The 57,671-nt window shown below is 46.8% G+C and carries 48 protein-coding genes; 22 read left to right on the top strand and 26 right to left on the bottom strand.

What is annotated here, in order from left to right; all coding sequences use genetic code 11:
- Positions 1-54: 54 nt before the first annotated feature.
- Positions 55-1,713 carry a DNA repair protein RecN gene (gene recN / locus Q4Q52_RS17855; RefSeq protein WP_311991247.1) on the top strand — a complete coding sequence of 553 codons (1,659 nt, stop codon included), beginning with the start codon at positions 55-57 and terminating at the stop codon, positions 1,711-1,713.
- A gap of 148 nt (positions 1,714-1,861) precedes the next feature.
- Here the strand turns inward: recN and Q4Q52_RS17850 are convergent, their stop codons facing one another.
- The 9 genes from Q4Q52_RS17850 to glyA form a co-directional block, all read right to left on the bottom strand.
- Positions 1,862-2,356 (bottom strand): phosphatidylglycerophosphatase A, encoded by a 495-nt coding sequence (locus Q4Q52_RS17850; protein WP_311991246.1) that lies wholly within the window; start codon positions 2,354-2,356, stop codon positions 1,862-1,864.
- Positions 2,357-2,371: 15 nt separating this feature from the next.
- On the bottom strand, positions 2,372-3,328 hold the full coding sequence (thiL, locus tag Q4Q52_RS17845) for a thiamine-phosphate kinase (RefSeq protein ID WP_037391369.1): 957 nt from the start codon (positions 3,326-3,328) through the stop codon (positions 2,372-2,374).
- A gap of 78 nt (positions 3,329-3,406) precedes the next feature.
- On the bottom strand, positions 3,407-3,811 hold the full coding sequence (gene nusB / locus Q4Q52_RS17840; RefSeq protein ID WP_006082638.1) for a transcription antitermination factor NusB: 405 nt from the start codon (positions 3,809-3,811) through the stop codon (positions 3,407-3,409).
- 11 nt (positions 3,812-3,822) lie between these two features.
- The gene (gene ribE, locus Q4Q52_RS17835; protein ID WP_006082639.1) at positions 3,823-4,302 is read right to left on the bottom strand and encodes a 6,7-dimethyl-8-ribityllumazine synthase; all 480 of its coding nucleotides are present in this window, start codon (positions 4,300-4,302) and stop codon (positions 3,823-3,825) included.
- 130 nt (positions 4,303-4,432) lie between these two features.
- Complete coding sequence (gene ribBA / locus Q4Q52_RS17830; protein ID WP_028761388.1) at positions 4,433-5,536, bottom strand: bifunctional 3,4-dihydroxy-2-butanone-4-phosphate synthase/GTP cyclohydrolase II; 1,104 nt, start codon at positions 5,534-5,536, stop codon at positions 4,433-4,435.
- Positions 5,537-5,631: 95 nt separating this feature from the next.
- Positions 5,632-6,288 (bottom strand): riboflavin synthase, encoded by a 657-nt coding sequence (locus Q4Q52_RS17825; protein WP_107948637.1) that lies wholly within the window; start codon positions 6,286-6,288, stop codon positions 5,632-5,634.
- An 11-nt stretch (positions 6,289-6,299) separates the two neighbouring features.
- Entirely contained in the window at positions 6,300-7,454 is a 1,155-nt protein-coding gene (ribD, locus tag Q4Q52_RS17820; protein WP_311991245.1) for a bifunctional diaminohydroxyphosphoribosylaminopyrimidine deaminase/5-amino-6-(5-phosphoribosylamino)uracil reductase RibD, read from the bottom strand.
- A gap of 146 nt (positions 7,455-7,600) precedes the next feature.
- On the bottom strand, positions 7,601-8,050 hold the full coding sequence (gene nrdR / locus Q4Q52_RS17815) for a transcriptional regulator NrdR (protein ID WP_006082643.1): 450 nt from the start codon (positions 8,048-8,050) through the stop codon (positions 7,601-7,603).
- A gap of 200 nt (positions 8,051-8,250) precedes the next feature.
- A complete protein-coding gene (gene glyA, locus Q4Q52_RS17810; RefSeq protein ID WP_063882560.1) occupies positions 8,251-9,504 on the bottom strand; it encodes a serine hydroxymethyltransferase in 1,254 nt (417 codons plus the stop codon).
- A gap of 189 nt (positions 9,505-9,693) precedes the next feature.
- Between glyA and ettA the strand changes: the two genes are divergently transcribed.
- Complete coding sequence (gene ettA, locus Q4Q52_RS17805) at positions 9,694-11,361, top strand: energy-dependent translational throttle protein EttA (RefSeq protein WP_311991244.1); 1,668 nt, start codon at positions 9,694-9,696, stop codon at positions 11,359-11,361.
- A gap of 135 nt (positions 11,362-11,496) precedes the next feature.
- Here ettA and Q4Q52_RS17800 read toward each other — a convergent pair whose 3' ends face one another.
- On the bottom strand, positions 11,497-12,438 hold the full coding sequence (locus Q4Q52_RS17800) for a LysR family transcriptional regulator (RefSeq protein ID WP_311991243.1): 942 nt from the start codon (positions 12,436-12,438) through the stop codon (positions 11,497-11,499).
- A gap of 287 nt (positions 12,439-12,725) precedes the next feature.
- On the opposite strand from Q4Q52_RS17800, the gene Q4Q52_RS17795 reads away from it, so the two are divergent.
- The 7 genes from Q4Q52_RS17795 to Q4Q52_RS17765 all read left to right on the top strand — a co-directional run bounded on the left by Q4Q52_RS17795 (position 12,726) and on the right by Q4Q52_RS17765 (position 22,054).
- Positions 12,726-13,649 (top strand): MBL fold metallo-hydrolase, encoded by a 924-nt coding sequence (locus tag Q4Q52_RS17795; protein WP_311991242.1) that lies wholly within the window; start codon positions 12,726-12,728, stop codon positions 13,647-13,649.
- 252 nt (positions 13,650-13,901) lie between these two features.
- Positions 13,902-14,594 (top strand): DsbA family protein, encoded by a 693-nt coding sequence (locus Q4Q52_RS17790; RefSeq protein ID WP_311991241.1) that lies wholly within the window; start codon positions 13,902-13,904, stop codon positions 14,592-14,594.
- A gap of 2 nt (positions 14,595-14,596) precedes the next feature.
- Positions 14,597-15,067 (top strand): nuclear transport factor 2 family protein, encoded by a 471-nt coding sequence (locus Q4Q52_RS17785; protein ID WP_212669159.1) that lies wholly within the window; start codon positions 14,597-14,599, stop codon positions 15,065-15,067.
- Positions 15,068-15,395: 328 nt separating this feature from the next.
- Positions 15,396-16,598 carry a metallophosphoesterase gene (locus Q4Q52_RS17780; protein ID WP_311991240.1) on the top strand — a complete coding sequence of 401 codons (1,203 nt, stop codon included), beginning with the start codon at positions 15,396-15,398 and terminating at the stop codon, positions 16,596-16,598.
- Between the two features lie 198 nt (positions 16,599-16,796).
- Positions 16,797-17,591 (top strand): transporter substrate-binding domain-containing protein, encoded by a 795-nt coding sequence (locus Q4Q52_RS17775; RefSeq protein WP_311897993.1) that lies wholly within the window; start codon positions 16,797-16,799, stop codon positions 17,589-17,591.
- 210 nt (positions 17,592-17,801) lie between these two features.
- Positions 17,802-18,911, top strand: a complete 1,110-nt coding sequence (locus Q4Q52_RS17770) for an efflux RND transporter periplasmic adaptor subunit (RefSeq protein WP_311991239.1) — start codon at positions 17,802-17,804, stop codon at positions 18,909-18,911.
- The gene (locus Q4Q52_RS17765) at positions 18,911-22,054 is read left to right on the top strand and encodes a multidrug efflux RND transporter permease subunit (protein WP_311991238.1); all 3,144 of its coding nucleotides are present in this window, start codon (positions 18,911-18,913) and stop codon (positions 22,052-22,054) included. Before Q4Q52_RS17770 ends, Q4Q52_RS17765 begins: the two co-directional genes overlap by 1 nt.
- Before the next feature lie 121 nt (positions 22,055-22,175).
- Here the strand turns inward: Q4Q52_RS17765 and Q4Q52_RS17760 are convergent, their stop codons facing one another.
- From Q4Q52_RS17760 to Q4Q52_RS17750, 3 genes are all read right to left on the bottom strand, one after another.
- Positions 22,176-23,099: a sensor domain-containing diguanylate cyclase gene (locus Q4Q52_RS17760; RefSeq protein WP_311991237.1), complete on the bottom strand. Its 924-nt coding sequence runs from the start codon at positions 23,097-23,099 to the stop codon at positions 22,176-22,178.
- 111 nt (positions 23,100-23,210) lie between these two features.
- Positions 23,211-24,014, bottom strand: coding sequence for a sensor domain-containing diguanylate cyclase (locus tag Q4Q52_RS17755; RefSeq protein WP_311991236.1), 804 nt, complete (start codon positions 24,012-24,014; stop codon positions 23,211-23,213).
- Positions 24,015-24,693: 679 nt separating this feature from the next.
- A complete protein-coding gene (locus Q4Q52_RS17750) occupies positions 24,694-25,857 on the bottom strand; it encodes a multidrug effflux MFS transporter (RefSeq protein WP_311991235.1) in 1,164 nt (387 codons plus the stop codon).
- Between the two features lie 142 nt (positions 25,858-25,999).
- Here Q4Q52_RS17750 and Q4Q52_RS17745 point away from each other — a divergent pair, with 142 nt between their 5' ends.
- Positions 26,000-26,779 carry a helix-turn-helix transcriptional regulator gene (locus Q4Q52_RS17745; protein ID WP_311991234.1) on the top strand — a complete coding sequence of 260 codons (780 nt, stop codon included), beginning with the start codon at positions 26,000-26,002 and terminating at the stop codon, positions 26,777-26,779.
- Between the two features lie 143 nt (positions 26,780-26,922).
- Complete coding sequence (locus Q4Q52_RS17740; RefSeq protein WP_311991233.1) at positions 26,923-27,396, top strand: NYN domain-containing protein; 474 nt, start codon at positions 26,923-26,925, stop codon at positions 27,394-27,396.
- Positions 27,397-27,475: 79 nt separating this feature from the next.
- On the opposite strand, the gene Q4Q52_RS17735 is transcribed toward Q4Q52_RS17740, so the two are convergent.
- From Q4Q52_RS17735 to Q4Q52_RS17710, 6 genes are all read right to left on the bottom strand, one after another.
- Positions 27,476-27,952 (bottom strand): group 1 truncated hemoglobin, encoded by a 477-nt coding sequence (locus tag Q4Q52_RS17735; RefSeq protein ID WP_311991232.1) that lies wholly within the window; start codon positions 27,950-27,952, stop codon positions 27,476-27,478.
- Positions 27,949-28,824: a DUF3034 family protein gene (locus tag Q4Q52_RS17730; RefSeq protein WP_311991253.1), complete on the bottom strand. Its 876-nt coding sequence runs from the start codon at positions 28,822-28,824 to the stop codon at positions 27,949-27,951. The genes Q4Q52_RS17735 and Q4Q52_RS17730 overlap by 4 nt, the downstream gene beginning before the upstream one ends.
- Positions 28,825-28,909: 85 nt before the next feature.
- Positions 28,910-31,216, bottom strand: coding sequence for an EAL domain-containing protein (locus tag Q4Q52_RS17725; RefSeq protein WP_311991231.1), 2,307 nt, complete (start codon positions 31,214-31,216; stop codon positions 28,910-28,912).
- Positions 31,206-31,883, bottom strand: coding sequence for a methylamine utilization protein (locus Q4Q52_RS17720; protein WP_006086894.1), 678 nt, complete (start codon positions 31,881-31,883; stop codon positions 31,206-31,208). The genes Q4Q52_RS17725 and Q4Q52_RS17720 overlap by 11 nt, the downstream gene beginning before the upstream one ends.
- Before the next feature lie 582 nt (positions 31,884-32,465).
- The gene (locus Q4Q52_RS17715; protein ID WP_311991230.1) at positions 32,466-35,624 is read right to left on the bottom strand and encodes a multidrug efflux RND transporter permease subunit; all 3,159 of its coding nucleotides are present in this window, start codon (positions 35,622-35,624) and stop codon (positions 32,466-32,468) included.
- A 13-nt stretch (positions 35,625-35,637) separates the two neighbouring features.
- Positions 35,638-36,876, bottom strand: coding sequence for an efflux RND transporter periplasmic adaptor subunit (locus Q4Q52_RS17710; RefSeq protein ID WP_311991229.1), 1,239 nt, complete (start codon positions 36,874-36,876; stop codon positions 35,638-35,640).
- 393 nt (positions 36,877-37,269) lie between these two features.
- Between Q4Q52_RS17710 and Q4Q52_RS17705 the strand changes: the two genes are divergently transcribed.
- A complete protein-coding gene (locus Q4Q52_RS17705; RefSeq protein ID WP_011847480.1) occupies positions 37,270-37,893 on the top strand; it encodes a TetR/AcrR family transcriptional regulator in 624 nt (207 codons plus the stop codon).
- 109 nt (positions 37,894-38,002) lie between these two features.
- Here the strand turns inward: Q4Q52_RS17705 and Q4Q52_RS17700 are convergent, their stop codons facing one another.
- The gene (locus Q4Q52_RS17700; protein WP_311991228.1) at positions 38,003-38,890 is read right to left on the bottom strand and encodes a LysR family transcriptional regulator; all 888 of its coding nucleotides are present in this window, start codon (positions 38,888-38,890) and stop codon (positions 38,003-38,005) included.
- 90 nt (positions 38,891-38,980) lie between these two features.
- On the opposite strand from Q4Q52_RS17700, the gene Q4Q52_RS17695 reads away from it, so the two are divergent.
- Both Q4Q52_RS17695 and Q4Q52_RS17690 read left to right on the top strand, forming a co-directional pair.
- Positions 38,981-39,415: a PACE efflux transporter gene (locus Q4Q52_RS17695; RefSeq protein ID WP_311991227.1), complete on the top strand. Its 435-nt coding sequence runs from the start codon at positions 38,981-38,983 to the stop codon at positions 39,413-39,415.
- A gap of 299 nt (positions 39,416-39,714) precedes the next feature.
- Positions 39,715-40,539: a transporter substrate-binding domain-containing protein gene (locus Q4Q52_RS17690; RefSeq protein WP_311991226.1), complete on the top strand. Its 825-nt coding sequence runs from the start codon at positions 39,715-39,717 to the stop codon at positions 40,537-40,539.
- A gap of 28 nt (positions 40,540-40,567) precedes the next feature.
- Here the strand turns inward: Q4Q52_RS17690 and Q4Q52_RS17685 are convergent, their stop codons facing one another.
- Positions 40,568-41,458 carry a LysR family transcriptional regulator gene (locus Q4Q52_RS17685; protein ID WP_311991225.1) on the bottom strand — a complete coding sequence of 297 codons (891 nt, stop codon included), beginning with the start codon at positions 41,456-41,458 and terminating at the stop codon, positions 40,568-40,570.
- A 140-nt stretch (positions 41,459-41,598) separates the two neighbouring features.
- Between Q4Q52_RS17685 and Q4Q52_RS17680 the strand changes: the two genes are divergently transcribed.
- On the top strand, positions 41,599-42,855 hold the full coding sequence (locus tag Q4Q52_RS17680) for an adenylosuccinate synthase (RefSeq protein ID WP_311991224.1): 1,257 nt from the start codon (positions 41,599-41,601) through the stop codon (positions 42,853-42,855).
- Between the two features lie 146 nt (positions 42,856-43,001).
- Here the strand turns inward: Q4Q52_RS17680 and Q4Q52_RS17675 are convergent, their stop codons facing one another.
- Positions 43,002-43,982 (bottom strand): chemotaxis protein, encoded by a 981-nt coding sequence (locus Q4Q52_RS17675; protein WP_106651271.1) that lies wholly within the window; start codon positions 43,980-43,982, stop codon positions 43,002-43,004.
- Between the two features lie 222 nt (positions 43,983-44,204).
- Between Q4Q52_RS17675 and Q4Q52_RS17670 the strand changes: the two genes are divergently transcribed.
- Positions 44,205-44,636: a thioesterase family protein gene (locus Q4Q52_RS17670; protein WP_106651272.1), complete on the top strand. Its 432-nt coding sequence runs from the start codon at positions 44,205-44,207 to the stop codon at positions 44,634-44,636.
- Positions 44,637-44,786: 150 nt separating this feature from the next.
- Here Q4Q52_RS17670 and Q4Q52_RS17665 read toward each other — a convergent pair whose 3' ends face one another.
- Both Q4Q52_RS17665 and Q4Q52_RS17660 read right to left on the bottom strand, forming a co-directional pair.
- Positions 44,787-46,277 (bottom strand): bifunctional diguanylate cyclase/phosphodiesterase, encoded by a 1,491-nt coding sequence (locus Q4Q52_RS17665; protein WP_311991223.1) that lies wholly within the window; start codon positions 46,275-46,277, stop codon positions 44,787-44,789.
- A 93-nt stretch (positions 46,278-46,370) separates the two neighbouring features.
- A complete protein-coding gene (locus Q4Q52_RS17660) occupies positions 46,371-47,213 on the bottom strand; it encodes an HDOD domain-containing protein (protein ID WP_106651274.1) in 843 nt (280 codons plus the stop codon).
- Between the two features lie 339 nt (positions 47,214-47,552).
- Between Q4Q52_RS17660 and yegQ the strand changes: the two genes are divergently transcribed.
- The 3 genes from yegQ to Q4Q52_RS17645 all read left to right on the top strand — a co-directional run bounded on the left by yegQ (position 47,553) and on the right by Q4Q52_RS17645 (position 51,565).
- Entirely contained in the window at positions 47,553-48,920 is a 1,368-nt protein-coding gene (gene yegQ / locus Q4Q52_RS17655; RefSeq protein WP_311991222.1) for a tRNA 5-hydroxyuridine modification protein YegQ, read from the top strand.
- Positions 48,921-48,924: 4 nt separating this feature from the next.
- Positions 48,925-49,176: a YfhL family 4Fe-4S dicluster ferredoxin gene (locus Q4Q52_RS17650; RefSeq protein WP_006082676.1), complete on the top strand. Its 252-nt coding sequence runs from the start codon at positions 48,925-48,927 to the stop codon at positions 49,174-49,176.
- Between the two features lie 499 nt (positions 49,177-49,675).
- Positions 49,676-51,565, top strand: a complete 1,890-nt coding sequence (locus Q4Q52_RS17645; RefSeq protein WP_311991221.1) for a S8 family peptidase — start codon at positions 49,676-49,678, stop codon at positions 51,563-51,565.
- Positions 51,566-51,683: 118 nt separating this feature from the next.
- Here Q4Q52_RS17645 and Q4Q52_RS17640 read toward each other — a convergent pair whose 3' ends face one another.
- Positions 51,684-52,217, bottom strand: a complete 534-nt coding sequence (locus Q4Q52_RS17640) for an SCP2 sterol-binding domain-containing protein (RefSeq protein ID WP_311991220.1) — start codon at positions 52,215-52,217, stop codon at positions 51,684-51,686.
- Between the two features lie 137 nt (positions 52,218-52,354).
- Here Q4Q52_RS17640 and Q4Q52_RS17635 point away from each other — a divergent pair, with 137 nt between their 5' ends.
- Both Q4Q52_RS17635 and Q4Q52_RS17630 read left to right on the top strand, forming a co-directional pair.
- The gene (locus tag Q4Q52_RS17635; protein WP_311991219.1) at positions 52,355-53,365 is read left to right on the top strand and encodes a peptidase U32 family protein; all 1,011 of its coding nucleotides are present in this window, start codon (positions 52,355-52,357) and stop codon (positions 53,363-53,365) included.
- A gap of 41 nt (positions 53,366-53,406) precedes the next feature.
- Positions 53,407-54,300, top strand: a complete 894-nt coding sequence (locus Q4Q52_RS17630; protein ID WP_311991218.1) for a U32 family peptidase — start codon at positions 53,407-53,409, stop codon at positions 54,298-54,300.
- Between the two features lie 161 nt (positions 54,301-54,461).
- Here the strand turns inward: Q4Q52_RS17630 and Q4Q52_RS17625 are convergent, their stop codons facing one another.
- Entirely contained in the window at positions 54,462-55,190 is a 729-nt protein-coding gene (locus tag Q4Q52_RS17625) for a hypothetical protein (protein WP_311991217.1), read from the bottom strand.
- A 694-nt stretch (positions 55,191-55,884) separates the two neighbouring features.
- Between Q4Q52_RS17625 and Q4Q52_RS17620 the strand changes: the two genes are divergently transcribed.
- Positions 55,885-57,243 (top strand): YjiH family protein, encoded by a 1,359-nt coding sequence (locus tag Q4Q52_RS17620; protein WP_311991216.1) that lies wholly within the window; start codon positions 55,885-55,887, stop codon positions 57,241-57,243.
- Positions 57,244-57,671: the final 428 nt, after the last annotated feature.

The following is a 57,671-nucleotide window of genomic DNA, read 5'->3' as shown; positions in this document are numbered from 1 at the left end:
TATATACTGTTTATCAATACAGTGGTTTGGTATGTTTTTCGACAGGAATTCACTATGCTTTGCCAACTCAGCATTAATAACTTCGCAATCGTCCGTTTTTTAGAACTGGATTTTCGCCCCGGTATGACCAGCATCACAGGTGAAACTGGTGCAGGTAAATCAATCGCCATCGATGCGCTAGGCCTGTGCCTAGGCAATCGCGCCGATGCCAGCAGTGTTCGCCCCGGAGCCAATAAAACCGAGGTCAGCGCCCGCTTTTCCTTGGATGATATTCCACTGGCAAAACGTTGGTTAGAAGATAACGATCTTGAACTCGATGATGAGTGCATCCTACGTCGAACTATTGGTAGCGATGGCCGTTCACGCGCCTATATCAATGGTAATCCAGTGCCGCTGACGCAACTCAAATTACTGGGTCAGTTGCTTATCGGTATTCACGGTCAACATGCGCACCATGCGATGTTAAAAAGTGAACACCAACTCACCTTGCTCGACAGTTATGCCAACCACAGATTGCTTATCGATACGGTTGCCGCCAGTTTTCAACGCTGCAAGCAAATTGAGGCCGATCTAAAGCAACTCGAAGCCTCCCAGCATGAACGTATTGCCCGTAAACAATTAGTGCAGTATCAAGTAGAAGAACTTGATGAGTTTGATCTTAAAGTCGATGAGTTCGATGAAATTGAGCAAGAACACAAACGTCTGGCCAATGGCACTGAGTTGATTGATACCTGTCAGGCGAGCTTAGATATACTCAATGAAGGCGAAGAGAACAATATAGAGTCGCTGCTTAATCGAGTCGTTTCCCTCGCCGAAGATCTGCAAAGCTACGATCCTGCATTAAGCAATATCAACACTATGCTCAATGATGCCTTAATCCAAGTGCAAGAAAGCGCAGGCGAATTACAGCACTATTTGAGTAAGCTTGAACTCGATCCAACCCACTTTGCCTATTTAGAAGAACGGCTATCAAAAGCCATGCAACTGGCGCGTAAGCACCATGTCAGCCCAAATAAACTGGCCGAACATCATTTGGCATTAAAGGCAGAGCTGAGCACCTTAGACAGTGACGAAAGCAAGCTCGAAGAAATTCAACTACAGGTCGATGCCAGCAGAGCCGCTTACCTTAGCAACGCACAAAAACTCAGCCAAAGCCGCGCTAGATATGCCAAAGAACTCGACAAACTCGTGACTCAGTCAATCCACGAACTGAATATGCCCAAGGGTAAATTTACTATCGAAGTCAATTTTCACCAAGAGCAAATGTCAGCCAACGGCAGTGACAATATCGAATTTATGGTCACCACTAATCCTGGCCAACCCTTACAACCGATTTCGAAAGTCGCATCTGGCGGTGAACTTTCACGGATAGGCTTAGGGATCCAAGTGATTACCGCGAAGAAAGTTGCCACGCCAACATTGATTTTCGATGAGGTGGATGTCGGGATTTCCGGTCCCACCGCCGCAGTGGTTGGCCGCATGTTACGCAGCTTAGGGGAATCGACCCAAGTACTGTGCGTGACTCACTTGCCGCAAGTTGCGGGCAATGGTCATCAACACATGTTCGTCGATAAGTTTAATAAGGCGGGCAGTACAGAGACTACAATGAAGTCGCTCGATCGTGAGCAACGCATTCAAGAGCTTGCAAGACTGTTAGGTGGCGATACTATCACTAGCAATACCCTAGCGAACGCAAGGGAACTGCTGCAATAGTAGAATCAAGCAGAAAAGGGATAAGGGATAAGGGATATTCAGCTAATCCCTTCATCCCTTCAATCAAGCTTCAATCAGAAAAATGCAAAATCAAAAGTAAGGGGTAATTGTTGGCCATGCTAACTATCATGCCAAGTTAGCTATCATGTTAGCTAACACACCAGACTAGCCCTTGCAGACAGATAAAGGCAAATACACCCGCTAAAACATCGTCAATCATAATGCCAAAACCACCTTCGACTTTAGCATCGAGCCAACGGATTGGCCAAGGTTTGATGATGTCAAAAAAGCGAAATAAACCAAAGCCCACTAACAGCCAAATCCAGCCCGCTGGTGCCGCTATCATAGTGATCAGTAGTCCAACCACTTCATCCCACACAATAGCACCGTGATCGTGAACCCCCATGTCTTGCGCCGCTTTACCACAGATATAAAATCCTGCGAATACACCCACTAAAGTTAAGCCGATATACCAAGTAAGTGGTAAGGGCGCCATCAATAAATAGAGGGGAATAGCAGCTAAGGTACCAAAGGTTCCGGGCGCTTTAGCGGCGAGTCCGCTACCAAATCCGAGTGCCAAAAAGTGGACAGGATTTTTTAATGACAGGCGCGTTAGCACCTGATCCTTTGACAACCATTTCATTAACATGCTCTTAGCTTAAAAGTGCTCGAAACCGTGATAAGGCGGTGTAAACGGCTCGCCATTGAGTTGCAACTTGAGCTTACTGCCCGCACAAATTTGTCCAACACGAACAAACTTTGCTCCTGCATGACTCAAGGCTGTTTCCAGTGCGCCTTTTTGCGCCTCAGGAACGGTGAACAGCAATTCGTAATCTTCGCCGCCCGTCAGTGCATAACCTAGAGCACTTTCCTCGCTGACGGTATCTTGCATCGCGCGTGACAGCGGGATGCAATTAACATCGACAACCGCACCGACTGCCGAAGCCTTAAGCACATGACCGATATCCGAGATAAACCCGTCGGAAAGATCGATTGCGCTGGAGGCAAGCGAGCGCAAAGCTTGGCCGGCTAAAACTCTTGGTGTTGGACGATAATGGCGATTAATCAGGAATTCTTTATGCTCGGCTCTGGCTTGCTGCGCACCGCGAATGATATCCAGACCTAAGGCCGAATCTCCGAGCGTGCCCGTAACATAAATCCAATCACCGGCTTTAGCACCATGACGCGTCAGTGCCTTACCCTGTGGGACTTGGCCGTGTACTGTGATATTAATCGCCCGTGGGCCACGAGTCGTATCGCCGCCAATTAAGGCGATGCCATAGTAATCGGCCGCTTCAAATAAACCTTCGCTAAAACCACTGAGCCAAGTTTCATCGACTTCAGGTAGCGTCAAGGCAAGCGTCATCCACGCGGGCTCAGCGCCCATGGCAGCCAGATCAGATAAATTTACCGCTAAGGCTTTGTAACCTAAGGCAGCGGGAGGCATATCGGGGAAGAAATGGACATTTTCGACTAAGGTGTCACAGGAGATAGCAATCGACTTGTTTTCTGCGGGTTGCACTAAAGCGCAATCGTCACCGATGCCAAGCTTCACATCACGGCGAGTAGGGCCGCGGTTGCTAAAATAACATTCAATTAATTGGAATTCTTTCACTGTACAGTTTGGCACGACTTACATCGGCCACCTTTGTTAGCAATGAAAAACGGTATCCTAAGATACCGTTTGTCTTTATTACTTGCGTGCAACCAGTTTGTCGAGCAGTCCGTTAACAAACTTATGACTCTCGTCCGCACCGAAAGCTTTTGCCAACTCAATCGCTTCGTTAATCGCGACCTTGTAGGGCACATCTTTACGGAAAGTCAGCTCATAGGTCGCTAAACGAACTATGGCTTTCTCAACTGGAGACACCTCATCAATCGGGCGTTCCAGATGCGGGATGATCAGCTCATCCAATTGGGTTTTCTTCGTTGCAACGCCTGAAAATAGCTCACGAAAATAAGCTACATCAACACCGTCGAGACTTTGTTCAGTTAAAAACTCATGCTCGACATCGGCAATATTATTCCCGCTTAGTTGCCATGAATAGATGGCTTGAACGGCTAAACGGCGGGCCTTGCGGCGCTCAGAAGGCTTCATTATTTTTCCTACTATAACAACTGTTGTTCAAGTTCTTGCAGAACATTGACCATTTCAAGCAGGCTTAAAGCAGCTTCGCCGCCTTTGTTACCTGCTTTGGTACCTGAACGTTCAATCGCTTGTTCAATGGTATCAGTGGTCAAAACACCGAAAGCAACAGGCAGATCAAATTCTAAAGCAACTTGAGCTAGACCTTTATTACATTCGCCTGCAACAAAATCAAAATGAGGAGTACCACCACGGATCACCGCACCTAATGCGATAATACCGTCGAATTTACCACTGGCAGCTACGCGACGCGCAGCTAGCGGCAACTCAACCGCACCTGGTACACGGACAACAGTGATATTGTCGTCGCTGACTTGGCCAAAACGTTTCAGCGTGTCAAGTGCACCTTCAAGCAAGCTCTCAACTAAAAAGCTGTTGAAACGCGAAATTACAATCGCAACTTTGGCATTTTTCGCTTCGATATTACCTTGAACTACGTTCATTATCTTACCTAATTTAGCTAAAGCACCCAGCTCGGGGCGAAAAGTGGCGACATGATATCACAGCCAATTGCCCAGAGCCCTATGCAAATTATCAGAAATTGTTAATTTTACTTCAGTGTAACTTTGGGTTTCAGTCCGCCACATACTCAGTCACTTCAAGGCCAAAGCCTGAAAGTGAGTGGTAGCGTTTAGGCGAACTGAGCAGGCGCATCTTAGTCACACCAAGGCTGGCGAGAATTTGCGAGCCAACACCCACACGGCGCGACGTCCCTTGCCATTTTGCAGAAGCAGGCGCTTGGCCTTGATCTTCGGCTTCAAAGGCTTTCACCTTAGAGAGGATTTCACAGGGATGCTCTTGATTCCCGAGTAAAACCAATACACCACCTTCTGCAGAAATACGCTCCATCGCCTTTTCGAGTGGCCAGCTGCGTTGCTGATCGCGCTCTGAGTGGAGTAAATCGTTGAAGGTATTTTGCAAATGCACGCGCACCAAACAATCTTCTTTCACCTCACCTTTGACTAAGGCAAAGTGCAATTGATTGTCGATAGTGTCTCTAAAAGTCACCATATCGAACTCACCGAAACGGGTCGGTAATTTGCATTTAGCTTCGCGCACAACCGTGGTTTCTTTGGTATTGCGATACTCGATTAAAGCCGCGATAGTGCCGATTTTGATGCCATGTAACTCGGAGAAAATTTCTAAATCGGGGCGACGTGCCATAGTGCCGTCTTCGTTCAAAATCTCAACGATAACGCCCGATGGCTCAAGTCCCGCAAGACGGGCTAAATCACAGCCAGCTTCAGTGTGGCCTGCGCGGGTTAATACGCCGCCGTCCTGTGCCATTAACGGGAAGATATGCCCTGGTTGCACTAAATCAGACGCTTTAGCCTCTTTAGCCACCGCCGCTTTCACCGTTACAGCGCGATCGTGGGCCGAAATACCGGTAGTCACACCTTCTGCCGCTTCAATAGAAACCGTAAAGTTAGTCGAGAACTGTGCGTTATTATTCGTCACCATTAAAGGCAGGTTTAACTGCTGGCAACGGGCTTTAGTCATGGTCTGGCAAATCAGCCCACGGCCATATTTCGCCATAAAGTTAATCGCTTCTGGCGTGACCATTTCGGCCGCCATGATCAAATCACCTTCGTTTTCTCTGTCTTCGTCATCCATCAAAATAACCATTTTGCCTTGACGAATATCTTCGATGATCTCTTCTATACTGTGCAGCGCCATTGTAGGACCTTATGATTTTGCTGTTATTATGAAATTCTATACCTAAATAACCTAAGCTGCCGATAAGCTTAAGTTAAATAATCTGCTCCTGTGCACTAACGCACAAAGCCGGCACGGGCTAACATTTCCATGGTGACGCCACCGCTCTTGCTGTCTTTGCCATCATAATTCATCAAGCGTTCAAGATAACGGGCGATTAAATCCACTTCGATATTCACCTTATCGCCTGCTTGCAGGTCGATTAACGTGGTTTCACCTGCAGTATGCGGCACTATGGTCAAGCGGAATCGACTACCGTCCACCTCGTTAACTGTCAAACTCACGCCATCAATGGTGATGGAACCTTTATGGGCAATGTAACGCCCAAGCTCTGCAGGTGCCGCTAACCAAAACTCAATAGCTTGACCACGCACTAGGCGTTGCTCAACCATAGCAATACCGTCTACATGGCCGCTGACCATGTGCCCGCCTAAGCGTGTGGTTGGGGTGACGGCTTTTTCAAGATTCACCTTAGTGCCCACTTTGTAGTGAGCAAAGCCGGTGAGACTCACTGTTTCGGCAGAGACATCAGCCACATAACCGTCGGCTAATTGCTGCACAACCGTTAAGCACACACCGTTAGTGGCAATACTGTCGCCTAAACGCACATCGTTTAAATCCAGTTTGCCGCTCGCCACGGTAAGACGAATATCATCGCCCTTGCGTTCAAGCTTTCGCAGGGTGCCAACGGCTTCAATAATCCCAGTAAACATGGTTAACTCACTTAATTAATTAAAGAAGTATCAAGCATAACGCTCAAGATTAAACGGGTATCTGGCCCTAATTTGCGCTCATCGACCAACATTAATGCAGGAATTTGCGCCATGGTTTGATAATCGGGTAGCTGCAATAGATTACGCCCTTGCCCACCGAGGATTTTCATCGCTTGGTATAGCACTAACTCATCGGCCAGCCCCCCTGCTAAAAAAGCGCCCGCTAAGGTTGCACCCGCTTCTACCAGCACGTGATTACAACTTTGGCCTAAATAGCTTAATAGTTCAGGTAAGGATACGCGACCTGCAATTGCAGGTAACACGAGGCAACTCACATGGGAGGGCAATTGTGCTTGAAACTCTGCGGGATAAGCCACGGTCGAGACCAAGAGTATCGGCGATACGATAGCCAAACAGGCAGCCGATAACGGCAAACGGGCGCGACTGTCGAGTATCACTCTTAATGGCTGCAGTAATTGCGCCTCGGTTATGCTGTCTTTTATGCCGCCAAGTTCTTGATATCGCACATTGAGTGAGGGGTCGTCAGCCAGTATGGTTTCAATCCCAGTCACCAACGCGCAGGAACGTAAGCGTAAGCGCTGCACGTCGCGGCGAGATTCAGGCCCGGTAATCCATTTAGACACACCGTTAGACAGCGCGGTTTTACCATCGAGACTCGCAGCCAATTTGACTGTGACTCTCGGTAAACCTGATTCCATCCGCTTCATAAAGCCTAAATTCAAGGCATAAGCTTCATCGAGGTGTAACCCCACATCCACTTCAATACCGGCGTCGCGCAGCATTTGAATACCGCGACCACCGACTTGCGGATTAGGGTCTTCCACCGCCACCACCACACGTTTGACGCCAATATTGATCAGCGCCAAGGCGCAGGGCGGTGTGCGGCCATAATGACTGCAGGGCTCTAAGGTGACATAGGCTGTTGCGCCGCGGGCGTGTTCGCCAGCCATACGTAGCGCATGCACTTCGGCGTGGGGCTCACCCGCTTTTTGATGATAACCTTCACCAATGATTTGGTTATCTTTAACGATAACGCAGCCCACACTGGGATTGGGTCTCGTGGTGTAAAAGCCTTTGCGCGCCAATTGAATCGCGCGGCTCATCATTTGGGTATCGAGTACGGACCAACTTATGTTCAAGCTCATGTTCAACCCTGTTGTTAAAGGTTTCGGCTTTCACCAGTCTTGTAAATCTGTGTTTAAAACCTGTCTTGCAGAAGCTATTAATCAAAAGCCTCTTTTAAAGCTAGCGCAACCAGAAGACTGAACGACAGGCAACAAAAATCGAATAACTACTTTTGCAGTTTGGCGATGGCTTCACCAAATTCAGACACGTCTTCAAAGGCGCGGTACACAGAAGCAAAACGTATGTAGGCGACTTTATCTAAGCTCATCAATTGCTCCATCATCAAGTTACCAACCATTTCTGAGGGCACTTCCCGCTCGCCAGTGGCGCGCAGGGTAGATTTGATTTTGCTAAGCGCTTGCTCGATTTCATCCATAGACACGGGGCGTTTTTCAACCGCGCGCAGCATGCCACCTTGGAGTTTTTCTTCATCGAAGGGTTGGCGTGAACCATCACGTTTAATCACCCTAGGCATGACTAATTCGGCGCCTTCGAAGGTGGTAAATCTTTCATGGCATTCGGTGCATTCTCGGCGACGGCGCACTTGATGGCCTTCCGCCACTAATCGAGAATCGATGACTTTAGTATCTGTCGCGCTGCAAAATGGACAATGCATTGAGCCTCCTGCCAGTGAATGACGTAAAGCCGTTGGCTTTACTATGTTATCTAAGGTTAGCCTGTTTGGTTTAAGTCTAAGATTTTAGCAATAAAAATGGCCGCTTAATGCGGCCATGGGATTTTATCCTATTTATGGGCTGAGGTTAACCACCTGATGCTTGTTAGGCTCAGCACCACAAAAAGGAGACTATTTACAGATTAACCGTAAACAGGGAAACGTGCGCACAGTGCCAATACTTGGCCTTTAACACGCTCAATCACTGCAGGATTGTTAGCATCATCAAGGATGTCACAAATCCAGCCAGTCAGCTCTTTCGATTCCGCTTCTTTAAAGCCGCGGCGCGTAATGGCTGGCGTACCGATACGCACACCTGAGGTCACAAAGGGTGAACGTGGGTCGTTTGGCACTGAGTTTTTGTTCACGGTAATGTTAGCGCTACCTAAGGCGGCATCGGCTTCTTTACCGGTCAAGTCACGACCAATCAGATCAACTAACATCAAGTGGTTGCTGGTTCCGCCAGAGACGATTTTGTAACCGCGCTCAAGGAACACTTCAACCATAGCTTTAGCGTTGTTAACCACTTGCTGTTGGTACACTTTAAATTCTGGCTCTAGGGCTTCTTTGAACGCAACCGCTTTACCAGCGATAACGTGCATTAATGGGCCACCTTGACCGCCTGGGAATACCGCAGAGTTCAACTTTTTGTACAAGTCTTCATCGTCAGCAGCAGACAGGATCACGCCACCACGAGGACCGGCTAAGGTTTTGTGAGTCGTTGACGTCACAACGTGTGCGTGTGGAACTGGGTTTGGATAAACGCCAGCAGCGATAAGACCGGCAACGTGCGCCATATCGACAAATAGGTAAGCACCTATTTTGTCTGCGATTTCACGCATTTTTGCCCAGTCAACGATACCTGAATAAGCAGAGAAACCGCCGATCATCATCTTAGGTTTATGTTCTACGGCCAGACGTTCCATTTCGTCGTAGTCAATTTTGCCAGATTCGTCGATACCGTAAGGAATGATATTGTACAGTTTGCCAGAGAAGTTAACGGGTGAACCGTGGGTCAAGTGACCACCGTGGGCTAAGTTCATGCCCAGTACGGTATCGCCAGGTTTTAACAATGCCATGTAAACAGCGCTGTTTGCCTGTGAACCTGAATGAGGTTGTACGTTAGCGTAAGTTGCGCCAAACAATTCTTTAGCACGTTCAATCGCTAAGGTTTCAACTACGTCCACATACTCACAACCACCGTAGTAACGCTTGCCTGGATAGCCTTCAGCGTACTTATTGGTTAACTGTGAACCTTGCGCTTCCATCACGCGTGGACTGGTGTAGTTTTCAGAAGCAATCAGCTCAATATGCTCTTCTTGACGCAGAGTTTCATTCTGAATTGCCTTAAACAGTTCCGGATCATAATCTGCGATATTCATATCTTTTTTCAGCATTGCTTACTCCAGCTGCCAATTCTTATAGGTAGGGTTGCGCGGTATTCTACTCGGAACGCGACCACAATCCCAGTATTTGAAACATGAAATTCCTGTGGATAGTGCTTGAACTTGGCTCATTGTCGAGTTGAGTTCGGCGCGCAATCGAGTAGAATTAGCCGCATCATTAGTCACTTAAGATAGAGAAAAATGGCTCAGTTTGTTTACAGCATGCTGCGGGTGGGTAAAATTGTTCCGCCTAAGAAGCAGATCCTTAAAGATATTTCTTTAAGCTTTTTCCCCGGCGCCAAAATTGGTGTACTCGGCCTTAACGGTTCAGGTAAGTCGACACTACTGCGTATTATGGCGGGTATCGACACCGAAATTGAAGGTGAAGCGCGCCCAATGCCGGGATTGAAAATCGGTTACCTACCGCAGGAACCTAAACTCGATCCAACCCAAACCGTGCGTGAAGCGATTGAAGAAGCCGTCTCTGAGGCAAAAAATGCCCTAACTCGCCTCGATGCCGTTTACGCTGCCTACGCAGAGCCGGATGCAGATTTCGACGCCCTTGCCAAAGAGCAAGGTGAACTCGAAGCCATTATCCAAGCCCAGGATGCGCATAACTTAGATCATATCCTTGAGCGCGCAGCTAACGCCCTGCGTCTGCCAGATTGGGATGAGAAAATCGAAGTGTTATCCGGTGGTGAACGTCGCCGCGTAGCGATATGCCGATTGCTGCTTGAAAAGCCAGAAATGCTGTTACTGGACGAACCAACCAACCACTTGGATGCTGAATCTGTGGCGTGGCTTGAGCACTTCTTGCAGGAATATGCCGGTACTGTGGTCGCGATTACCCATGACAGATACTTCCTCGACAATGCCGCTGGCTGGATTTTAGAACTCGACCGCGGTGAAGGTATTCCGTGGGAAGGTAACTATTCTTCATGGCTTGAACAGAAAGACGCCCGTCTGAAGCAAGAATCTGCCACCGAAAGTGCTCGCCAAAAGACCATTGCCAAGGAATTGGAATGGGTACGCCAAGGTGCGAAAGGCCGTCAATCTAAGGGCAAGGCCCGTATGGCGCGCTTTGAAGAGCTGAACACTAACGATTACCAAAAACGTAACGAAACTAACGAGCTATTTATTCCGCCCGGACCACGTTTAGGTGACAAGGTTATTGAAGTGAATAACCTGACCAAGTCTTACGGTGACCGCGTACTCATCGACAACCTGTCGTTCTCTGTGCCTAAGGGCGCTATCGTCGGTATTATCGGTGCCAACGGCGCGGGTAAATCGACCCTGTTCCGCATGTTATCCGGCGCTGAAACGCCAGACAGCGGCAGCATTGAGCTGGGTGATACTGTGCAACTGGCATCGGTTGAGCAGTTCCGCGATTCAATGAATGATAAAAACACCATTTGGGAAGAAATCTCCGGTGGTCAAGACATCATGCGTATCAACAACATGGAAATCCCGAGCCGCGCCTATGTAGGCCGCTTCAACTTCCGTGGTGGCGATCAGCAAAAAGTTATCGGCACCTTGTCGGGTGGTGAACGTAACCGAGTACATTTAGCCAAACTGCTGCAAGCGGGCGGTAACGTCTTATTACTCGACGAACCCACCAACGACTTAGACGTTGAAACCCTGCGCGCACTGGAAGAAGCGATTCTGGAATTCCCAGGTTGCGCTATGGTGATTTCGCATGACCGTTGGTTCCTCGACCGTATCGCGACCCACATTCTGGATTACCGTGACGAGGGCCAAGTGAACTTCTACGAAGGTAACTACACAGAATACTCGGCATGGTTGAAGAACACCTATGGCGCCGATGTGGTTGCGCCACACCGCTTGAAATACAAGCGCATGATTAAGTAGATCTAGAATCTAGTCAAGCATGTATCTGAGGAGTTTAACTCGAAAGGGTTAAGCTCCTTTTTTATAGCATCCCCTTACGTTATAAGTGCCGCAAGCTTTGGCACTATTTCAAGCTAACACTATTTTAAACTGGCACTATTTCAAACTGGCAAAATAAGCCACCAGCATGTCCATCATCACCCTAAGTGCAGGCTGCATATGTTTGCGAGATTGATATACGCCATACACACCCAGTGACTGCGGCATGAACTCAGTTAACAAAGGCACTAACTGACCCGAATCTAAATAGGGTCTCGCCGCCCACAGCGGTTGCATTGCAATCCCCTCACCTGCCAGCGTGGCATTAAGTACCACCATAGAATCATTGGCGCTGAAATTGCCATTCACAGGCACATTAAACGCCTGCCCTTGGTTTAACTTAGGATCGGAGTTCAGCGCCTGAGCCTGTTTCGCAGCCAGATCGACTTGATAAAACCGCCACATCACATCGCCAAAGTAGGAATAGGTTAAGCAATTATGCTGGGTCAAATCTTCGGGATGCAGCACGGCGGCACGCGCGGCAAGATAACTCGGTGCAGCGCACACCACAGATTCACATTCCCCCAAGCGCCTTGCGATAAGATTGGGATCGAGTTCATTGGTGATGCGAATCGCCAGATCAATCCGCTCGGCGACCAGATCGACAGTTTGGCTACTCACGTGGATATTCACACTCGCCTGCGGATAACTGGCTAAGTATTGGTGCACCACGGGCGCTAAAATCTGATGCGCCAAAAACTGGGAGCAGCTAATGCGCAATAATCCGCGCGGAATCGCCACCGAAGCATGACTCACCGCCGGCACTTCGTTCGCCAATTCGAGCAGTCGATGGCAATAATCCAGCACTTGCTCACCCGCTGGCGTTAAGCTGAGACTGCGCGTCGAGCGATGCAACAATCTAGCGCCGGACCATTCTTCCATTTCGCTCAAGTAACGGGTCACCATAGAACGCGACATATCTAAAGCATTAGCGGCGCTTACCATGCTGCCGCGCTCGACAATAGTGACAAACACCTTAGCCGCTTCGAGTCTATCCATGATTTATCTCCACTCGCGTTAAATCAATAACGTTCAATCAATAACGTTTAATCACTCACTTTCAATCACTCGAAGGCTCACTCACATACTCGCGCCCCACATGAATAATAACTAAGAGTAAATCCGGTTATTCGTCCGATTAATGCAACAAACATGGGCAGATACTCGCATTTATCTATTGATTATTGCAACCTATACTTAACTCACTTTTTGCAGCAGCTGCAAATCAATGAATGCTAAATCGAACCTTTTTACTCTTTCATCCTGTGACTATAAGTGAGCCAAAAATGAACACATCGACCTATGCTATACGCAACACAGTTAACGCCACATTGAAGGCCTCGTCTAACATCAGTCTAGCCGCTACCTTACTGCTAGCGGGACTCGGCGCGGTCAATGCGGCACCATTGCAAGTGAGCCATTTTAATCCGGGCGAAAACAGCATCTTTGCCGTGTCATCGAGCTTTATCAGCGGCGAACACGAAATGATGTTAGTCGATGCGCAATTTCAAAATAACGATGCCCAAACCTTGGTTGATACGATTAAGGCCAGCGGTAAAAAGCTGACTCAGGTATATATCAGCCATAGTGACCCTGACTTTTATTTCGGCTTAGCCGTGATTAAAAAGAATTTCCCCGATGCACAAGTTGTCGCGACTCAAACCACAGTCGATGCCATTAAAGCCTCAATGGAAGGCAAGCTCGCCTACTGGGGTCCGATTTTAAAAGACAATGCGCCAAGTGAATTAGTGTTACCTAAGGCGATTCACAGCGACACTTTCACCATCGACGGTGAGCAAGTGATTATCGAAGGTTTCAATGACAAACACCCTAAACACACTTTCCTGTGGGTACCATCGGCAAAAACCATCACAGGTGGCGTAGAAGTATTTGATAACACACATGTTTGGATGGCAGACACTCAAACTGCCGCAGAGCGTCAGGAATGGTTAACTCATTTAGATACGATGGAAAAACTGCTGCCGACTACAGTGATCCCAGGACACTACTTAGGCGAAGCGCGATTTGATACCCGTGCCATCGGTTTTACCCGTGAGTATGTAAAGGCCTTTGAAGTCGCAGCAAAAGCCTCGAAAGATTCAGCCGAATTAATCCAAAAGATGCTGGCGCTATACCCACAAATGCCAGCCGATGCAGGGCTTGAGATCAGCGCCAAAGTTATCATGGGCGAAATGACCTGGCCTATGTAATACCAGCACTAATATCTTAGCGATGGGGACAGCGAGTTAGGCATAAGTGAGAATAGTTAAAGGCAGGCACGTGAGCAATTGCGTGCCAGTTCTTACCTAAATAACAGCATCTACATAACTGCACCTGACTAGCTGCACTTAAATAATCCTATCAATAGCCATATCAACAGCCGTACCACGTTCGCCATTTAACTTTAAAATATCAAATGCTTAGATCGTAATTTTGCAATTTAAGCCAAAAGGTTTCACACTATGACTCACCCAACAACTCCTTCTACTCGCACGGCCAGCAGCACAGCAACGGCCAAAGTGCGTACTCTGCACGCGATTATCGACCCTTTATGTGGTTGGTGTTATGCCGCAGCGCCGTTACTCGATGCTGCAGCCAAAGCTGGCTTTACCATTAAGCTCCACGGCGGTGGTATGCTCACGGGCCCAAGACGCAAACAAATCGATGCCAACTGGCGCGACTATGTTATGCCCCACGATCTGCGCATTAGCGAACTAACCGGCCAGCCTTTTGGTGAAAAATACTTTGATGGTCTGCTGCGCGATACCACAGTCGTACTCGACTCGGCGCCCCCCATTAAAGCCATGCTCGCAGTCAATGCGATGGGCGGCGACAGTTTGGCCTATCTACACTCAGTACAACTGGCCCATTACCGCGATGGTCACAGCGCCAGTGATGAAGGTAATCTCGCAAGGTTAGCCGCTGAACTTGGGCTCGACCCTATAGGCTTTGCGCAGCATTATGCCCAAGGTGAAGACAAGCTGTATGAGCATATCGTTGAGTCCAGAGCATTATTGAATCTGATAGGTGCCCAAGGTTTCCCTTCGATGGCTATAGAGGGTGATGACGGCAACATCACCGCCATTAATATCAACCGCTTCTACGGCCAACCCGCCCAGTGGTTAAGCCATCTTGAAGCGCAATTTGAGTCATAATTATGCCAATGCTTAATGGTGTTTCAACAGGTTCATTAATGAGTGAACCAGCTCAGTTAAGTCTTATAGAAACAGCAAGGCAGACTGATGCGAATCTTGCACTGGTTAAAAGCACCTATGAGGGAAGTAGCTCAGCCGAGAACGCCAAAAATCTTCAGCATGCCTTAGCGAGTGACGCACGCTGGACAGAGGCGGCAGGTTTTCCCTATGCGGGCACTTACGTAGGCTTTAGCGCGATAGCCACCAAGGTGTTCGCTCGCCTCGAAACTGAATGGGATAACTACCGCGTCGATATCGAAGACTATGTCGCCCAAGGCGATAAGGTTTTTGCCTTCGGCACTTATTCAGGTACCTATGTCAAAACGGGCAAGTATTTTAGCGCCCGAGTCGCCCATTTATGGAAGATACACAGCGGCAAAATCGTCAGTTTCGAACAGTTTGTCGATAGTCATACCGTCGTCAATGCCATGTAAGTGTCAATGCATGCAACGGCTAATACCATGCAACTGTTAATGCCATGCAACTAAAGTCATCAGCTATAGACATACAAGTGTGAAATAACTGAATAATGAGGCGGGCAAGTTTCATTTAGCCCGCCTCGTGACTTGTCGACCCTAAGCCTTATCCGTATGATTTAGTCTTTTCAATATGTTGAGCACTTGACATTAAGTACTTAAGATTAAGCGTTTGAAATTGAACACTTGAGATTAGCTTCGTAAAGTTACACATTCGAAGACTCATCAACTCAAGTGTCTAAAATGACAGAATGAATAACTAAAACAAGAACAAGGATGCGGTCTAATGCGAATCAATTCGATGTCTGTCGGGGCTCACCCAATCACACTCTCTATCACCCAACTGAGCCGAGCCAGCCAATGGATATTTAAGCAACATAGAAAATTCACGCCCCTGTTATGGCTTGTCACCGCACTCCCTTTCGCCTCACTCTCTTTAACCTCACTGGCGGCCAATGTAAGTGAGGCCGAGCCAGAGCTAAAGATTCAAGAAAGCAGCGTCACCGATGGCCCTTATGTGTTTTTAAACGATGCTCAAAAAGACACTGCCTATTGGATTTGCCAGAGTGAGCTAAAACAAACGCCGATTGCGAAGGCGCAGTTAACTCGCCCTGCCAGTTGCGGTGAATTACCAGAGCCCCATCTTCACACACTAGCTGCCACCGTTGAGCCCGATACCTTTACTCATGTCAGCAAAATTGTCGCCCTTAGCGATGTGCACGGCCAATTTGATGTGATGATTAACTTACTAAAAGCCCATAAGATTATCGACAAAGATAACCACTGGGCCTTTGGTGATGGCCATATGGTGATGACGGGCGACATGTTTGACCGTGGCCATCAAGTCAATGAAGTATTGTGGTTTTTATATACCTTAGACCAAGAAGCTCAAGCTGCGGGCGGACGCTTACATCTACTCATGGGCAATCACGAGCAAATGGTGTTTCGCGGCGACTTACGCTATGTCAACGAACGCTATCAAGTCGCGGCCGATTTACTCAAACGCAGCTACGATGCGCTCTACAACAAAGACACCGAAATCGGCCAATGGCTTCGCAGCAAACATACCTTAGTCAAAATCAATAATATCTTGTTTATGCACGGCGGCATCAGCCCTGAATGGATCGAGCGTAAATTACATATCGGCGAGGCTAACCAACTCTTTCGTCAGCATTTAGATGATAAAAAAGCCGATTTGAAAAAGGATGATTTACTCAACTTTCTGTTTTTTACCAATGGCCCGACTTGGTATCGCGGATACTTTAAAGATGAACTGAAAGAGTCGGATATCGATAGCATACTGAACTATTTCAAGGTAGAGCATATTGTCGTTGGACACACATCGCAGGAGCAAGTGCTTGGCCTCTATCACAATAAAATCATTGCGATAGACAGCAGTATTAAGAATGGTCAATCCGGTGAACTCTTGCTTATCGACGCAGGCAAACTCAGCCGCGGTCTGTATCAGGGTGAGCAGGTTTCGCTATAAGACATAAGACACCTCGCTAATCTCTTCAGCATAATATGTGAATGCCCTAGCGCCCTAATGCATGAATAAGCTAGGGCGCGAATGTGTAAATGAGTAAGGGCAAACATGCACGCATCTTAGTATTCATAAGTTCGCCAGTTTTTATTAACTCTGACTATACTCAAGCCAAGTGCGACTCACCTCAGTGCTGGAGTAGAAATGGGGAACAAATTACTCACATTATCTGGCTTTTGCTTGTTTATGCTCGGCTTCATCCACCCCGCATTTGCGGGTCGAGAACTCCATTTAGTCGCCACAAACTACCCTCCTTTTTATGCCGATGCTTTACCCGAACAGGGCGGCGTCGCCCAAGTGGTCAAAGAAGCCTTTAAACGCCAAGGTTACAATGCCAACCTTAAGTTTTATCCCTTCGCTCGCGCAGCCTTACTCGTTAAAACGGGCCAAGCCGATGGCATTATTGGACTCTGGTATCGCAAAGAGCGTGAGCAATGGGCTCAATATTCTGCGCCAATCCAACCCGTACAAATCGTGTTTTATAAACGTAAAGATGCGCCGCTGAGCTTTAGTCAGCTCTCTGAGCTCAAGCCCTACACGATTGGCATAGGTCGCGGTTACGCTAATCCACCCGAAATCTTCGCCGCAGGGCTCACCACCGAAGAAGGTAATTCGGATGAAATGAACCTCAAGAAGCTTTTTTTAAAGCGTATCGATTTAGTCTTGATTGGCCATAACTTAGCCAGATACTTAATCAAGAAAGGCCCAGCTGAATATGACGATGCCTTTGAACAAGTCGGTCAACCCATAGCGACTGAGGTATTTCACTTAGGGGTGTCTCTGGCCGTGACAGATCATCAGCAGTTGGTAACGGATTTTAATCAAGGCTTAGAAAGTATGCGCAGCGATGGTCGATTAGCTTCCATTTTAAGCCAATATCCTCAGGTTGAAACGACTCAAGCCCCAGTCGAAAAAACGCGTACTGAGATCCATCCCTAGGGCACTAGAGTCTTCTCGCACTGGCCCTTTGCACAAAAAAACCGCAAAAGCCGCGTTGAATTGTGTTCAAGGCTCAAAAAACACAATTTCTTTCATTTTCGTTTGCTTACCTTTACAAACTTTTACCCAACTCAGGTAGGTTATTCACTAGAATAGCCCCATTAGAGCTATCACCTTTTTCAACTGCCTTTGCGCGAGATAATAATTACAATGAAAAAAACCATTATTGCCATTGCCCTGCTTGCGGTTATCGCCACAGCGGTGAGTTTTAGTGATGTCCTTCAAGCAGCCAAACCCGAAAGCGCTCCCCACCTTATGCGTACCGTTCCAGTGGTCACGGGTGAAGTCGTTGAATATCCGTTAGCACAATCTATCTCGCTTATCGGCAAACTCGCTGCCGAACGCGCAGTGATCATCGCGCCGCAAGTCACAGGTAAGATTAAGCAAGTCGCCGTGACCTCAAACCAAGCAGTGAAAAAAGGCCAGTTGCTCATCGAACTCGATGATATGAAAACCCAAGCCGCCGTCGCCGAGGCTAATGCGTTTCTCAACGATGAAAAGCGTAAACTCAAAGAATTTGAAAAACTGATCAGCCGTAACGCCATCACCCAAACCGAGATTGACGCACAAAAAGCCAGTGTGGATATCGCCCAAGCACGCTTAGCTTCAGCCCAAGCCGATTTACATTACCACTCGCTGATTGCGCCGTTTGCGGGCAATACAGGTCTGATTAATTTCAGCGAAGGCAAGATGGTCAGCATAGGCACTGAATTAATGTCGCTGGATGATTTATCTAGCATGCGCCTCGACTTACAAGTGCCAGAGCATTTCCTGTCGCAGTTGAGCATAGGTATGCAAGTGGCGGCCACCAGCCGCGCTTGGCCGGATGAAACCTTTACCGGCAAAGTTGTCGCTATCGATCCCCGCGTCAATGAAGAAACCTTAAACCTTAAAGTGCGGGTGCAATTCGACAACCCAAAAAATCGCTTAAAACCCGGCATGATGATGTCATCCACTATCACTTTTCCTGCTATTTCAGCACCTATGGTGCCAGTACAAGCCCTTGAATATTCAGGCACTAAACGTTACGTGTACGTGGTTAGCACCGATCACATCGCCAACCGCACCGAAGTGCAGTTAGGTGCCCGCATCGATAACCAAGTCTTGATTGAAAACGGTTTAAAAATAGGTGACAAAGTCGTCGTACAAGGCTTAGTGAATATGCGCGATGGCCTGCAAATCAATGAAGTGACGCTCGATGCAAAGGCATCAGCCCGTGCGGCTGAGCTTTCAAGCCCGAAAGCTACGGAGACTAAATAATGTGGTTGTCCGATGTTTCGGTTAAACGCCCCGTCGTTGCCATCGTTTTAAGCTTACTGCTGTGCGTATTCGGCATAGTCTCCTTCTCTAAATTGTCGATACGGGAAATGCCCGACGTCGAAAGCCCTGTGGTCACCATTAGCACCAGTTACTCGGGTGCGTCGGCGGCCATTATGGAAAGCCAGATCACTAAGACTTTAGAAGATGAGCTAACAGGGATCAGTGGTATTGACGAAATCACCTCGACCACACGTAACGGTAGCTCGCGTATCACAGTTAAATTCCTCCTCGGTTGGAACTTAACCGAAGGGGTCAGCGATGTGCGTGATGCAGTGGCCCGCGCCCAACGCAGGCTCCCAGAAGATGCAAAAGATCCCGTCGTCTCAAAAGACAACGGCTCCGGCGAACCCTCTGTCTATGTGAACTTAAGCTCGAGTGTGATGGACCGTACTCAATTAACGGACTACGCCCAGCGAGTACTCGAGGACAAATTCAGCTTAATCAGCGGCGTGAGTTCTATCAGCATTTCCGGCGGTTTGTATAAGGTCATGTACGTCAAGCTCAGACCCGAACAAATGGCAGGACGTAATGTTACCGCAACGGATATTATCAACGCCCTGCGTAAAGAGAATATAGAAACGCCCGGCGGCCAAGTGCGCAACGACACCACTGTGATGTCTGTGCGTACCAAACGCTTGTACTACACGCCGAAGGATTTTGACTATCTTGTAGTGCGTACCGCCAGCGATGGCACGGCTATCTACTTAAAAGATGTGGCGGATGTGGCTGTTGGGGCACAAAACGAAAACTCGACCTTCAAAAGTGACGGCATAGTTAACATCAGTTTAGGCATTATTGCCCAGTCCGATGCCAACCCCCTGCTCGTTGCCAAAGAAGTGCATAAAGAAGTTGATCGCGTACAAGACTTCCTGCCCGAAGGCACTCGCCTAGTGGTCGACTTCGACTCGACCGTATTTATCGACCGCTCGATTAACGAAGTGTATAGCACCCTTTATGTCACGGGCGCCTTGGTCGTACTCGTACTGTATATCTTCATTGGACAAGCGCGAGCAACGTTAATCCCAGCGGTGACGGTTCCAGTATCTTTGATCTCGGCATTTATCGCCGCCAACATGCTAGGTTATTCGATTAATCTACTGACATTGATGGCATTAATCCTCTCCATCGGTCTGGTGGTGGATGATGCGATTGTGGTGGTCGAGAACATTTTCCACCATATCGAAAAAGGTGAAGAGCCCTTACTCGCCGCCTATAAAGGTACTCGCGAAGTGGGCTTTGCCGTTATCGCCACTACGGCGGTACTGGTGATGGTATTCCTCCCTATTTCCTTTATGGAGGGCATGGTCGGGCTACTATTTACCGAGTTCTCCGTGATGCTGGCGGTGTCAGTGCTGTTCTCCTCCTTAGTGGCACTCACACTTACGCCTGTACTGAGCAGTAAATTACTCAAAGCCAACGTCAAACCGAATCGCTTTAATCGTTGGGTCGACAGCGGCTTTGCTCGCATGGAAAGCGTTTATCGCGTCGCAGTGACTCGAGCGATTAAACTCCGTTTACTCGCGCCCTTAGTTATCCTCGCTTGTATCGGCGGCAGCGCTTGGTTAATGCAACAAGTACCGTCACAGCTTGCGCCGCAGGAAGACCGCGGCGTGTTGTTCGCCTTTATTAAAGGCGCCGAAGGCACCAGTTATAACCGTATGACAGCCAATATGGATATAGTCGAAGACAGACTCATGCCCTTGCTGGGTCAAGGTGTGCTGCGCTCATTCAGCGTGCAAGCCCCCGCGTTTGGTGGCCGTGCGGGCGATCAAACGGGCTTTGTGATCATGCAGCTTGAAGATTGGGGCACACGCACCGAATCCGCACAGCAAGCGCTTGGGATTATTAGCAAAGCATTGAAGGACATTCCCGATGTGATGGTTCGCCCTATGATGCCTGGCTTTAGGGGCCAATCGAGCGAACCGGTGCAATTTGTGCTTGGTGGTTCAGACTATGCCGAACTCTTTAAGTGGGCGCAGGTGCTCAAAGAAGAAGCCAATGCCAGCCCTATGATGGAAGGCGCCGATTTAGACTACGCCGAAACCACGCCTGAGCTTATCGTTACTGTTGATAAAGAACGCGCGGCGGAGCTTGGGGTTAGTGTCGATGACGTCTCGCAAACCTTAGAAGTCATGCTCGGCGGTCGCACCGAAACCACCTATGTGGATCGCGGCGAAGAATACGATGTGTACTTGCGCGGTGATGAAAACAGTTTTAACAACGTTGGCGATCTTAGCCAAATCTACATGCGTTCCGGTAAAGGCGAATTAGTGACGCTTGATACTGTTACCCATATCGAAGAAATTGCCTCGGCACAAAGATTAAGTCACACCAATAAGCAAAAATCGATCACCCTCAAGGCTAACGTCAGTGAAGGTTACACCTTAGGTGAAGGCTTAAAGTTTCTTGATGCTAAAGCCATTGAATTATTACCTAAAGATATTTCCATTGGTTACACCGGCGAATCCAAAGACTTTAAGGAAAACCAAAGCAGTATCTTCATCGTATTTGGTTTGGCCTTACTGGTCGCTTACTTAGTCTTAGCCGCGCAGTTTGAAAGTTTTATCAACCCGTTAGTGGTGATGTTTACTGTGCCTATGGGCGTGTTTGGTGGTTTCTTAGGTCTATTGCTCACCAGTCAAGGGATCAACATCTACAGTCAGATAGGCATGATCATGTTGATTGGTATGGTGACCAAAAACGGTATCCTTATCGTGGAGTTTGCTAACCAATTACGTGACCGCGGCTTTGAACTCGATAAAGCCATTATCGACGCTTCATCCCGTCGTTTACGGCCAATCCTAATGACAGCCTTCACCACTTTAGTTGGCGCTGTACCGTTAATTTTCTCGACGGGCGCAGGCTCAGAAAGTCGTATCGCTGTGGGTACTGTAGTGTTCTTCGGTATGGCATTCGCCACCTTTGTGACACTACTCGTCATCCCTGCCATGTATCGATTAATCTCGGCAGCGACCCATTCACCGGGATATGTTGAAGCTAAGCTCGAAGCGGCAATTAAAGCACAAGAGTTAGCGGCACAAGAGGCGGCGGCAAAGCAGCAGGAGCTTGCGCCTAAAGCCTAGCGCTTCACGCCTACTCATCAATGTAAATAATCACATAAAAAAGCCAAGACACTCAGCGCCTTGGCTTTTTATTGTCGGTTCAATCAAGAGCCTTGTCTTATATGGGGTATTGAGGATTTATCTATCCCATCACAACACAATTTCGGCCAGCTGATTTAGCGTTATACAATGCACTGTCTACCCGGTAAAGTGCGCTACGTAGACTCTCGTTATCTTGAATACGGATACAGCCAAAACTCATAGTCAAATTCAGATGTTCATCGTGATAGTTGAAATCCGTCGACGCTAAATCCATACGTAATAGCTCTCCGATTTGATGTACTTCATCTAAGGAATGACCCTGCAACACAATCAAGAACTCTTCGCCTCCCCAACGGGCAATACAAGCAGCGGATTGCTGTAGCCCTTCAAGTAGCCTTGCGACTTGTACTAATACATCATCTCCACATAAATGACCAAACGTGTCATTGATGGCTTTGAAGTAATCGACATCGCACATTAACAAACAAAGTTCTGGGCCATTTGTGGCACTTAACACATTCTCCAATACCGCTTCCGCTTTACGGCGATTAGCGAGTCCCGTTAACGCATCTGTGTTAGACAAAGTTTTATTTTCATCAATAAGCATTTGTAAATCATGAATATCTCTCATCGTTACTATATGTAATTCCGATTGATTATCCGTGGCAATTTGTGCAGTTATTAAAAACCAACGGTACTCACCGTTACGACATAGAATGCGAGCCTGCATCTCAGCAGTATCAATTCCTGCACTGATACTGCTTTCAACAATTGCAGCCCATCCCTCAAACATGTCTTGGCGCACTAAGGGATCCGGATATACGGTATTAAACCAAGCATCCATATCGGGAATATCTACTAATGTGTAGCCAATTTGTTCGATAAAGGCATGATTAACAAAGCGGTGGATCCTTTGTATACGCCCAGAGACCTCATCCATGCGAGATTCAGAAAGCAAGATTGGGATAGGAATGAAATCTAAGCTTTTAAAGAGGATTACCTCACTGTCATTGCGTGCAGTCATTAATCTTCCCCGCTCAAATCCCAGACAAAGATAAGTCATCACATCCTAAACCGAGTTGAAGTTAAAAGATGATTGATAAAACATAAGCTAACGCTTGAATTTACATAAAATTCAATAAAATATGACACGGTTGCGGCCAGCATTTTTAGCTTTATATAAAACGCTATCGACCCGAAATAATAGACTTTGCAGGCTTTCACCGACTTGATGCCCCACACACCCAAAACTCATGGTCAAGTGCATATGTTGGCCGTAGGATTGGTAATCCGTGGACTCGATGTCACAACGCAGCTTCTCGGCAAGCTCTCTCGCGATTTCAAGTTCAGTGTTTTCCAGCACGATCAGAAACTCCTCCCCTCCCCAACGTGCGACACAGGAAGCAGAAGATGCATAGTGCTTAAGCTGATCCGCTACTAATTTAAGCACATCATCGCCACACAGATGGCCAAAGTTATCATTAATACTCTTAAAAAAATCGATATCACACATCACTAAACAGAGTGAACCTTGTGCATCGGTACTGTGTTCCATTGCTGAGGAGAGGATCCGCTCCACTTGACGACGATTGGCAAGTCCCGTCAGTAAATCGGTATTGGATTGCCGCTTGTTATCCTCAATCAGTAACTGCAACTGATGGACATCTCTCATAGTGACTATGTTTAAGTTTGATTGATTTTCAGTGGTAATTTGAGCTGTGATTAAAAACCAACGATATTCACCATTGCCACAGCGAAGGTAAGTTTGAAAACCTGCGGTGCTCAGTCCCTGTTTTTCACTTTCATATACAGCACTATCCCACTCGAGCATCGCTTTGTCTCGAAGGATTGAGTCGGGGTAAACAGTATTAAACCAAGATTCAATATCGGGGATGTCCGACATGGTATAGCCCAATTGCTCAATAAATGCATGATTCATAAATCTATGCACCCTATGAGTGCTAGGACGACGTCCTTCCACGTCCAAGGCCTCAGATAATAGAACTGGGATAGGAATATAATTTAAACTTTTGAATAATAAGGCTTCACTATCTTCTGAAAAAAGTCGACGCATCCGTATCTCCCCATACAACGAAATAACATAGAGATAACATTTAGTGTGATAGAACCACATATGATTTGTGAGGACAAGAACTCACTTAGGCCGTCGTCGATATAAAAATACTGCAATCTCATCTCGTAAAATCAGAACGTGACTTGGGACACATCTAAAATGATGGAATGACAAGTACTTAAGAAAACCCTAATAAGAAGCGTTTGTTTGAAAAGACCTTTATTCTTCTTTTTCAACTGCTCGTTTTTTGTACTTATCAATAATAGCAAGATTCAATAGAAGCCTAAGATGATGGGATTAGCCAGAATAATGGATGCGTACCGTCACCATTAATTATCCTCTGCTTATGAATAGACAGTGGACGACTTAATGATGAAGTTAACCTTGCTTCCCACCATATCTCAATTGATTTCGACTACGGCACGAGAGTCGGCAAAGCAGCAATAAATCGCGCCTAAAGCCTAACTCTTCACGCCTACTCATCAATGTAATTAATTACATAAAAAGCCAATGCAATCAGTGTCTTGGCTTTTTTTATTTATATTTAAGCGTTTTTTGCTTTATGGGCTAAGCCCAAATTTACACCTAATCCAACACAGAGCAGTGAACTGAATGTGACCACCATACCTAAATGGTGAATGATTCCTGCGCCGCCTAAACCTAGTCCCAACAGAATATAATAAAACAGTCCGAAAAGTGCACCAGCAGATCCCGCATAGGTGCGGTAGTTTGCCAGAGCCGAGCTGAGTATGTTCGGAATCGCGATACCGTAAGCAATCACAATCAATAGCATAGGCGCTAAAAAGTAAACATTATTCAGCCCTATAAAGGTCGATTGGATCAGCCAAATCCCCAATCCACCGACAAGTGCAATAGCACTGGCTAAGCGAACCAGTCGTGCACCGGTGTGGCCTCGACCCAGCATTATTTTATTAACATAACTGCCAAGGAATGTACCAAAGCCTAACAGTAAGCCACTGGTACCAAAGGCAAGCGTCGATAACCCTTGCGCCTCAAACATAAATGGCGCCAGTGAAAAGTAGCTAAACCACATCAGATTAAACGCCGCCACCAACAAGGTGTTCTTAATAATCCCGCTGTCGGTAAGCATCTTAATCGCTAACTCGCCTATGGCGATTTTCTGAGTATGTACGGGTTTAGTTTCGGGTAAAGATCTTACCGACAAAAATAACAACACGATAGCAGAGACCATGAGTGCGACAAACACCCCTTGATATCCCCAATACGCACTGAGAACACTGCCCAATAGCAATCCGATAACTGGGCTTATTCCAAGTGACATTCCCATCACAGAAAAAACTTTCGCTAATTCCTCTCCGCTATAACTGTCACGCATCATAGTTTGGGTAATCACAGACCCCACTGCCGCGCCAAAGGCCGACAATACGCGGGCCATCAACAACAGGCTAAAGTCGCTAACCATCAAGGCTAATGCTGAGCCAATGGCATAACAGACTAATCCCGCGAGCATAGCTTTACGGCGACCAATAATGTCGGCTAAGCGGCCCCAGCAAAATACGCCGATAGCAAAGGCCATAAAGTACACAGATAAGGTTTGCGATGCAGCGGTAACCGACACCGCAAAGTTTTCTGCAATATTAGGCAAAGCAGGGCTATAAATGGTTTCCATAATTTGCGGAAACATCATTAGCAGCACAACGAGCCCTAATGGTGGTTTTATATTCATGATTTTTAGTCCATTTCAGTCATCCAAATGAGTTGGTTTACCGAAATGTCGCTCCATACTTGTCAAAGATGGCGCAGTATAGATAAAATCCAAATGTGTCCATTAGCAACACTTAGACAAAAAACATCAAAAATAGGACAAAATGGCCTTTATTCTACCTGAACAGCAATTTAATCCAGACCAGCTGGATAATCTGGTCATTGGCATTGCCGCAGATATGGGCGAACACGACTCGGGAGTGCATTACCACAGAAAAGCACAACTGCTGTACGCTCCCACAGGCGTGATGAGATTCACCCTAGCCGATACTCAAATGGTGTTACCGCCAACGCGTGCGGCTTGGTTGCCAGCTAGCGTTAAGCACAGCGTTACCATGCGTAATGTGGTTGCCTATCGCTCACTCTACTTTGAACCAGAAACCGTCACTTCATTGCCCGATAAAGTCACTATTTTCCATGTAAACCCGCTACTCAAAGCGTTAATCGACACTATGTCGTTTTGGCCTTGGGACAAACCAAGAAGCACTCAACACAATGCCTTTTTGCTGCTCTGTGAAGAATTGGGCCATGCCGCGGAAGAAAATCTGGCTTTACCCCTCCCACAGGATAAACGTTTAAAAAACTGGCTTGCGCAACTGCAACAACACCAAAAACCGCCAGCCAATCTTAAGGATATGGCAGTAGAAATCGGAGCCAGTGAACGCACAATTAGCCGCATTTTTAGCGCACAGACGGGAATGGCTTATCAAGCATGGCGCCAGCAATGGCGTTTACTCTCGGCTATTGAACAATTGGCGGCGGGGAAATCGGTGGCGCAGGTGGGCTTTAATTTACAATTTTCCAGTGACAGTGCCTTTATCAGCTTTTTTAAGCAATATACCGGTACCACTCCGGCGCAATATTTTAAATCCCCTAGCATTTAGCCAAATATCCAATCCTTCGAGTACAACTCAGGTGAGGCAATTTCCCCGCTCAACCGAAAGCGGTACTTTCCATTTAGCGCCCGTTGGCGACTTGCTGTGTTATAGTGCGGAAGTCTTTTCCCAGATCGCAATATACGAATCCCTTGAAAAAAATCGCTTTATTTGTGGATGTACAAAACATCTATTACACCTGCCGCGAGGCCTATGGCCGCCAATTTAATTACCGTAAATTATGGCAACACTTAGGTTACGAGGGAAACATAGTCTTGGCCGTGGCTTATGCCATCCACAAGGGGGACGATGGGCAGTTGAAATTCCAGGATGCGTTAAAGCACATAGGCTTTGAGGTGAAGTTAAAACCTTTCATTCAGCGCAGCGATGGCTCGGCCAAAGGCGACTGGGATGTGGGGATCACTATCGATATTATGGAAGCGGCGAGTGAAGTCGATACAGTGATCTTGTTGTCTGGTGATGGCGATTTCGATTTATTACTACAAAAAATCCATCAAAAATATGGCGTTGAAATCCAAGTCTATGGTGTCCCTACCCTGACGGCTAAATCCTTAAGGGATGCAGCGTCTCAATTTCACCCCATAGATGCCGCACTCTTGCTCTAGTACCCATAAAAAATGCTGCTATCAATCACGGCAACAGCATCTTAAATTCACTATTTTAGCCATCAAAGTTACAACACATCTAATGATAGGTAATGTCCGAATACATAGGTGCGAGACGTTTTAGGAGGGCATTGCGGGTCGATAATGGTATCTGTTGCTCCTTCATCGATTCAATTAAATGGCCCACTAAGGCATCAAAATCTGCCTGAGTAATATTCAACCCTTGATGACTCAGTGCCATATTCTCACCGTGATACACGCAACCGCCATCAGCAATCAGACAAAAATGTTCAATGGCGCGCTCACGAAATAACGCGATATCCGTCTCTTGAAAGTGATGCACTATGCGTGGATCAGTTGCAATACGGGCAAGTAAGCCATCGACAATCGCTGATAAACCGGCTTCACCACCTAACTCTTGATATAAGGTTTGCTGGCTTGAGTTGCCATTATTTGAGTTAACCTGTGGCGCCGATGTTTCAGCCGTTTGCACTGCACAGCCAGTGAAAAAAAGCAAAGCGGCGACAGGTAATAACTTCAGCAATAAACGACTCATAGTGTTCCCTCCACCGACACATACCAACCTTGCTGATCGGCAAAACCCGCAATACTGCCTAAATTCGCATAGGCCGTGACCACGGAAAGATGCTTATTGATAAACCAAGCTAAAAACACATCCTGCCAATCATCTTCACGGGCAAAAGCTAACTCATTGGGTTTTTGTCGATATTCGATACCCAGCGCCACATTATCCGTCAGCAATACCGCCACAGACGCTTCGAGCACAAACTGGTAATCATTACTGGCTTGGGTACCAAAACCCAATAAACCTGTTTGATTCGCCTTGGTCGCGCGCACGGTACCATTAAGTAATAAATTGCGCCCCGCCACCGCATCGAAAAATACTTTGCTGGCCGCAATATACACATCTAACCCCCAATCAGAGCGCGCCCCAACCGCCAGAGGAATCGCAAAGTCATCGACTCTTTTATACTGGGCACCTAAGGTAATTTGCGGCATAGCCGTATAAAGTAACTCGCCGGCAAGCTTGTATTTTACCCCAAAGATATCTTGGCCTAACTCGCCGCCCATAGTATCTAAATCAAAGGTTTGCCGTGCAACGCTGAGCTCGAATCGATTATCAAAACTCAATGAAGCGCCAATCACTTTCAGCGTAAAGTCATCGACATAAACGCCTGTCGCCATCGCCGTAGCGGACCATTCATCGCTACTGCCATAACCGTTGATCACCGCCCACGGCACTATGCCACCGCCAGCACTGCCCTCAATCGTCGTCCCGCCGCCAGTCGCAACCACGCGGCTACCTTCGGCAAACGCAGGAGCAGGAACTGTGCCCAACAGTAAACAGAGGCAAGGCAAAGCCTTCACATAATTCCAAGCTAATGAATTCAACTTCAATGCATTCATGGCAATGTTCACTCGCTACTCCGCTTTATTCTTTCGAAGACGTCTAATTTTAACGCCTTTTGTGCGCTTTCTTGGGTAAATTAACTTATGTGTCTGAGGGATTTGCATGGTTAAACGCTTCGAACCACAGATCAAATTCAGCCGCTTTTATGGGTTTTGAAAACACGTAGCCTTGGATGATGTCGCAATTGAGGTTACGCAGGATTTCAACGCCTTCTGGTTCCTCAACCCCTTCGGCCACGACGGTAAAACCTAGACCGTGGATCAACTGAATGCTCGTGTTTACTATCATCACATCTTGGCTATTCGTGAGCATGTCTTTGATAAAACTACGATCAATCTTCACTTCATTGACGGGCAAAATTTTCAAATAAGCTAAGGATGAATGCCCTGTGCCAAAGTCATCGATGGCGACGGATACACCCATGTCACGGAATCGCTGCAATACGCTCACCACAGTTTGTGCATCTTTCATCACAGCGCCTTCGGTAACTTCGATGCAGAGTGCGCCGCTTGGCAGATCATTATCTTTTAATAAACTAGCAATTTGATTCGGCAAACGGGTATCGACTAAATCATGGGCCGACAGGTTAATGGCCAGTTTTAGCTGCATACCTCGCTGCTGCCATGCGACTAATTGTTTAATCGCCTGCTTCAACACCCATTGGCTGACGATATCAATGTTGCCTGAATTTTCAGCGAGTTGAATAAACTCATCGGGCGGAATAAACCCTAAGGTTGGATGCTGCCAGCGGATCAGTGCCTCGGCGCCAGTACACTGATTTAAGTGTAAATCCACCTTAGGTTGAAACACGAGATAGAGTTGGTTTTGCGCCAAACCTATGGGTAAATCGCGGATAATAGTCAGCTCACGCTGGTATTTCTCATCGGCACCCTGACGATAACTGACGATGCGTTGCTCCTCGAGACAGGCTTGATTGAGGGCAATTTCGGCGCGGCGCACTAACACATCGATATCGGCACCATTGCCATCGATTTCCAGTAATCCCGCCCGCACGGTAAGAGAGATATTTGAGCCTTGGATTGGAAATGGCGACTCCAACATATCCAATGATTTCAACAAGTGCTCGGGACGAATACCTTGGCTATATAGGAGTAAAAAAGAGTCGCCATCTAATCGCGCGAGTAAATCCGGTGTGGGGGCTAATTGCTCTAAACGGCGGGCAAAAAGCACCAACAAGGTATCTGCGTTGGCAAAACCGATAATGTCGTTGATATGGCGAAAATGTTTAATATCCAGCAATACCATAGCGCCGGCTAGCTCATGTTTAAGATCCGCTAAATGCTGTTTTGCCGCAAAACGATTGAGCAATCCCGTCAAACTGTCGTGGCGGGATTGATAGACTAAATCCTTTTCCCGCGCCTCAATATCGTCGCGCATCAAGGACAAACTTTTGGCCAACACCCGCAGTTCTGCTGGCGCACCTTGAATACTGCCAGGCTGCTTACCTTGACCAATTTTACGGGCATAGGTTACCAATTGATGCACGGGCTCAGTCAAACTGCCCGACAACCAAATCGCAATCACAATCGCCAGCGCTAAGGTCAAGGCAAAAATCAGCAACATATTATTGCGTAGATGCTGATAACTTTGCTGCCACTTAAGGTTTGACTGATGCAGTAGGGCTAATTGGCTGCCGTTATGATCATAGAGTTTGATCGCCATGGACAGATAGTCCACGGGAATGTTCTCACTGGGCATTTTCAGTAGGCTGGGGAATAGGCTCGCCTGCTCTACCACACTGCGTTTTTCATCATCGGATAAGGTTGACGCGATTTCGGTGCGCCCCGTGGCTTGATTGACAAAGCTGACATCGATACCGGTAATGGCTTTAGCTTGTTGGGCGACTTTCTCATCCAATAGGAATCCCATTCCGACCCAAGCAATCAAGGTCGGCGCCTTCACGGGCTGCAACACAAACTGATAGCTGGCATGATCAAAATTAAGGATAGCTAAAGCATTGTTATTGCTGGTGGTCATATCGAATAAGGATTGAATGTCATCCTGAGTGAGTCCGGGCAGACTCGAGGTCAAGAGCTCTCCTTTTGGAGACAACAATACTGCAGCGTCGGCGCCGATACGAGAGCCGTGATTAGATAACACTGACTCAATGGTTTCTTGCTCGCCGGTGGCAATCGCGCGCTTAAAACCAAAATCGGCACTGAGCACAGACAAACTTTGGCTGAGCTGAATACCGCGATTCGAAAGGACTTCGAGAAACACATTGGCACCAATATCTAAACTTTTTTGTTGTTGTAAAAAGTTGTCCCTTTCGGTCGCCGTCAATACGGAAAATGCCGTGGCAAACTGCACTAGAGTCAGCACAATAAAGAAAACTAAAATCAGCCGTGCGCGAAAACTATTTAGCATGTAATGGCTTGCCTTGAGCATCGTAGTGGCCAAATCCCGACGGCGGGGCTGACGGTTTAGCTTGGCGCTCAATGTCTAAGGACAAACTGAGTTGATTCGCGCCAGTAGTTAGCATTAGCTCAGTCGGCTCGGAGGCCGCCTTCTGCCATGGATGCCAGAGTTTGACTTTATATTGACCGGCAGCCAGATCCTTAAACTGGATCTCACCTTTTTCGTCCGTCACCGCAACAATTGGGCTATCTGCCACATAGATAAATGCCTGCATATAATCGTGAATATTGCAGCCAAGTGCGACTAAGCCGGGTTTATCGAACAGGATCGGCGCTTCGGCTTGACCCACATACAATTTAAGTTCGAAAGGTTTCGCCTCGGAAAAGGAATACACATGGTGACGAGTGCGATCTAGGTTAGGAAAATCTACCTTGGCGCCCTTAGGGACCGCCAACACAAAAGGGATAAAGGTTCGATTTTTTTGTGACATTTCATAATGTCCAACAGGCATAGCCTTATCGGGCATCACTGCCGGGATCAACTCCACGACAGTATCGGCAATCGCCTGCTGCTGTAAATCCACCAGCTTAATATTGAGCTCAGCGGCCATGACTTGAGGCGTCAGAGAGGCAGAAACACTCAGAACTAGAGCAAATAAAGCGCGATTTAAGATCATCAGTTACCTCGGGCATAGTGATGCAAGGTCAACAAGTACCTTAGCTGAGTACGGCGTAAAACAAACTATTTTTCTTCGTGTAGCATTGTACATCACTAATATATCGAATATTCCATTGGAACCTATAGAAGAGCGCCAAAACAGTAATCATTCTAATCGTCCAACTGCTATTACGCACGAAAGTGACCACAAATAATGGATAAACAACATCATACACACATTTAAAGCACGGATAACCACAAGCGTTTAAATCAGTTATGGCGCTTACTGAGATCAAATATCACTGCGAGCTCATTGGCTGAATAAAACAGTTGAATCTAGCCAACATAGGCCCGCCATGAACAATAAGCAATATAACTAACACACTGATCTGGCAAATGACTTTTTGTTGTTCATCGGCAATTAAAGCAAGCCCATATGCTTCTGACTCTATCCATCTTTGACTGTAACTTTACCGGCAATCTAATCTCAACTTATCCCAACTAAAGATAGTCAGGTTTCATATTTTTCGCGGCGAACAAACAAAAAAGGCCTACTTGATGTAGGCCTTTTGTACACATTTATCCATCGCGGGAAACAAGCTTAACTGACGGTTAGCTCTTTTTGCTCTTCGGCTTTTTTACTGCCTCGCTTTGCCAGTGCGTAGTAGAACAAAGGCGTTAGGATAAGGCCGAACACTGTCACCCCTATCATACCAGCGAATACTGCCACGCCCATGGCTTGGCGCATCTCGGCGCCCGCGCCAGTGGAGAACACCATAGGCACCACTCCCATGATAAAGGCGATAGATGTCATCAAGATAGGACGTAAACGTAATCTTGCTGCCTCTAATATCGCTTCCATAGGTGCCATACCGTGATCTTGTTTCTCCTTTGCAAACTCGACAATCAAGATAGCGTTCTTAGTCGCCAGCCCCACCAGTACTATCAGGCCAATTTGGGTGAAGATATTATTATCTCCACCGTAAATCAGCACACCACTGAGGGCTGAAAGTAAGGTCATTGGGATGATTAAGATAATCGCCAATGGCAAGCTTAAGCTCTCGTACTGGGCGGCTAGCACCATAAACACTAAGATGATCACCAGCGGGAAAACCAAAAGACCCGTATTGCCCGCGAGAATTTGCTGATAGGTCAGCTCGGTCCACTCATAAGTCATACCATTAGGTAACGTTTCAGCCAAAATTTTCTCAATCGCTGCCTGCGCTTGGCCGGTACTCACACCTGCTGCTGGGCCACCGTTGATTTCAGCGGTCGTAAAGCCGTTATAGTGCATCACTCTGTCTGGGCCTGAGCTTTGACTGACGTTGATGAACGACCCTAACGGGATCATATCACCACTCAGATTCGGCACTTTCAGCTGACTTATCTGCTGTGGGCTTTGACGGAACGCCTCATCGGCTTGCATATTCACCTGATAGGTTCGACCGAAACGATTGAAATCGTTGACATAGGTCGAGCCCATATAGGTTTGTAATGTCTGGAAGATTTGATCGAGCGACACTGCCTGCTGTTTCGCTTTAGTTCGATCAATATCCAGTTCAAGTTGTGGCACGTTCACCTGATAGCTAGAGAAAATTCCGGCTAATTGAGGATCGGCCCACGCCTTGTACATCACTTGTTGGGTCACCTGATACAAGGCCTCATAACCAAGGTTGGCTCTGTCTTGTATTTGCAGACGGAACCCTCCTATAGTACCGAGGCCTTGCACAGGTGGCGGCGGGAAGATGGCAATAAATGCGTCTTGAATACCAGCAAACTCTTTATTCAATTGTCCAGCAATGGCATTCGCCGACAGCTCTGGACTCTTACGCAATTCAAAATCATCAAGCGCGACAAACACCACGCCTGAGTTAGGACTATTAGTAAAACCGTTGATACTAAGGCCTGGGAAGGCAATCGAGTGCGCCACACCCGGGTGATTAAGGGCAATCTCAGACATCTTTTTGATAACGGTATCGGTACGTTCAAGGGAAGCCGCATCGGGCAACTGAGCAAACGCCACTAAATACTGTTTATCTTGTCCCGGTACATAACCCGTTGGTGTATGAGCAAATTGCACGCCCGTTAGCGCTACCATGCCTAAATACACTAGGCCGATAATGCCGCCAAAACGGATCACTTTACGCACTAACCAACCATAGCCATCGGATGCACGGCTAAATAAGCGGTTAAAAGGCATGAACAACCAACCACCGAGTAACTTGTCCATTAGACGGGTTAAACCATCCTTCGGCGCATCATGGCTCTTGAGCAATAATGCGGACAATGCCGGACTCAAAGTGAGTGAGTTAATCGCCGAGATAAAGGTCGAAATAGTGATAGTCAAGGCAAACTGTTTATAGAACTGCCCGGTTAAGCCACTCATAAACGCCGTGGGAATAAACACCGCCGCCAGCACTAAGGTGGTTGCCACAATCGGGCCGGTCACTTCTTTCATCGCCTTTTGCGTTGCCGCAACTGGGCTTAAACCAGCGGCAATATTACGCTCGACGTTTTCGACCACCACAATTGCATCGTCCACCACAATCCCGATGGCGAGCACGAGTCCAAACAGCGACAGTGCGTTAAGTGAGAAGCCGAGCAAATGCATAAAGGCAAAGGTACCAACTAACGATACAGGCACAGCCACCAGCGGAATAATTGAGGCGCGCCACGTTTGCAAGAACAGCACTACCACTAACACCACCAGCAACACGGCTTCAAGCAAGGTTTTCATCACCGCCTCAATCGAGCCGCGCACGAACACGGTTGGGTCATAAACGATTTCGTACGTTAATCCTTCGGGGAATCCTTTAGACAATTCAGCCATTTTGGCGCGCACATCATCGGAAATCTGAATCGCATTTGAACCCGATGCTTGGAACACTGGAATCGCCACTGCATCTTTGTTATCCAGCAGTGAGCGCAGCGCATAGCTTGTCGCACCCAGCTCGATACGAGCCACATCCTTCAAACGATTCACTTCACCGTTTTGACCGACTTTGATGATGATATCTTCAAATTCAGACAGTTCAGTTAAACGGCCTTTCACGTTAATCAAGAGTTGGAAGTCAGCACTACCACTTGGCTGAGCGCCTAAACTGCCCGCTGCCGCCTGTTGGTTTTGCTCACGCACGGCAGCAATAATGTCCGCAGGTGATAAACCCAGAGCAGAAACTTTATTCGGGTCGAGCCAAATACGCAGGCTGTATTCCCCAGCGCCAAACAAGCGTACCGCGCCCACACCTTTAATCCGTGCGAGCTCATCTTTAACGTTCAGCGCCGCATAGTTAGACAAATACAACATGTCATAACGGTTATCCGGTGACAGCAAATGCACCACCATGGTTAAGTCTGGCGATGACTTTTCGGTGACTATGCCTAAGCGTTGCACTTCCTGTGGCAGACGCGGCATAGCGCGATCGACTCGGCTCTGCACTTGGGTTTGCGCCCTGTCCACATCAGTGCCAATGGCAAAGGTGATGGTCAAGGTCATGCGTCCATCGGACGTCGCTTGCGATGACATGTACAACATGTCTTCGACGCCGTTGATTTCCTGCTCCAGCGGCGAAGCCACGGTTTCGGCAATCACTTTAGGATTAGCGCCAGGGTAGTTAGCGGTCACCACGACTGTGGGCGGCACAACCTCAGGGTATTCAGTGATCGGCAGTTGCCAAACGGCAATCGCCCCTGTGATAAAAAACAGCAGTGAGAGTACGGCTGCAAATATCGGTCTTTTAATAAAAAACTGCGATAACATGGTGTTCTATTCCTTAACCGCGGCTAGCCGTTTCGACCGCTTGCGCCGTCAAAGTATCTTGGTTTTTATCGAGCAATAACTGGGCTTGGCGTAATGCTTCAAGCTTGTCGCTATCAACCATTTCAACCATATGCGGATCAATTTGCATCTTAGGCCGCACACGCTGCATACCGTTGACGACAATCTTGTCTTCGGCCTTCAAGCCATTAGTCACAATGCGCAGCCCTTGGACTTTCTCGCCTAAGGTCACGCCGCGATATTCGACTAAACCATCGGCACCGACGACCAACACAAACTTATTGTTCAGATCTGTGCCAACGGCTTTATCGTCAATCAAGATACCTTCATAAGCGCCGCTGCCTGCAGTGCGAAGGCGGGCAAATAAGCCAGGCAATAAGCTATTGTCTTCATTGTCAAAAGAGGCTCTCACACGAATGGTACCGGTCTGCTTATCCATCGCATTATCCACAAAGTCGACCATACCGATATGTTGATAATCACGTTCATTGGCTAAAGCCATGTACACAGGGTTGTCGCCAGCGCGGGGATCGTTACGTTTCTTCTCAGCCGTTAATTTCACGTATTTAAGGTAGGTTTGCTCATCGACATCGAAATAGGCATACATGCTGGCGGTAGAGACTAGACTGGTCAGCACACTCTGCCCTGCGGTGACATAATTGCCCGCAGTGACATTCGCGTAAGACACGCGACCATCAATCGGCGCTTGCACTTGGGTATAAGCTAAATCAAGCTCGGCGCGCATCAGTGCCGCTTTCACCGAAGCCACTGCAGCCGCGGTCTGACGTTTGTTTGACTCACGGGTATCGAGTAACTCGGCAGACACCGCTTTTTGGTCAAACAATTTATGGGCTCGTTCGAAGTCATTTGTGGCCAGTTGCTCAGCAGAGATAGCGCTAGCAAGATCTGCTTTTAACCGGGCCACTTCCACTTCAAATACGCTCGGGTCGATGCGGAATAACACCTCGCCTTTTTTCACTAAGGCGCCTTCTTTAAAATTCACTGAGTCGATATATCCAGATACACGCGGGATAAGGGTGACACTTTCTGGCGCCTGTAAACGGCCGGTAAACTCGTCCCATTCGGTCACTCGCTCATGTAATACTTGGGCGACATCCACCATAGGCGCACTCGGTGCTGGCCCCTGCTGCGCTGTTTGCTCACCACAAGCTGACAGAACGAAAGCGGCCACTGCCGTTAACATCATTATTCGTAAGGGTTTATTGCTCTTCATATTACTATCCTCAAAGTGGCGGGCATGTCACGCTGTTCGAACCACACACATTTAAATACCGACTGGTAAAAAATATTCTGTACTGGACGGTAATATATAGCGTAAAATGACTCTGTCAACAAATTTATGTACCGATTGGTATTAAATTAAAGGCGCGCACTGATCTTTACTTTGCAATGCGCCCTTAGGCGGAAAGCCACTAATTTGATCTTCAAAGCATTTTTTTGAATATTGAGGCGAACGCTGACTGACACGGATTGAATGCTGAACTTAGGTGACACCTTGGATGACTAAGTAGACAAATCCCCTTAGTCGGTCATCAGTCAGCAAGTGTGGCTGGACACGGACTAAACCCATGTCTATCCTAGGGGCAATTGAGAATTGAGGAGCCTAATGATGTCAACCGTCACCCAGACGCCCTGTGTAGGTCGCCCACGTGCCTTCGACACTGACGATGCATTAGCCAAAGCCTTAGAGGTCTTCTGGCGCAAAGGTTTTGAAGGTACATCGTTAACCGATTTGACCCAAGCTATGGGCATTAATAAGCCAAGCCTTTATGCCGCCTTCGGCAATAAAGAACAGTTATTTCTCAAAGCGATAGAATTATATGAACAACGCCCCTGTGCGTTTTTCTATCCCGCGCTGGAGCAAAAAACCGCCTATTTAGTGGTCGAGTCAATGCTGCTCGGGGCCGCGAGCTCCTTGGTGGATAAAAGCCATCCGCAGGGATGTTTGATTGTTCAAGGGGCATTAACCTGCAGTGAAGCAGGGCAAGCGATTAAAGACACTTTGATTAATCGTCGCCGCGACGGTGAAATCGCTCTGTGCGAAAGATTGCAACGCGCCAAAGATGAAGGGGATTTGCCCGCAGATGCCGAGCCGTTACTGCTTGCCCGTTATGTCGGCACAGTATTGCAAGGCATGGCCGTACAAGCGACCAGTGGGATTTGCCCGAATGAATTACGCAAAGTCGCCGAGCTAGTGCTAGCTAACTTTCCGCGCAATGATGAGTCCTGATCCATAAATCCTAATGCACAAATCCTAATGCGCACAAACAATAAACCCCAGTTGAGTTCTCACTTAACTGGGGTTTTATTTATGCTTTGCTTTATTTCTGTCCAACCATTTACTTCTGCACAACCAAGAGTTCTCTAAACAGTTGTCTGAGTCGTTTCAATAATGGCAGGCTGCTTTTATCTTGATGCTGGATCACATCGACGTTTGCATACCAGCCTATCTGCTCAAACTCTATGGGGACCCGAGTCAAGTTGCCCGATAAAACTGAGCTGGATGCCATGTGCTCTGGTAACAGACACCAACCATGGCCCTGTAATGCGAGCTCCAATAACACGTAATAGTTATCGGCATACCAAACATCAGGACTGAACGCCTGCTGAAAACTGCTGGTTTTAGTATTACGTGAGCGGATGAGTAATTGTCGATACAGTCGCAATGCGTCCATGTTCGGTGCAACTGATTTTGCTAAGGGATGCGAACTCGCCACATAAAGATCGAATTTAATCACACCAATACTCTCAAAATCGATACTACTTGGCATAGATAATTCGCTAAAAATCAGTCCTGTAGATGCTCTTCCCGAATGTACCATGTCGATAATATCTATGCTTGAGGCACTGAGAAACTCGAGTTCGATGTTAGGGAAATCACTTTCTAACAACTGAATAATTTCCGATATTCTCTGTATCGGAATGCCTTCATCCATCGCAAGACACACTTCTGAAGATTGACGACTAAAAAGCGATAAGGCGGTATGTTTAAGCCTTCTATGTTGAAGAATCGTCGCTCTTGCGTAGGGCAATAATTTACTGCCTTCAGCCGTTAATACTGGGTAACGACCCGAACGGTCAAATAACTCGACCCCACAGTCAATTTCAAGATTCATCACATGCTGGCTAATCACGGACTGTGCTTTCTTAAGTAGCCTTGCGGCATTCGAAAATGAACCAGATTCTACGGTTTCCATAAAGGCTTCGAGTTGTTCGAGACTAAACATATCGCTTTTACCGATACTATCTAATTATTACTTATCCCTATACTAGATAAAAATATGGCCATAGTCACATTGAATGAATGGGAAATAGCCATGAAAACGACAGAACGTATCTTTAACGCCTTACTCTTTGAAGCAATTGCACTCGCAATTATTATCCCGGTTTCTACCCTTATATCAGGCAAGGGAACCAGTGAACTTGTCATAGTCGGTATCGCTCTGAGTCTTTATACCGTGGTGTGGAACTACTTCTACAACCTAGGATTCGACAGAGTATTTGGGGCAAATCGAGAGCAACGCACTTTAAAAAACCGAATACTGCATACCTTTGGATTTGAAGGGGGACTTATTTTCATTAGCATACCGACCATCGCTTGGTTTTTACAGATAGGCTGGTTGGCAGCCATGGGCTTAGAAGCGGTTTTTTTGATCTTTTTCTTCTTCTACAGCACCCTATTCCATTGGTGCTATGACAAGTATCAGCCCTATAAGACTTGGTTTACTATGCCAGCCACTAAGGTCAAATAGTATTGCTAACATCAACACACATCAGCATCAAACGAACCTCACTAAGCACGTTAGCGGTTCGTTTGATGACAGTTTTGAGGTTTATCGATTTTATTTTATTCTATTTAACAGAATCCTAAGTCAGTTCATTCGTTACCCAGCGCAAAATCTCACTTAAAAGCGGAAAATGGAGGTTGCTGAAATACCCTATAAACTTCACAAAAGTACTAACTATCTGTAATTAATATTCAAATCATTAGTCTAGATACAATTCTTTATGCTATAAAAGCCCATATATTAAGCAGGGAGATGGCAGCAAAATGCGTGTAGGGAACAGAGTGAGGCTCAGGATGCAGCAGGCATTAAATTTGCCCTCAGCATTAATACTTGGCGTCGTTTTATTACTCGCATCTATGGTTTACAACATGGCACTCGCCCAAGAAAGCAATGCTGTGCCCGCAGAATCCCAACCTCAGACGATAACTTTAGCTGCAGAAGACAGTTGGCCGCCCTTTGCCAATCAGTTTGGCCAAGGTATTTCCCACCGTTTAATTCAAGCCGCCTTTAAGCAGTCGCATATTGAAGTAAATAGCTTAGTAGTGCCCTATTCTCGTGCCTTGATGATGGCAGAAAAAGGCGCAGTAGACGGCGTATTTAATGTCACCCGCGAGAACAGCACCGAGCAACGTTTTATCTTTGGCAAAACCCCACTGCTTGTTGCAACCGCATCATTTTATCAAAAGAAACAAAAACCTATATTGGCTGACAACAAATGGGCACTACCCAAAGGCGCGGTTATTGGAGTAATTAAAAGCTATGAATATGGCGATGAGTTTCCCAAATTAGTCAAACAGCAACAGCTCAATATCGTCACCGTCGCTAATCAGCAGCAATTAATTAATTTATTGTTGATTGGACGCATAGATGCCGCCTTAATGTTCGATTTAGTCGCGAAAGAAAACCTGAAAAAAATGGGCGTAGATGATGACGTCATTCCTGTATTTGCTAACCATAGCAGCGATATTTTTTTAGCCTTCTCGAAGGAAAATCCACAGGCGCAAACCTTAGCGACCCAACTCGATGCGGGCTTATCACAGCTAAAAGCCACAGGCCAATACGAAAAATTACTCTTAGTCGCTGACTAATCCCCTATCGCCGCAAGCAAATGAGAAATTACCGCTGCGAGCGAATGATCTCTTGATTCACCCAACATAATAGCTGCTTGATGGCCTTAGACAGGATCTGATTCTGGCGCACAATATAACCCAAACTGGTTGTGGGGAATTGCGGCAAAGGGGTGACTTTAGTGGTCAAATTAGCCTTAGTATAAACCGAAAACTCCGGCACTATCGCCACCCCAAATCCCGCCTCGGCCCAATCGATTTGCGCGTCAACACTGCCCACCTCCATAATTCTGTAATTCGGCAAGTTCAGCGACGGCAGTGCGGGATCGAGCAATTCGCGAGTTCGCGTATCGTGACCCAGTAGAATTAACGTCGGTTGCTCGGCTAAGGGCGTATCCACAGAAGGCGTTGCCTGTTGCCATTGTTGTAAATTGTCCCCGATTGCACACCATTTAATCTGTTGTAGTTCAGTAAAATGCAGTGGCTGACTCTCCTTTTGCGCGATCACAAACCCTAAATCCGCCTCGGCATTGGTCACTAACTCAGAAGCTTGGGATGAGGTAGTATTGAGCAGCGAGAAATCAATCCCAGGGAACTCCGCCTTAAAGAGCTGAAACGGCTGGATCAACAATAACCGCGAGATAATGTCGCTGGCGGCGATGGTCAAGGTACCCTGACTAAGGTCGTTAATCGCATTGAGATCCGCCTGACAGATTTGTAGCTCCATCAAAGTCTTTTGACTCGTCTCCAACAGACGAAACCCTGCCTGCGTTAATCGAAAGGGATTACGATCAATCAACTTGACCCGAGTGCTTTGCTCTAACTGCTTAATATGCAAGCTAACATTGGGCTGCGTCATGTGCAGCGCCGTGGCCGCTTTGCCAAAATGCTTATGTTCAGCCAAAGTCACAAAAGTCTTTAACCAATTTATATCGAGCATAAAACCCCCTATTGCAGAGTATTAGCGTTAATTATCACCAATGATATATGAAATCCTTATTGAGATGATAACCATAATTAATTTCTCTTATTCAAATGACGGGTCTAGCATAGCGTCTTAATCAATGTGGAGATGATGTTATGCCGTCTATCGTGGTTGTGGGTGCAAATTGGGGTGATGAAGGCAAAGGCCGCATCGTAGATTATTTAGCCGCGGATGCCGCTGCCAGTATTCGCTTTCAAGGCGGTAACAACGCCGGACATACCGTAGTCAACGACTATGGCACCTTTAAATTACACCAATTACCGAGTGGCATTTTCAACCCTAACTGCATTGCAGTATTGGGCCCTGGCATGGTGATCAGCCCAGAAAAGCTCAGCGTTGAAATTGCTGAAGTACAAGCAACAGGTGTTGAAGTCAAATTATGCATTTCTGACCGTGCGACCCTGTGCTTACCTTTACATGCATTAGAAGATACCTTAGAAGAACAACGTCTTGGCGATTTAGCCTATGGTTCAACCCGTCAAGGAATTGCACCTGCCTATGGTGATCGCGTGATGAAAAAAGGCATTTTAGTCGGCTGGTTAAACCAACCTGAAGTGCTGCAAGAACGTATTCAATTTATGCTCGACTGGAAAATGCCACAGTTAAAGGCACTTTATCCAAGCTGTGATTTCGAGCAAAGTGCCGCTGAAATGACCGCATGGTTGTTAGAAGTAACTGCGCCATGGCGTCCGTTTATTTGTAATGTGACTGAGCCATTAAAAGCATTACAAAAACAAGATGCGAGTCTACTGTTTGAAGCGCAATTAGGTGCTGGCCGCGACTTAGTCTACGGCGAATATCCTTATACCACCTCATCAAACGTGACTGCGGCTTACGCAGGTATCGGTAGTGGTTTACCTGCCCTGCGCCCAGAGCGCGTGATTGCTGTGGCGAAAGCCTTTAGCTCATCAGTAGGTACTGGCACTTTAGTGACAGCTATGGAAGAGCAAGACGCTTTCCGTGAAAACGCCAATGAATTTGGTGCAACCACAGGCCGTCCACGTGACATGGGTTACTTCGATGCTGTTGCCACCCGTAATGGTGTGGAGCTGCAAGCGGCAACTGAAATTGCCCTGACTAAGATTGATTGCCTGTCAGGCATGAAAGATCTGAAAATCTGCGTAGCCTATGAAGGTGAGCACACTGAGAACCCAATTTGGCCACAAACTGCCGCGTTGAGCCCAGTGTATGAGCAAATGCCAAGCTGGAGCGAAGATATTACCGGTTGTCGCACCTTTGAGAGCCTGCCAGTGGCCGCACAGCACTATGTTGAACGTATTGAAGCCCTAATGGGTGTGCGCGTTAGCATGGTTTCTGTTGGGCCTGAGCGCGATCAAATGATCATTCGCTAATAAACAACGTTTACCCCAAGCCATATTCGCCTCGGTGAATATGGCTTTTTACTTTGATATGGTTTGTCATTAAAGAAGCAGTCAAGACGTTGATAGCGATGACTCGAATACCCCATATTCAAATATCGCCACTAAATGAAATGGCATTACTCTTCAAATACGTATTTATCTATCATACCGACCATACGGCCAATTTCGGGTTTAGTAATAGTGTCATTCGCCCCCAATGCTATTGCCTTTATACGGTTATCCTCGCTCATTAGGGAAGAAAACATCACAATCGGCATGTGTTGATATGCCTTGGATTCTCTTAAGCGTTTAACCAGATGCATGCCATCCATGCGAGGCATTTCAACGTCCGTGATTACAGCACTGACAAAGTCTGAAATAGAAGCATTATCTTGTTCAGCCAGACTCTCAAATTCCATTAGCATTTCAAGCGCATCACCACCATCTTTAGCAGTAATAATGTTATAACCTGCACTGCGGAGCGTATTTTCAATCATTTTGCGAATAAAAGCGGAGTCATCGACAACCAGAATGGTTTTCGCTTCACGTTTTGCCAGCATTTTGTCATTAATCAGCACGCTCCTATCGAGGGTGACATCGTACTTATCCATACTCAACTCGGGATTGATATCGGCAATGATTTTCTCAAAATCCAATATCATAATCAGCATGCCATCACGGCGAACCACGGCAACGACACAATCATTTTCACCCGCTTCTAAAAACTGACTCGGCGATTCAACTTGCTCCCACGACACCCGATGAATGCTGCGAACACTATCGATTAAGAAGCCATTAATCATCTTATTAAAATCAGTGACGATAACGACCTTATGGGTTAAATCCTCCGGTGTCGATATGCCTAGCCAACCGGCAAGATCGACCAAAGGGATCAGCTTTTCTCGCAACGAGAACACCCCCACCATATGCGGCTGAGCATTGGGATAATCAGAGGTTTCTGGCACCCGAATCACTTCCCGCACTTTGGCGACATTGATCCCGTAATGACAGACTTTATGGCCGCCGTTAGGGAGAATCTTATGCAGATGAAACTCAATAATTTCGAGTTCATTTGTGCCACTTTCGGTCAATATTTCTGATTTTTTTATTTCGCTCATATGAAGCTCTCAACCTAGCAAATCAACATAAGAAAGGTATTCCAGCTATCAGTATAGGAAGGGATTAATGAGTTAGGCACGATAGTGCGATTTTACTGCCTGATTAGCGTGATATTTCTTGAATATGAGTTGTTCACAGATTGATCACGGGCTTACTTTTGTTTAAAGAGATAAGCCGCTAAACTAATGCGCCATAATACTCCCTAGAATAACCTTAACCCCATGCCGCAATTTAGCCCGACCTTTTCCTTTCCAGTGCAAATCTACTATGAAGATACTGATTTTTCTGGCGTGGTGTATCACCCCAACTTTTTGAAATACTTCGAGCGTGCCCGTGAGCATGTAATTGGTGCGGAGCGTTTAAGTGCCTTGTGGCAACAAAACCAGCTGGGTTTTGCTGTGTATCGTAGCGATATGCTGTGCCATGAGGGGGTGGAATTTGCCGATATTATCGATGTACGAACTCAGTTTTACTTTGAGAGCAAGTACCGCACTGTGTGGCAGCAGGAGATTTGGCGTCCACAAGGTAAAAAGCCTGCCGTCACCGCCACCATTGAAATGGTATGTATGAATCAAGCTCGCCAATTAGCGCCTATGCCAGCGGAGTTAATCGCCGTTTTAAGCCAAGGTTTTGCCTCAAAGGTGCAAAACTAATACGGGCGATTTGACTAAAGCGATAATGAATATCGTTAGAGCCCCATAGGAATGGGGCGAGCAACGACTCATTAAAGCTGCCCTAACGTTAATTGGTGTCGGATTTACTGGGTCTAACATTACTCAGAGTTGGTTTAATGAATGGCTGATTTAAATGTGATGCAGCTTAGCCCAATTCATTTCAAGTTCGGCGGCACGCATAGGTTTAGCGTAATACATACCTTGTAGGGTATCGACGCCCATAGCGACCAGCCTATCTCTGATCTCAAGGGTTTCGATCCCTTCGACTGTGACTTCATAACCTAATTTTTTAGCAATATTGATGCTGGCTTCGAGGATATATTCCGATGGTTTATCTTGCTCGAGATCCTTTAAAAAGGCTTTATCGATTTTGACTTCATTAACGGGTAGATGCTTCAAATAAGCCAATGAAGAATGACCGGTACCAAAATCATCAATCGCGAGCCTAACCCCTAACGCACGAATTTTATCTAAGGTTTCGACCGCCTTAGTTAAATCCGCCATTAAGGTACTTTCAGTAATTTCAATCATTAAGGATTCGGGTGGAAGTTTGTAATGCGCCAATCTCGCCGCAATTTCTTGGGGCAAGGTTTCACTGTCAAGATCCCGTGTTGATAGGTTGACTGCGACGCACAATTGTATCCCTGCCGCACGCCATTTTGCTTGCTGTGCTAAAACCTGATCGAGTGCCCATTGGCTCACTAAATCAATCATGCCGGCATATTCGGCTAAAGGGATAAACTCACCAGGAGAAATAACCCCAAGTTCGTCGTGTTCCCAGCGCATCAAGGCTTCAACCTGAAAACACCTTCCCGTCGCAATATCCTGTTTCGCTTGATACACCATATAGACTTGATTGCGTTGCAAACCTTTAGGCAAGCTATCGATAATTCTCAGTTCTCTTAACTGTTGAATATCATCATTCTCGGCATAGTAAGCAATCGCGCTACGAGAGTGACGGGCTTTCTTCAGCGCCAAATCGACGCGACGTAACATCTGGCTCGTGTCGGCGTGGTGTTCATGTAAATGCACACAACCGATTTGAAGTTTAACGCTGACAGGCGTGTTCTTAATGCTAAAAGGCACCTGCAAACGGCCTCTTAAATGAATGAGTTGCTCCTCAGTCAACGCTTGCTCGTAATATAGGCAGAACTCATCGCCATTGAGCCGTGCGATTAATCTTGGAGATAAACTTAAGCTGTTTAACCGTTCTGCAAATTGCTTTAGCAAGATATCGCCAAATACAAACCCAAAGAGATCATTTACATAGCGAAATCGATAAATATCAATCAGCACTAGCGTCCCTTGAGTCAGTGGCATCATAGAGGCCAGCGTACGTTTCAGGCCGACTCGGTTTACCAGTCCAGTCAGTTTATCCTTACCCACGCTTGCGGGTAAGGCCTTCAATAACTCATCTAAGGTATGGTACAGAGGCGCAAACTCTTGGGGAACGATGCTAAGGTCTAATGCTTGGCGTTCAATCTTTTGTTTTTCTAGCTGGAGACAAAGCTGTGCTAAGAATTTTTGCTGCGACCGTAGCGACCTATATTTTGCCTGCAATATATACAATGAAAATATCAATAAAATGAGCGAAGCAACGACTAACCCGATTTCGAACATACCTTGGCCTCTGCTTTACCGCGTAAGCTTATTATCAAATGGCACTGCAGTTGAGTGCCTAAGCGCCATTTGAGTTCCATTTAGGCCTAACGATTATTGGTAACTTTCTCTAATTGAATGGAATTTTTCCATAAATTCATCACTGGCTAAATCATCGGTTGTCACGGGTAAACCACGGGCAACAAATACACCAAGACGTTGTTCTAACTCTGTACCTGCCCGTAGCTCACCGGTATAGAAGGCCGCTGCACGGATAAAGTCGAGGTAAGTAACATGATCGGGCAGATAAGGTAAATCGGCCCAGCGCTCTACCACTTCCATCACTTCGGTAGAAAAATCCCAGCTCTTTAACACAGCACGGCCTAATGGTCCCTGCATTTTACGAACGAGCGCGCGCAATTGATCAATGCTGGTAAATAAATGTGGATTAGCCTCGGCTTCCGTCAATACAGGCAAGGCGCCAATGTTATGCACGAGTCCAGCTAAGGTTAAGGTGTCGAAATTTAATCGACTACTTGAATGACGTTTGTTATACATCTGCAACATGGAACAAGCGGCGGCGGTCACATCAATTGAGGTGCGCCATACTTCATCCATCACTTCCCACACCATTTCATTGGTGGAAATGAACAATTGCTCCATTGCCACTGACGTTGCAATGCTTTTAATTTGAATTAACCCAATGCGTGAAACCGCACTATTAATGCTTTCAGCGGGGACGCCTCGGCTGTATAAGGCACTATTGGCCACCTTAATAATACGGGCAGAAATCGCCGCATCTTGGCCGATCACTTCTGCCACTTGTTTAAGGCTAGCATCTGAGCGTCCGACCACTTCTTGCACCCGCATCGCCACTTCAGGCAACGTCGGTAGCACTAAGGCATCATCTTTTAGTTTTTTTAATAAACTGACTAACAGTAGATGTTCGGTAGACATCTTAGCTCCCATCAATCTGTAAACATGAACATTGGATAGTTGGAGTATATCAGCTGGCTGTCATTAGATACGTAGAAAAAGCAACGGACGTTAATAAATTGTATGATTGCGTTATCAATTTTGCCTTAATTATCGGCCGTAATCTTCTACAGTAATCATCATCAGAGCTGAAATGTTCCTCGCTGCTCGCTCACGCTAAACGCCCTATATTCGCAAAATGTGAAGTACCACTAAAGTTAGTGAAGGCAATTTGCATAACCCTACTTTCATTGTGTAAAATCCCGCCCCCGCGCACCGCGCCATTTATTCATCGATTAATTAACCAATTTGAGAGTGATTATGTTTAAACCTGAGTTGCTGTCTCCAGCTGGAACCCTGAAGAACATGCGCTACGCCTTTGCCTATGGCGCAGATGCTGTGTATGCCGGTCAGCCGAGATATAGCCTAAGGGTTCGTAACAATGACTTCAAAATGGAAAACCTTGCCACAGGCATACAAGAAGCCCATGCGTTGGGTAAAAAACTGTATGTTGTGAGCAACATAGCACCCCACAATGCCAAGCTAAAAACCTATATCAAGGACATGGAACCCGTAGTGACGATGAAGCCAGACGCGCTGATCATGTCCGATCCGGGTTTAATCATGATGGTGCGTGAAGCCTTTCCCGATCAGGTAGTGCATTTATCGGTACAAGCCAATGCCATCAACTGGGCCTCGGTCAAGTTTTGGCAAACCCAAGGCATTAAACGTGTGATCCTGTCGCGCGAATTATCCTTAGATGAAATCGAAGAAATTCGTCAACGTTGCCCAGATATAGAACTCGAAGTATTTGTGCATGGCGCCCTGTGTATGGCGTATTCAGGCCGTTGTTTACTCTCGGGTTATATCAATAAACGCGATCCAAACCAAGGCACTTGTACTAATGCTTGTCGCTGGAAATACGACGTGCATGAAGCGCAGCAAAACGATAGCGGCGACATCATTGCTATGCCTAATGCAGTGCAAATCGAAACTCCGACGACGTTAGGTGCAGGTGCACCTACAGATCAAATATTCCTGCTGCAGGAAGCCAATCGTCCTGGCGAATACATGCCAGCCTTTGAAGATGAGCATGGTACTTATATCATGAACTCTAAGGACTTACGTGCGATTCAACACGTTGAGCGCCTAACAAAAATGGGCATAGACTCACTTAAAATTGAAGGCCGCACTAAGTCTTTTTATTATGTTGCCCGCACCGCACAGTTGTATCGCCGCGCGATTGAAGATGCGTCATCGGGTAAAGATTTCGACCGCAGCCTAATGAATCAATTAGAGGGACTCGCCCACCGTGGTTATACCGAAGGCTTTTTGCGTCGTCATGTGCATGATGAATATCAAAATTATGACTATGGCTACTCAGTCAGTGACACCCAACAATTTGTGGGTGAACTGACGGGCAAACGCAACCTGGCGGGATTGGCAGAAATCGAAGTGAAGAACAAGTTTTCCGTTGGCGACAGTGTCGAGCTGATGACGCCGCAGGGTAATATCAGTCTAACGATCGAACAACTCGAGAATCGCAAGTCAGAAGCGGTTGAAGCGGGCTTAGGTTCGGGGCACACTGTGTATCTGCCCGTGCCAAAAGAAGTCGATTTGAGCCACGGTATTTTGCTGCGTAACCTGCCTCAGGGCCAGGACACTCGCAACCCACATGAACTAGGTTAAGGTCATGGCATTACTGATCGACGATAGCTGCATCAACTGCGACATGTGTGAGCCTGAGTGTCCTAATCAGGCGATCACTATGGGCGAGGAGATCTATGAGATCGATCCCGACCGCTGCACCGAATGCGTGGGGCATTACGACAAACCCACTTGCGTGTCTGTCTGCCCTATTGATTGCATCGACCCAGATCCAAACCGCGTCGAGTCCAACGACGAGCTGTTAGTGAAATTTGCCGTGCTAACGCAAAAAGCTTAATCACTTCGCCAGACCGAGTGGTTACCTAACCTCTCGGTCAAATCTACCTCATCCCCGCCTAAAACAATGCAACAGACATGCATATAAACAGTATGCAAAACCATTTAAGCGCATAAATCCGAGCATTCATTCCTGGTTTACTAAAAACACTACTTTAGACTGACTTTGATTTAGTTCTGCCTGTCAAAAAACTAACAGACGATATTTATCCCTTCTTCGCAATTTATAGTTCAAGACATAATGTCGCTTGATAAATCACCATTTTTACAAAAGTTGTTACTTTAATAGACTGAGAGTTATTATTTTGACGCTTATTTGTGCAACTAAAAAAATCATTCCAGTAAAAACTCACTCAGGCCCCAATTGTAAATCAAGTGTTACATTTTAATTTTATGAATGAGCTAAGCCTTAAGCATTAAACTGGGCAGGTTGAAAATACCTTCTACATTGGATTATGTCTCGAAGTCCGTGGAGACATAAAAAGAAAATGGAGTTCAACATGCATAAGAAACATTTAATAGCAGTCGCGGTCGCAACTGGACTTGCTTACTTCCCTGTTAACGCTAATGAATACCAAGCCACTATGGTCAATGTGCCGCAATCTAAAGCCATCAAAGATACTTACATCGTTGTATTCAATACCCCAAGTGTTCTTAATCTCAGTAATAACAATGCGATATCTGAGTTTGCTACTCAGCAGGCCGAGAGTTTAGTGAATCAATATGATGTCAGAGTGATGAGAAGCTTTGGCAGCGCCCTCAATGGCGTATTAGTCAATGCAAGCCCCCAACAGATTAAAGCCTTGCGTAGCGATCCTAAGGTGAAATACATAGAACAAGATCAAGTGATGTCAGTAACGCCCATGATGGAAGCCAATGCAGACCAACCGAGTCCGACCTGGGGCATAGACAGAATCGATCAACGCAACTTGCCATTGGATAGCAACTATCACACGGATTACGATGGCTCAGGTGTGACCGCCTTTGTTATCGATACTGGCGTGCTAAATACCCACAATGAGTTCGGCGGCCGCGCAAGCAGTGGCTATGACTTTATCGATAATGATTACGACGCGACTGACTGTAACGGTCATGGTACCCATGTGGCGGGGACGATTGGCGGCTCAACCTACGGTGTCGCGAAAAACGTCAATGTGGTGGGTGTCAGAGTGCTTAACTGTTCAGGTTCTGGCAGTAACTCTGGCGTGATTGCAGGGATAAACTGGGTGAAAAACAATGCTTCTGGCCCCGCTGTCGCGAACATGAGTTTAGGGGGCGGCGCCTCCCAAGCCACAGATGATGCCGTCAATGCCGCTGTTGCCGCAGGGATCACCTTCGTCGTCGCAGCCGGCAATGACAATAGTAATGCCTGTAACTATTCACCTGCTCGTGCCGCAGATGCCATCACTGTTGGTTCAACCACCAGTAACGATTCCCGCTCGAGTTTTTCTAACTACGGGACTTGTTTAGATATTTATGCGCCCGGTTCGAGCATCACTTCCTCTTGGTATACCTCAAATTCGGCGACCAATACCATTAGTGGCACCTCAATGGCTTCCCCCCATGTGGCAGGCGTAGCAGCATTATACTTAGATGAAAATCCTAACCTCTCACCCGCACAGGTGACGAACTTACTCGCGACGCGCGCCACTTCGGGCAAAGTCACAGATGCTAAGACAGGCTCACCGAATAAGTTACTGTTTTCACTTGCAAGCGATGATGGTGGCTGTGGTAATAATTGCCCCGTTGACGAAACTCCGCTGCAAAATAATCTGGGTATCGCGATCAGTGGAGCCACAGGTTCAGCAACTTATTACTACATTGATGTCCCCGCAAATGCGGCCAGTTTAGGCATCAACCTCGCGGGGGGCTCTGGCGATGCGGATATTTATGTCAGCCAAGGGCAAAAACCGACGACAACCAGCTATCAATGCCGCCCATATCAAAATGGTAACAATGAGAGCTGTAATTTTACCGCGCCTGCGGCGGGTCGTTGGTATGTGATGGTCCAAGGCTATAACAATTATGCTAACGCCCAGCTTACCGCCAGCTATAACCTTAATGGCGGCGGAAATTGTACCGATGCGAACTGCTTAACCAATGGCGTACCTGTCACGAATTTGAGCGGAGCAACGGCAACTGAAGCCCTGTATAAAATCGTCGTCCCTGCCAATAGCCAGCTGAATATTGCCACCAGTGGCGGCACTGGCGACGTGGATCTGTATGTCAAAGCAGGGACTATCCCAACGACCACCAGCTATGATTGTCGCCCCTATAAAAATGGTAACAATGAAAGCTGTTCGATTACCGTGACTCAAGCGGGAACTTACCATGTGATGTTACGTGGTTATGCTAATTACTCGGGCGTTCAACTGAGTGCAAGCTACTAGCGAGTGAATCGGTTCAGTGAGTTTTGAATCAAACTCAAGCCCACTAAGGTAACAACTGAGTGGGCTTTTTAGTGGTTTATTCAGAAGGCTATCTCGCCAAGTAGCATTAATAGCTTGATTAATAACTTGGAGACTTAGCGAGAATAACCGTTGGTTTTGCTTCGAGTTGCAAACGCTCGATCACAGCGGCGAGCTTTTCAACGCTAAGGCGAATTGGGGTCGGCATACTGGCAAATTCGATGCTGAGCAGCAGGTTTTTCACTTCGAGCCCTAATTCTGTATCGCCTTCAATACTCAACTTACGCTGGAAGAATAGCGTATCAGGATCTTCCTTTGCTGCTGCCACTAACACCAGTTCAGCCGAGTTGGCACTAAAGCTCACCTGCGCATCGGTTAACTCTCTGACTTGCCACTTGCCATTAAAACTCACCTCAAAGGCCAGATTTAAATCATCCACTCGGATCGCAACCCATTTATCACTCAAAAATCCGAGTTCATCGTCTGCTGCTTGCTCAGCGAGTAACAGCCCAAGTAATTGGGTGATCACTTTCGCTTTGAGGCTAAAGGGCATTTTAGCAAGGGGAAAGCCAATGGCTTTTGGAGTGAATTCTAAAAGTTGCTGAGCGATTTTTGCGGAAAAAACAGCGGACATGGCGTAAACCCTACAAGAATAAAACATATATATCCCAGTTTATCGGGATTTTATGATCTTAAACCTGTTTTAAATCAATTCATCGCCATTCAATCTTACCTACACTCAGCGGCTATCATTTTATCGGGAGCATCACTATGGAGCTGTTGTGTCCAGCAGGAAATCTGGCCTCGCTAAAGTCGGCATTACATGCCGGAGCCGACGCTGTGTATCTAGGACTAAAAGACGACACCAACGCGCGCTCGTTTGCAGGATTAAACTTTACCCCCGCAAAGTTGCAAGAAGCCACTGAGCTGACGCAAAAGCACGGCAAGAAAATTTTTTTGACCTTAAATACCTTTCCAAAACCCGGTGAAGAGCACCGCTGGTATCAGGCCATCGATCTCGCCGCTAAGCTGGGAATAGATGCGTTGATTGTCGCCGATCTTTCTTTGCTCAATTATGCCCATCAACATTACCCACACTTGCCGCTGCATTTGTCGGTACAGGCCAGTGCGACCAATCTGGGCGCGCTCAGCTTTTATAAAGAAACTTTTAACATCGCCCGAGTCGTGTTGCCGCGGGTATTATCGATGAAACAAGTGCGTGACCTTGCCAAGGTCAGCCCAGTGGATTTAGAAGTGTTCGCCTTCGGCAGTCTATGCATCATGGCAGAAGGCCGTTGCCAGCTGTCGTCCTATGTGACGGGTCAATCGCCCAACACCGGCGGCTCTTGTTCACCAGCAAAACACGTGCGCTGGCAGGAAGAAGGACAGAACCGATTAACGCTGCTCAACGATGTGTTGATTGATAAGTCGGCCCTTGATGAACAGATGGGTTATCCCGTGGTATGTAAAGGCCGTTACATCACGGAAGATCAAGATTCGCCGCAGTATTTACTCGAATCACCGACCAGTTTAAATACTTTAAGCCTACTGCCCGAACTCGCCAAGGCAGGCATAGTGTCGTTGAAAATCGAAGGCCGCCAACGCAGCCCAGCCTATGTTGAGCAAGTCACGAGAGTTTGGCGTCAAGCCATAGACACCTATCTGGATAACCCAGAACTGTACTCAACAAGCCAAAACCAACCCCATTGGGAACAAGCCCTTGCAAAAGTTTCCGAGGGTCAAATCACTACACTTGGCGCCTACGAGCGTGATTGGCAATAAAAGGTTAATGAACAGAGCGCCAGATTAACAAAGGACAAGTTATGCATATTTCCCTAGGCCCGCTGTTGTATTGCTGGCAAAAACAACAGGTCACTGATTTTTATCAGCAAGTCGCCGCCAGTCAAATCCCCTTAGTGTATTTAGGTGAGGCCGTCTGCAGTCGCAGGCGCGAACTTAAATGGGGAGATTATCTAGAGCTGGCGCAAATGCTCAAGCAGGCCGGTAAAAAAGTCGTGATTTCAACGCTGGCATTAATCGAAGCGCCATCGGAATACACTGAGCTAAAACGCCAAGTCGATAACGGCGAATTTATGGTCGAAGCGAACGATATGGCAGCTGTCTATCTCGCCAACGAGCACAAGCTGCCCTTTGTCTGCGGCGCGAGTATCAATAACTACAATCGCGCCAGTTTAGACATTTTGCAGCGATTTGGGATGCAAAGGTTTGTGATGCCAGTGGAACTCTCAAAGGCTTGGCTTAGCCAAGTGATCCAACAAAAGCCGTCATTTGAAGTGGAAGTGCTCGGCCACGGCTATTTACCCCTCGCCCATTCGGCGCGCTGCTTTACCGCTAGGCACAAACAGCTCACCAAAGATCATTGTGAAACAGTGTGCCGTGAATACAGCAAAGGGCTACTCGCGCAAACCCAAGAGCTGCAGCCTTTGCTCAGGCTCAATGGGATCCAAACTCAATCCGCCAGTTGTTTAGATTTACGCAGTGAAATAACGACAATGGCAAAGATGGGGATCGATGTGTTTCGGGTATCACCCAGTAGTTTTGACTGCATCACCACAGCCAATGCCTTGGTCGATGCAATTAACACGCCTGAAAATGCTCAACATTTTGCGATTAGCAGCGATGTGAACCTAGAGACAACCCAGTGTAACGGCTATTGGTTTGGAGAAGCAGGCCTTGCTGTGCATGCCAATCCCTAGCACGACTCAGAGCCTTAGCCAGAGTCTGAGTCAGAAGATGAGACTGAGCTAGAAACTGAGCTTGGGCCTAAACATGAGCCAGAGCTTAATCTAAGTGAGAATCGGAGCGGGAAACATAATCTAGATTTAAGCCAACGTCGACGTTAACTTAAGGAATGAATTTAACCAGTACTATTTCGATCTTGGCTGGTTCGCTCTTGGTTGGAGTGTAACTGACTGAAAAACAGCACAGTGGTCCAGCACAATAGACTGCCCAGCCCTATCCATTCCAGTAGGGCTGGCCACCACAAACTAGGACGCGGTAGCTGCAATACCATCTCCTGATAAAACGGCCTATCCCCTTCGGTCAAACCTAAATCCAATTGCGGCGCATACAGAAACGTCATCATGCTGCACAGCACAATGAGGGCTAACAACCCAGTCCAGCGACCAAAATGAGACTTGCCGAAAAAAACTAAAGCTAAGTAGAAAATCGCACTTAAGCTTCCCAGATAGAAAAACCATTTCAGCCCTAAAACGTGCAAGTGATACACGTTCACCGGAAATAATCCCACGCTCGCTAAAGCTAAAAAAGTGCATGCCAGACTGATAAAGAAGGGATATCCCCAAAAAGATGTCACCTGTTGTAACGAAGACAAACAATAAAAGACGAGACTTAAGCTGCCAAAAAACAATCCCCCGTTGAGGATCACAGCAAAAGACGAATGGCCATAAGTCCCCAATTCGCTTAGGGTATGATTTAAAAAATTAAAGCGATGGGATTCGGCGTCGTCAAATCCTAAAACAGTCATCACAATACCGATTAAAAGCCCAAAGATCCCCAGAAAACCAAACTTAATGGCCAGTGTCGAGCCGCCTTTAATCTTAACCTTCTCTACTTTTGCAGTCATGAATACTTGAGTTGGATAGGAATGATACTAACTTACATGGAAATGAGAAGATTTAAAGCGGCGGGTATCCGCTTTATGAATAATATTTTTACTTTCATCGTTATTAGCGACTTTTTAGTCAACCTCCAAAACATCAAGATGCTGAGGAAGATCACTATTATCTCTAAGCAGATTTAACTACCTGTCGCATAAAAATGTACCGAGCAGCAAAATACACTGAACATAAGCGTGGCATTCTTAAACAGTGCTTACCCACGCTATATAGAAAGTGTTATCTGGACAGTCCGCTTAAATCGCACAAAAAACCAACCAAGAGGGCTGTAAGGCTAAAGTTGCTGATGTTTTTTTGTGCAAAAATAACATTTCAATCGTTTTAACTACATCATCATACAAGCGATTAACCCCTCAGAAACAACAATCCATAACACCATGTTTGTAATAATTTTTTATGTGAAACCATCCAGAAGTATCGACCTAATATCACCGACAACTTAAGTAAAATAACTATGCTGTTTTGCTGCTTATATCAAACTAACTAGCGAATCGTTTTACATAGACAAGCTAAGCGAGTAATCTTCCCCATTCTCGTTTTTGAGTTGAATTTAAATGCACCTTAATTAGCGTCAACAGCGCGTTATGTGCGGCTATTAATTCAAATTTACCATGTACGACTCGTACTTTAAGGTGTACAAAATTGACTACTGAAAATAAAAATCGAAACATTAAGACGATACTCACCTTTATCGTCCCTTCGCTGATCGGTCTGTTGTTATTTATGACCCCTATCAGCTACAACGATGCGATCACTATTCCAATCGCGATTATCTCTAAAGCACTGCAAGGCGCATTGAGCGGCGTGTTAACCCTCATAGTGATGATGATTATCGTGGCTACGGCGCTGGCCTCTTCGCTGTCAAAAGCATTTAAGCCTAAGTTTGTGGCCCAGAATCACTTCCTTAATGCCTTATTAAATGTCAGTCCTTTATGGTTGATCACGCGGATCGTAGGTGCGGTGTTTGTTGTGCTGACCTATTTAGGCTTAGGCCCAGAGGCCATTAACTCCTCAAGCACAGGTGCATTAGTCTTAAACGACTTACTGCCCGTGTTGTTCTCCGTCTTTATCTTTGCGGGTATGTTGTTGCCGCTGCTGCTGAACTTCGGTCTACTCGAACTCTTTGGCACACTGCTAACCAAAATCATGCGCCCCGTGTTCAATCTACCGGGTCGCAGTGCAATTGATTGTATGGCCTCATGGTTAGGTGATGGCAGTGTGGGTATTTTGCTGACCAGCAAACAATACGAAGCACGTTTTTATACCCAAAGAGAAGCGGCGGTTATCGGCACCACATTCTCGGCAGTATCGATTACCTTCAGCCTAGTGGTGATCTCACAGGTTAAGTTAGAGCACATGTTTGTGCCCTTCTATTTGACTGTGTGTCTCGCTGGTTTTGCGGCGGCTGTGATTGTGCCTAAGTTGCCACCGCTATCGTGGAAGAAAGACAACTACATAGACGATACTCCACGCATGCCAGATGATGAGCTGATCCCCGCGGGTCACAACGCTTTCTCTTGGGGTTTTGATAAAGCCTTAGAAAAAGCCGCCAGTGCCGGTGGCATCAAAGCCGTTTTGAATGAAGGCGTTAAAAACGTTGTCGATATGGTGTTTGGCATTATCCCTGTGGTAATGGCAATTGGTACGCTGGCGCTGATTATTGCCGAGCACACGCCTATCTTTAACTATCTGGGTATGCCGTTTATTCCATTACTCGAATTGCTGCATATTCCAGAAGCCACTGAAGCCTCTAAAACGATTGTGGTGGGTTTTGCGGATATGTTTATTCCGTCCATTCTGGCGAGCTCAATTGAATCGGATATGACTCGCTTTGTAATTGCTGCCTTGTCTGTGACTCAGTTGATCTACATGAGTGAAGTGGGCGCATTGCTTATCGGCAGTAAAATCCCCGTGAACTTTGTTGAGCTCTTCGTGGTGTTTATTCTACGTACCTTAGTGACTCTGCCAGTTATCGCAGGTGTGGCGCATTTACTGTTCTAAAAGCTAACGGCAACAATAGCTCAGCTAAAAGGGGAGTCAGGTTAACTGACTCCCCTTTTTTGTAGTAACTCATACACGAACTGACCGTTTTGATTATATCGTATGACTTAATCGTACAACCTCCACTCGACACCACACAACTCACTTTTGGACAGAAGTACTTTAAGAATTTCTGGATAGCACTGCTGAAGGATCAAACTTGGTCATTTAATTCTTTAAGTGCTGGCTTATGATGAGCCATGGCATTCGCTCACCGACACGCAGCAAGTCCGTATATGGACACCTCGAATAGATCAACCACTTTTTGAGTAACAGAAAGTAATACTGCGTACGTATATCCGACCTGTTTGTGAGAATCTTTGTTCTCTGGCCTTAATGAGAACCGCGCCTTTGCTGCTTATCGTCCTTTCGGAGTCATATGCTCCTTG

This window comes from Shewanella sp. SP1S2-4 (genome assembly GCF_031932075.1).
GTDB lineage: Bacteria > Pseudomonadota > Gammaproteobacteria > Enterobacterales > Shewanellaceae > Shewanella > Shewanella baltica.
Note: the sequence above shows the minus strand (reverse complement) of the source record. Positions and strands in the feature narration are given on the sequence as shown.

Coding starts and splice junctions, on each gene's coding strand:
- recN (WP_311991247.1), top strand. CDS start 55: ATGCTTTGCCAACTCAGCATTAATAACTTCGCAATCGTCCGTTTTTTA.
- Q4Q52_RS17850 (WP_311991246.1), bottom strand. CDS start 2,356: ATGAAATGGTTGTCAAAGGATCAGGTGCTAACGCGCCTGTCATTAAAA.
- nusB (WP_006082638.1), bottom strand. CDS start 3,811: ATGAAGCCTTCTGAGCGCCGCAAGGCCCGCCGTTTAGCCGTTCAAGCC.
- ribE (WP_006082639.1), bottom strand. CDS start 4,302: ATGAACGTAGTTCAAGGTAATATCGAAGCGAAAAATGCCAAAGTTGCG.
- ribBA (WP_028761388.1), bottom strand. CDS start 5,536: ATGGCGCTGCACAGTATAGAAGAGATCATCGAAGATATTCGTCAAGGC.
- Q4Q52_RS17825 (WP_107948637.1), bottom strand. CDS start 6,288: ATGTTTACTGGGATTATTGAAGCCGTTGGCACCCTGCGAAAGCTTGAA.
- ribD (WP_311991245.1), bottom strand. CDS start 7,454: ATGAGCTTGAACATAAGTTGGTCCGTACTCGATACCCAAATGATGAGC.
- nrdR (WP_006082643.1), bottom strand. CDS start 8,050: ATGCATTGTCCATTTTGCAGCGCGACAGATACTAAAGTCATCGATTCT.
- glyA (WP_063882560.1), bottom strand. CDS start 9,504: ATGCTGAAAAAAGATATGAATATCGCAGATTATGATCCGGAACTGTTT.
- ettA (WP_311991244.1), top strand. CDS start 9,694: ATGGCTCAGTTTGTTTACAGCATGCTGCGGGTGGGTAAAATTGTTCCG.
- Q4Q52_RS17800 (WP_311991243.1), bottom strand. CDS start 12,438: ATGGATAGACTCGAAGCGGCTAAGGTGTTTGTCACTATTGTCGAGCGC.
- Q4Q52_RS17795 (WP_311991242.1), top strand. CDS start 12,726: ATGAACACATCGACCTATGCTATACGCAACACAGTTAACGCCACATTG.
- Q4Q52_RS17790 (WP_311991241.1), top strand. CDS start 13,902: ATGACTCACCCAACAACTCCTTCTACTCGCACGGCCAGCAGCACAGCA.
- Q4Q52_RS17785 (WP_212669159.1), top strand. CDS start 14,597: ATGCCAATGCTTAATGGTGTTTCAACAGGTTCATTAATGAGTGAACCA.
- Q4Q52_RS17780 (WP_311991240.1), top strand. CDS start 15,396: ATGCGAATCAATTCGATGTCTGTCGGGGCTCACCCAATCACACTCTCT.
- Q4Q52_RS17775 (WP_311897993.1), top strand. CDS start 16,797: ATGGGGAACAAATTACTCACATTATCTGGCTTTTGCTTGTTTATGCTC.
- Q4Q52_RS17770 (WP_311991239.1), top strand. CDS start 17,802: ATGAAAAAAACCATTATTGCCATTGCCCTGCTTGCGGTTATCGCCACA.
- Q4Q52_RS17765 (WP_311991238.1), top strand. CDS start 18,911: ATGTGGTTGTCCGATGTTTCGGTTAAACGCCCCGTCGTTGCCATCGTT.
- Q4Q52_RS17760 (WP_311991237.1), bottom strand. CDS start 23,099: ATGACTGCACGCAATGACAGTGAGGTAATCCTCTTTAAAAGCTTAGAT.
- Q4Q52_RS17755 (WP_311991236.1), bottom strand. CDS start 24,014: ATGAATCATGCATTTATTGAGCAATTGGGCTATACCATGTCGGACATC.
- Q4Q52_RS17750 (WP_311991235.1), bottom strand. CDS start 25,857: ATGAATATAAAACCACCATTAGGGCTCGTTGTGCTGCTAATGATGTTT.
- Q4Q52_RS17745 (WP_311991234.1), top strand. CDS start 26,000: ATGGCCTTTATTCTACCTGAACAGCAATTTAATCCAGACCAGCTGGAT.
- Q4Q52_RS17735 (WP_311991232.1), bottom strand. CDS start 27,952: ATGAGTCGTTTATTGCTGAAGTTATTACCTGTCGCCGCTTTGCTTTTT.
- Q4Q52_RS17730 (WP_311991253.1), bottom strand. CDS start 28,824: ATGAATGCATTGAAGTTGAATTCATTAGCTTGGAATTATGTGAAGGCT.
- Q4Q52_RS17725 (WP_311991231.1), bottom strand. CDS start 31,216: ATGCTAAATAGTTTTCGCGCACGGCTGATTTTAGTTTTCTTTATTGTG.
- Q4Q52_RS17720 (WP_006086894.1), bottom strand. CDS start 31,883: ATGATCTTAAATCGCGCTTTATTTGCTCTAGTTCTGAGTGTTTCTGCC.
- Q4Q52_RS17715 (WP_311991230.1), bottom strand. CDS start 35,624: ATGTTATCGCAGTTTTTTATTAAAAGACCGATATTTGCAGCCGTACTC.
- Q4Q52_RS17710 (WP_311991229.1), bottom strand. CDS start 36,876: ATGAAGAGCAATAAACCCTTACGAATAATGATGTTAACGGCAGTGGCC.
- Q4Q52_RS17705 (WP_011847480.1), top strand. CDS start 37,270: ATGATGTCAACCGTCACCCAGACGCCCTGTGTAGGTCGCCCACGTGCC.
- Q4Q52_RS17700 (WP_311991228.1), bottom strand. CDS start 38,890: ATGTTTAGTCTCGAACAACTCGAAGCCTTTATGGAAACCGTAGAATCT.
- Q4Q52_RS17695 (WP_311991227.1), top strand. CDS start 38,981: ATGAAAACGACAGAACGTATCTTTAACGCCTTACTCTTTGAAGCAATT.
- Q4Q52_RS17690 (WP_311991226.1), top strand. CDS start 39,715: ATGCGTGTAGGGAACAGAGTGAGGCTCAGGATGCAGCAGGCATTAAAT.
- Q4Q52_RS17685 (WP_311991225.1), bottom strand. CDS start 41,458: ATGCTCGATATAAATTGGTTAAAGACTTTTGTGACTTTGGCTGAACAT.
- Q4Q52_RS17680 (WP_311991224.1), top strand. CDS start 41,599: ATGCCGTCTATCGTGGTTGTGGGTGCAAATTGGGGTGATGAAGGCAAA.
- Q4Q52_RS17675 (WP_106651271.1), bottom strand. CDS start 43,982: ATGAGCGAAATAAAAAAATCAGAAATATTGACCGAAAGTGGCACAAAT.
- Q4Q52_RS17670 (WP_106651272.1), top strand. CDS start 44,205: ATGCCGCAATTTAGCCCGACCTTTTCCTTTCCAGTGCAAATCTACTAT.
- Q4Q52_RS17665 (WP_311991223.1), bottom strand. CDS start 46,277: ATGTTCGAAATCGGGTTAGTCGTTGCTTCGCTCATTTTATTGATATTT.
- Q4Q52_RS17660 (WP_106651274.1), bottom strand. CDS start 47,213: ATGTCTACCGAACATCTACTGTTAGTCAGTTTATTAAAAAAACTAAAA.
- yegQ (WP_311991222.1), top strand. CDS start 47,553: ATGTTTAAACCTGAGTTGCTGTCTCCAGCTGGAACCCTGAAGAACATG.
- Q4Q52_RS17650 (WP_006082676.1), top strand. CDS start 48,925: ATGGCATTACTGATCGACGATAGCTGCATCAACTGCGACATGTGTGAG.
- Q4Q52_RS17645 (WP_311991221.1), top strand. CDS start 49,676: ATGCATAAGAAACATTTAATAGCAGTCGCGGTCGCAACTGGACTTGCT.
- Q4Q52_RS17640 (WP_311991220.1), bottom strand. CDS start 52,217: ATGTCCGCTGTTTTTTCCGCAAAAATCGCTCAGCAACTTTTAGAATTC.
- Q4Q52_RS17635 (WP_311991219.1), top strand. CDS start 52,355: ATGGAGCTGTTGTGTCCAGCAGGAAATCTGGCCTCGCTAAAGTCGGCA.
- Q4Q52_RS17630 (WP_311991218.1), top strand. CDS start 53,407: ATGCATATTTCCCTAGGCCCGCTGTTGTATTGCTGGCAAAAACAACAG.
- Q4Q52_RS17625 (WP_311991217.1), bottom strand. CDS start 55,190: ATGACTGCAAAAGTAGAGAAGGTTAAGATTAAAGGCGGCTCGACACTG.